Source organism: Brevibacillus brevis NBRC 100599 (assembly GCF_000010165.1).
GTDB classification, from domain to species: Bacteria; Bacillota; Bacilli; order Brevibacillales; family Brevibacillaceae; genus Brevibacillus; species Brevibacillus brevis_D.
On record NC_012491.1, the window covers coordinates 5376622 to 5434292 of the forward strand.

The following is a 57671-nucleotide window of genomic DNA, read 5'->3' on the forward strand; positions in this document are numbered from 1 at the left end:
TGTCTACGAATGTAATGATTCCTCTACATTGGAACATTTTTCATTGCCAATCGCAACCTGTTGAAAAAACAAAGAACCCCAGAAGCACCCTCCGCGGCCCTTAACTAGCTTCCCCCCAGTCTCTCTACCAACAACCAAACAACATTCGAAATGAGCAAAGACTGTCCGATTCCAAAACTGAATCCTGTGAAAAAACGCAGCTTGTTATTGCTTGTTCGCCACTTCCACTGTTGGGTAAAGCCATCAATCAGCATGGGCAATAAAAGCAGTCCAATCAAATAGTAAGAGGTCACGATATGCATTCCTGCAAAAACAGGCGCCGGCAGGTATCCAACTAGGATCGATACACATCTGGCACATAGGGGCATTTTCTTACCACCGATAGAAAAGCAACGATCTGCTCGTCGATGACAGGGAATCCACTGCGTATTGATCTTCATCAGCTCCCACAATCTGGCTTGCAATCGCAATCTGGTGTACCACAATCCGGACAATCAACGGGAAGATGGCTGCAATCTGGCAAACCATTTTTACGCTTTTTCCGGTTTGTCGAATAATAGAGGATCATGCTAATGAAAACGAGAAGACCAAGTATGAGCAAGACTCCTCCTGTAACATAATCCCCTTGATACAGAAATACGCCTCCCGCAATCCATGTGATCATGCAAAGCGTTAATCCAACAAAAAACAGATACACCCTCTCCCTTCCTTTCTTTCTACGAGAAAGAGTATCTGCAGTTTCAACTGTGCGTTACGTCCGGGCGTGAAGTCATCGACCCGGCCGATTTGTTATAGCGTCCACATATTTATACCGCTCTGTACGTGCGGATGTAAGCCGAAAAAACACATCCCTTCTCTTTATTTGAAATTACTTTCGTATTTGTCTCACTTGAGTAAGACCAATACTAAGCTTCAAAAAAGAGAAGGGAATAGTGGGAAGATGAGAAGAACGTTTCTATTCTAAGCGTTTCGTTTTCTCCGCAGTTGATAATAGGTCACAGCCAGTGCAAGCGCCAAAACCGTCCCCTTAATAATATCGTACGCGTAATACGGCAGATTGAGCATCGTCATGCCGTTGAGCAGCACCCCGATCAGGATCGCTCCCACAAATGTACCAAAAACGTTTGGCTTCCCTGCCCCGAAAACGGAGAAGCCTACAAAAGCAGCCGCTACTGCATCCATCAGCATGGAGCCGCCGCTACTCACCTGCCCGGTACCGATCCGCGCTGCCAAGAGCATCCCGCCCAAGCCCGCAAAAAGAGCAGAAAGCACATAAGCCAAGGTACGATAGCGATTCACAGGAATCCCCGACAGACGGGCTGCTTCCAAATTACCACCTGTCATGTACAGCATCCGCCCCTGTCTCGTATAGGTCAGGTACACATGCGTAATTGCGACAAGTAAAAACGTCAGGATAACCGGAACAGGAACGGAGAGAATTTCTCCTTGGCCCAGCCACAGGAACCATTCCTGAAATTTTCCCGGAGCCTGTGAGCCGTCCTGCATCGGCATGTTTGCATAGATCGAGTAACCTTGGGAATACGTCATATGAAGGCCGTTGACGATGTAGAGCATCGCCAGAGTAGCCAGCAAATCAGGAATGCGGATTTTTACGACCAGGAAAGCGTTGACCAGCCCGACGAGCAAGCTGAGTACAATCGGAACAACCAAAGTCGTGAAGACTCCTTGTTCGTACCAAACCATCATCGAAGCAGAAACGACCGTGGTCAATGAAACCGTCGATCCTACAGACAAATCAAAGCCTCCGACAATCAGCGAGAACGTAACGCCTATCGCGACAAATGTCACAATCGAGATGGAGCGAAGAATGTCCGTCAGGTTGTCGTACGTGAAGAAATATGGGTTGGTCAGACTGAATAACAACATGACAATGACGATGACTGCAACCGTTCCGTATTTGTAAACAAAATCAAACAAGCTAAACTTTTTATTTGCCACGTTACTCACCTCCGCTTGCGTAGTACATAATCAGCTCTTGTGTTGCTTCCTCGCGACTCAATTCCTTCACGATCTTGCCCTCGAACATGACGAGAATCCGGTCTGCGATCCCGATAACTTCCTGAAACTCACAGGAGAAATACAGGACGCCCTTTTTCTGCTCGGCAAGATTTCCGATCAGGCGGTAAATATCACTTTTCGCGCCGATATCCACTCCTTTTGTCGGCTCGTCAAACATAAAGAGGTGAGCGTTTGTATCCAGCCATTTGCCGATGGCGACTTTTTGCTGGTTTCCGCCGCTGAGAAAACCGACCAGCTGCTTGATATCGGCTGTTTTTACCCCAAGACGCTGCACGAGCTCTCTTGCGTTAGCCGCTTCCGCCCCTTTTTTGATAAAACCGAGCCAGGACTTCTTTTTCAACGAGGCGACAGACAGGTTGTTCTGCACGGACTCCTCTACGAAAATCCCTTCTTTGCGCCTTTCCTCCGGGACGAGAACGATTCCGGCATCGACAGCGTCTTTTGGCGAGCGCAGTTGGATACGTGTTCCATGCAAGCGAACAGCTCCAGCCTTTGCCTCATCTGCGCCGAAGAGCAATCGGGCGAGCTCAGTCTTCCCTGCCCCAACCAGACCGACGACACCCACGATTTCTCCCTCGCGAACCCGCAAGTCGACACCGTGTACCTTGCCGCCAGCCACACCTGACGCCTCAAAAATCGTTTCGCCAATCGGCACTGCAAGCTTCGGGAACTCCTCGTCGAAGCTTTTGCCCAGCATGTTCGCGATCACTTCGTCCATACTGGTCTTCGCCGTCTCTGTGGTCACAACATGCTGTCCATCGCGCATGATAGTGATCCGATCACAGATTTCAAAGATTTCTGGCAGGCGATGGGAGATATAAATGATCCCGACTCCAGCTTTTTTCAACTGCGCAATGATTTGAAACAGCCGTTCGCTCTCCTTCGTGCTCAACGGCGCTGTCGGTTCATCGAAAATGACGTATTTTGCCTTTTGAACGGTCGCCCGTGCAATCAAAATCAATTGCTTTTCCGACAGCGTACATTCTTCGACGAGCATCCTCACTGGAATGGAAAAGCCGAAGTTTTTTAAAATCTGCTCCGTTTCGTTGTACAAGCTCTGCCAGTTGATCAGCCCCTTGGTTTTCGCCTGGACGAGCTGGTCCGCCAGTATGTTTTCGGCGACACTCAAATTCGGGATCAGGGCGGTGTCCACTTCCTGATATACACATTGAATGCCCTGTGCTTTGGCGTCCTGCGGAGATTGAATCGACACGGCCTGTCCATCGATGGTGATCGTACCGCCATCTGCCTGATACGCTCCCGTGAGGATTTTCATCAGGGTACTCTTTCCCGCACCATTCGCTCCGAGCAGTGCGTGAACCTCTCCTGCGCGCACCTCAAAATCGACGGATCGCAGGGCAGGAACCCCAGAAAACTGCTTCGCCATCCCTTTCATCTGCAATGTGGACATGTTTCACACCTCCTGTTAACCTGCGTGTTCCCACCTCTATAAGGAAAAATCCCGTTGGCGGATACAGCTCAACGGGAAAAGCCAATTTGGTTCTTACTTGCCCCACTCTTGTACGTATTGGGACAGGTCGCCCATCGTTACTTTTTTATCCTTCGGCAGGTCTTCTTGTTTCACCAGCACTGGGTTTAGCTTCACGTTGTCTGGCACTTGCTCGCCTTTGATCTTTTGGAACACGGTTTGGGCATGGATGCGTCCGATATTGGATGGGTCTACCGCTGCCGTCGCTGCCCACGGAGAGTTTTCCGCCTGGATCATTTGCAAATCCTCATCGCTTAAATCGATGGAGTATACTTTGATTTCCGTACGTCCTGCTTGTTGGATGGCACGTGTCGCCCCTTTGGCAAATTCATCCCAAGCCGCCCATACTGCTGTGATGTCGCCTTTATTCGGATACTTTTTCAAGATCGCTTCCATCTGCGTTTGTGTATCGAGAGCCGTATTGTTGGTAGCAGAACCGAATGCCGCAATTTCTTTCAAGTCCGGGTATTTCTTCTGGAAAGCTTCGTACGTCACTTGGCGTTTTTCCATTGGCGCAAAGCCAGCTACCCAAACTTTTACGATGTTGCCTTTGCCGTTTGTATCTGCCGCCAGCTTTTCCAAGCTCAGCTCTGCCAACTTGTTGTCATCCTGCGCCACAACTGGCACACCCGGAATGTTGATGTCTGTATCAAACAGGACAACCGGAATTTTTTTATCCACGGCCTTTTGCGTGCCCTGCTGCAACGCTTCTGCCGTACCATGATCGATCAGAATGCCATCAAACCTTTGGTTCACAGCCGCATCGAGGTTGGACGCCATTTTTGCCAGATCAGTATCTGCGTTGAATACGGTCAACTCGCCCCCGTTTTTCTCCACCTCTTTCTTCACGCCATTGATATATTGAGCGGAGAACGTCCCTACGTTTTGGCGCATGATCAGTGCGATTCTCTTTGCCTTCTCTCCCGAAGCACCGCCGTTTGTACTGCCTGTTCCCGTTGTTGCCCCGCTGCCGCATGCCGTCACGAGAACAGAAGCTGCCAAAACAAGTGATGTGATCAGACCGAGTTTCTTTTTCATTTTGATGTTCCCCCTTTTTTCTTTTTAAAACAGATAACAATGATGAAATTTTTTTGTTTCCCCTCAATCAATTGAAGCTTCTTTTGACTTCACTTTCAAAAAGGAATAAAACTTCGTAGAAGAAGCGCATTTCCAGTCCAAGCGCCTCTGGAGCCCATCTCAGCTTCGGAATAAATGGCGGGGAATTTCAGCTTCACTTATGAAATCCTTCCTGAACCTTCTGCGTTTGAAGCTCTCCCGCCATTTCTTCCGAAGCGGACAGTCTTCACTCACAGCGGGGCGGAGGCCGAAGCGTAGACTGGAAATGCGCTTCTTCCCCACGACAGCTACGCAAAAAATCCTCTTTCACAGAGAAAGAGGACAAAAATCGACAAGATTCTCGCCTCTTATCTGTCAGGTATTCTACCTGTTGGAGTTAGCACCTTGGCTCGAAAGAACGCATTCTCTCGTGCTAGGTTGCCGGGCTTCATAGGGCCATTCCCTCAGCCTTCTCTTGATAAGAGTAGTTTCTATTTTCAAAACGTTTGTATAAGTATATACAGAATATAATCTGGCAATTACCTATCTGTCAACTAGGTTTACCGAAAGAATTTTCTTGATAAATATTCCAGTTTCTTCTGTAACATCAAGAGGGATTTTGTTGTGTCTTGTCGAATTATCGTAGATTGATACAAGCCTAGCAAATATTTGCGATGGGGATGCTACATGAGTCTATTAAAAGAAGTTATTCTTCAATGGTTTTTCGCCATTATCCCGTTTGTGTTTTTCAACATTTATTACCGTGACAAAATGAGGAACTACAGCCGTTCCTTTATTGCCATCACCAGCTCAGCCTGCATGTTTCTCGCGATGACCTTCGCCCCGAGTGTCACGAATGGCATGTTTTTTGATATCCGACATGTCATCATATTTTTCGGACTAGTTTATGGCGGAGTCGAGATTGCCCTGCTCCTTCTGATTGAAGCCTTGGTTTATCGGCACTACCTTGGTGGCGAAGGAACATGGGTTGCCTTGCTGATCCTTACAGTCAATTTTGTCTTGTCACTCTTTTTGTATCGACACTACAAAGCCAGTTATCGGAAAACACTGTATCTTTTTATGACGAGTGCGATTTTTTCTACGGTTGCTTTAGGGACTACTTATTACTTTTTTCCCACGTATGTAACTCAACACCTCGTTTACTACACCATAGCGATCCCTATTCAAAACTTTTTCGGCCTCTGGTTATTAATGTCGCTTTTCAGCAAATGCGTTTCGGATAAGGAGCTGTTTATCCGCCACGCGCAAAACGAAAAAATCCAGACGATGAGCCATGTTGCTGCATCGCTTGCACACGAGGTTCGCAATCCGCTGACAGCAGTCAAAGGCTTTTTGAAATTAATACAGGAATGTCCGGAAAATTTGGTAAAAGTCGATCAATACATTCGCATAAGTCTTGATGAAGTACAACGCACAGAAGCCATTTTGACCGAGTACCTTGCCATTTCCAAGCCGCTCAAGGAACGACATGAGATCATTAATCTTAGCGAGCATTTGCATGCCATCCGCGAGGTGATGCTCCCCTTTGCCAATATGCATAACGTGGAGCTTACGCTGCAAGATTTTGAGAGACCTGTGACGATCAAGGCCAATCCAGACGAGTTCAAGCAAGTGTTGGTGAATTTCATCAAAAATGCTATCGAGGCGTGCTCGGATATTTCGGACGGAAAAGTCTCCCTGGACTTGCTCATCGAGCGAAACAAAGCCCTGTTGGTCATCAAGGATAACGGCGTCGGCATGGATGCAGGACAGATTAGCCGTCTCGGAACGATTTACTTTTCTACGAAAACAACTGGGACCGGCCTTGGATTGACGTATTCCTATCATGTCATTCATGCGATTGGCGGAACCGTCAATGTATCAAGTAAACCACGAGTAGGAACCAAGTTCACCATTATGCTCCCGTATAAGGCACAGTGACTTCATGCAATCTTGCAGAGGGACTGTGCCTTTTTCCATTCGATTGCTAATGATGCAACGGGGGTACTTGTGGTTCTTTTTTGTTTTTCAAGGAAAACTGCAATTCATTTTGGCGATTGATCGTCGCGAGAAAGACTTGTTCGGACGCGATCCCCTTTTTCTTTAATTCGTGCAAAAGCCATTGCTCATCGCGTTTCCGGTATGACAGCACATCTGGATATATCTTGCCTTCCACAATGACCGGCAGCGACATTCCCGCTGAAGAAGTATTGATGCCCAAATCTTGTTTCGTTACGACCTGCTGTTCTACTTTTTTGAGCACAGTCAACCGACCGTTTGCCTCGATAATAGCCAAATCAATCTCTGCCAGGTCAAAAATATCTTTTTCGCGAAGCATATGGAGGACATTATCGAGCGAGTAGCGGATTTTTTTCAAGTTTTTGAAGTGAAAAGCCCCGTTGTGGAAAATGACGGTCGGTTCAAATGTAACCATTCTGCCAAACCAGCGAAAGACAATGGACAAGTGCGATACGACCCGTTGCAAGATCCCCAATGTCACAATCGCTACTGCAATTGAAATATGCCGGACATCTGGCTCTGCAATGTCAGCTCCTGCCACTGAGCCCAAAGTAATAATGATGATAAAGTCAAAAACAGGTAGCTCCCCAATCGAGCGCTTGCCCATGAATAAGGTGATGATCAGTAATAAAGGAATAATCGTACATACGCGCCCGATGACGATCATGGTTTCTCCGAATCCTTCCACGTTTGTCCCTCCCCTCACGCTTTACTATGCAAATTCTGGGAAGGCATTATGCAAAACAAAACACCAGGAGTCTCCCCCTGGTGTCTCTCATTATTGGAGTGGCAGCCATTCTCCCGTAATGGCATCCACATCCCCATTGCTTTTCAGTATTTCTGCCGAATAGACCAAGACTGGTTGCTCTTGAATCTTATTGTAATTGTTATCAAGCGGGAAGACATAGCGAGGACTGAGCGGATGATGTTGGAGATAAACCTGCGCCGCCTCTTCCGTTGAAATCACCTTGGCCACATCTGCGAAGCTCTCCTGCTCATGCGGGAATGTCAAATTCACCCCGATAATTTCTCCTGTCTGCCCGTCGATCATGACCTTATAATACTGATCCGGCACGATTACGCCGTTTATTTCTCGGACAAAATTCAACTCAACCTGTCTGCCCATCACGTACACTTGCTCCTGCATCCGCACCGTCTTCACCCGTGAATCCAAATACGGCTCCAAAAACAAGATCGCTCTCTCCTGCAATTCTGCGACGGTACGTGTCGGATCACCTTCTCGCAGCTCAGGATAAGAGATCTTGAACGCTGCTGCCCGATTGTTGACAGTAGTCAGCCGCATGGATCGCTCTCCTTTTTTGGCCTGGTATTCCCGTTCGTTGTCTCCCAGCATATATTCAGGCACATTACTCCCCATAAAGGTGAAGCCCTCCACCTTCTGGCCGAAGAACTCCATGGCAGCCGCAGCCTCTTTTGCCGATGCAACCATTGTCTTCTTGCCTCCGGGCTTGACGGCAATGCTGTCGCGAAACGACTCTCCACGCCACAAGGTCGTTTTCACTTCCTTGCCAGTACGAGCGTCGAGATACCCGGAGAAGCTCTCCCTGTAGCGAAGAACGTAGTCCACGTCCTTCTTCCCAACTCTCTCATACGTCAGCTGCATGACTTCTGCAAGTCCGCTCTCTGTTTTCTTCGGAGAAGGCCTCTCAGCTATTGGAGGAAACTGCCCAGCGTCCAGATTCATTCCGGTTGAATCCCCTGAATTGATATAGCGAATATGCCCGACATCGCTCATGCCAATCACATAGTTATCTCCTTCTACCTGCACGTCATTCACATAGCGTTGCAAGCGGACGGCTTCATGCGAAACGGTATCTGTTCCCTCTTGCCCATCTACTTGTTCGATCCGATACTGTTCCAGATTTTTGCCCAGGAACGGTTCCATAAATGCCTTCGCCTGTTGCTCTATTCTCTCCTTGGAAAGCGTTCCTTTGACTTTCTCTTGCCCTGGAATCTTCTCCAGATCGAATCCGAGCAAGAGCCCGCTTTTGGCGTCCAGCTTCGCTCTGGCATATAGCGACACTTCTGTTCGTTCTTTGTTGCTAAACGTGCGAAAATCTATGTCGTACACCTCTCGAGGAGCTTTCGCTACGTAGACCCTCTTTTCCGATTCCCGAAAAGGAGGATATTTCTCGTACAGCTTTTCCAGTGTTCTGATCGCCGCTTGGCTTAGCTCGCTTTCTGTTATTTCTGTCGAGGAGAAGGAGCGGGGAACCAAATGCGCTTGTGATTCAACCCGAGATTGCGTGAACATCTCCGGGGTTACACCCATCATCCATACTGCTGCTGCCACCGTAGCGGCGGAAACCGTCCATGTCGCCAGCTTGAGGACGATTCTTTTCGAGCGATTCGTTTTGGTGCGCGCCCGTTGCACCAGCTTTGCTTCCAGCGCTTCGACGAATTCGCTCCTTGGCTCCGCATCCTTTGACTGAGGAAGAGCCGCGAAGAATTGCTCGTCATTTGGAGTATTCATTGGCCAACCCTCCTATCCAGTCGACATGCAAAACTTTTTTGAGTTCTTTTGTTGCTCGGTGAAAATCTACACGGATCTTGGCTTCGCTTGTCCCGAGGATTTCTGCCGTTTCCCGAATGCTGTAGGCCTTGATGCCGCGCAAAATCAGTACATTCCGCTGATGCGGCTTCATTTTTTGCATCGCCTGCTCAATTTCCAGCTGTTCTTCCTTAGAAACCAGCTCCGCTTCCGGCCTTCCCAGAAGAGAAGGCAGCCCTTTTAACAATTCCATGCCAAAAAGCGTTTGCACCCGCCTCTTCCGGTAATCATCGATGGCGACATGCTTGGCAATATGCAAAATCCATGTCTTCACACTGGAACGCTCTTCATATCTACCCAAAGCGTTCAAGACTCGGATAAACACTTCCTGCGTCAAATCCTCCGCATGCTCGCGCTTCCCCGTGAAGTAGTAGAGATATTGATAGACATCACGGTAGTGCTCACGATAGATCGCTTTAATCCGCGCTTCGTAATCGATTGTGTCCTGCACTGGATTTCCTCTCCCTGCTCCCTACCTGATAAATTGACCGGTAACTGCGTCAACCTTTCCGTTTCTTTCTTTTGGCTCATAAACAAGGACAGGTGTTGACTGGTATCGCCCGTTAAGGGAAGGAAATACGTAGCTCATTGTAAGCGGATTAGCTTTTAACAATGCTTGTACGGCTTGCTCGGGCCCTACGACATTTGAGGCATCAGCATAGGATAATTTATCAGTAGCTACTGGTAAACTAGCGGATACAATGTCTCCCGTATGCATGTCAACTTTTACTGAATAGCCCTGTCCCTCAACCATAATCCCTTGGTGTATAGGGGAAAATAGAAACATTTGCTTGCCTGCTTCTCTGTTAATCATTTGTGGTACCAGCTCCGTTACCTCTGCGTCTACAAATGGTTGCAGAAACGCCACTGCTTTTTCCTCGGCAGCTGCCTCTGTGATCACTTTCTGCTTTGGTGGGTTTTCAATTACATGGAAGTACGTAATCTGATCATTCGTTGTCCTTACCGAGAACTTTTTGTTGCCAACCACGGCATCATACTCCTTTTCCCCTGCGAGAACTGGCGCACCTTTGGTCATTTGAAACACGATTCCTTCGGGCAATGGAATAAAAGTGGAGAGTGCGGTAGCTATCTCCTCATTGGTCTTGGCGAAGACCCGCTGGTTTCCAGGCGTTACCGTAATTGGTTTCCCGTACTTATTTTTCGTGGTCCATCCGGACTCTACCTCGGCTCCTGATCGTGCATCCAGATATCCAGAAAAATTCAGGCTGTAGACTGGGTGGAAGCCAGCACCTATGTCTCTTGCTTTTTGCTCATAGCTGAGGTGGAGCATGTCTTCTAATGGTTTGCCAATTTCGTCTGGATTCTTAACCCCTGACGGAGCGGCGAATTTACTTGCGTCCATCTGCAATCCTGTTGTGTTTCCTGCGTTTATATAGTCTAGCTCGCCTACTCCATTGATCGCTACTACGTAAGAATCGTCTTTTACCGGAATTTGATTCACAACCCGAACGAAACGCACATTTGCCACGGTCTCTGCACCCTCACCATCAACTGTTACCTCGTCTATTCGGTATTGCTTGATAGCGTCACCGATGAAATTCTTCAGAATACTTGGCGCTTTTTCTTTTCCCATCGCTTCCGTAGGACGTGCAGTCGGTTTCTTTTTGGGAATGTCGTGTGCAGAGAAGAATAGCAACATACCGTTGTTTGCATCGATTTTGGCATCCGCATACAGAGATACTTCCGTCCGCTCCTTGTTGCTGAAGATGCGGAATTGGATCTGGAAGGCATCTCGCTCCTGATTGTTACGCGAAATGGTTTTTTCCGCATTTTTTAATTCCGGGTAGTGTTTGATCAGCCTGTCTACGGTTTTTTGGGCTACTTTGCTCAATTGGGGTTGTGTTGATTTAACTGCCGCGGCTTGTACAGTTACTTGTGGTTGCGTAATCCACAATGGGCTTGAGAAGAGCAAAGCAGCAGCTCCTACTGTGATCATCAGCTTTTTGGTTGCATATGGTTTCATTTTGAATTTCCTCCTGGCTTTCACTTTTTTTATGTTCTTAGCCCAATAGTCGAAAGTAGAAGGGAAATGTTACAAGGAAATCAAAATAAAAAAAGGCCAGTCAAGCCTTTGACAGGCCGCCTAGCCGTTGCGAGGTTTTGAGAGCGACATCCTTTACCCGTTCAATCAAATACTGGAGTCGTTCCTCCTTCAAATCATACGTGACAATTCCAATGCTCAACGCCCCGATTACCTTTTGGTTGTAATCAATCACCGGTGCTGCGACAGAGGCCGTGTTTTCCGTCCGCTCCGCAAAGCTGACCGCATGACCAACACCTCTGATCTCCTGGAGCTTCTCCATAAAAGCTGGCGCCTGCTCTTCACCCAAGAGCTGGACAACCGTTTGTCTGGCTTCTTCCACAGGCATGTGTGCCAGCACGACTTTATTGGCCGCACCGATATGCATCGGAATCCGCAAGCCTAACTGGTCGTAGATGCGGATATTGTGCTGACTGTCTACGCGTTCGACGACAATGGATTCGAGTCCGCTAGGCTGACTAAAATAAACACTTTCGTTCACTTCTCTGGCAAGCTCCTCGATCATCGGCTTGATCACCTTCCGATAATCGATCCGATCGAGCACCCGCAAGCCGAACTCCATCCATTTAATCCCCAACGTATATTGCTTGGCCGCAGCATCCTGCTCTACCAGTCCATGCTTCATCAACGTGTACAACAGCCGATAAATGGTGCTGACCGGGAGCTGGCATTCCTTCGCTAGATCATTGATCGTCCACCATTTTCTATGTTCATCCGACGAAAGTGCCGTTGCAATCGCCATCGCTCGATCAAACGATTGAATCACAGTCATCCCCCCTTTTCTATCAATCTTCTCCTATGAAACTATGGTAAACCATTTGCTCTAATTTTGTGAATCGCAAAAAAACTCCTGAAAGGAATCGCAGATTGACAGTCAGAAATCAGAATGTGTAAACTAATGATGAAGATTTCGAAATATGAATAATATTCTGCAATGTGGAAAAAGGGAGGCAACTATGTTCCAAGGCAGCCAATCCATGGTCAAGAAGATGAAAACCGTCATCATCAAGCATCCCCATCAAGCATTTATCAGTCAAGAACATCTCGATCAATCGTGGAAAACCTTCAACTATACAGACCGCCCAGACTGGGACCGCGCTCTGCATGAATACGCCAAATTCGAATCGATTTTGCGCGAGCATGTGGAAAACGTCCTGCACTTGCCACAATCCGATAAAACCGGACTGGATTCCATTTACGCCCACGACCCGGTGAAATTTACTTCCAAAGGGGCAATCATCCTCAAATCTGGTAAAGAGCTCCGACAGGGAGAAGCAGAAGTATACAAAGCCTTTTTAGAAGAAAACAATATTCCGATCCTGGGACAGCTCACAGGCGATGCCTTGTCAGATGGCGGCGATCTCGTCTGGCTGGATGATAAAACACTCGCGATTGGCCATGGCTTTCGTACGAACGAAGCGGCTATCGCTCAAATTACGGAAATGGTCAAGGATTTCACGGATGAAATCATCGTGGTACAGCTTCCGTATGATCGCGGTCCGGCGGAATGTTTGCATCTGATGTCGATTATCAGCATGGTCGATCATGATTTGGCAGTCGTCTACTCCAAGCTGATGCCAGTATTTTTCCGTCAACTGCTCATCGACAGAGGCATTCAGCTAATCGAGGTACCTGATCCTGAGTACGATAATCTCGGCAGCAATGTTCTCGCCCTTGCGCCGCGTGTGTGCATGGTTGTGGCAGGCAACCCGATTACGAAGCAACGCCTTCTCGACGCAGGTGCGACTGTGTACGAGTATGAGGGCGAAGAGATTTCTTATAAGGGAACAGGTGGGCCTACTTGCCTGACAAGCCCGGTGGAACGAATCTAGCCGTTACCAAACTGAACTGCACCTCCATTGTTAGATACCTTTAACGATTGGCGGTGCAGCTTTTCTATGACCAAAAAGTTTCCTTAAGCAAAAACTTTGTTGCCTAGGAAAGAATCTTACCTTAAACTAAAATCATAAGATATCGACTACGTGTACTTTTTTTTACCTTCATTTTTGCCCTAAGCCAACAGTTTGTCCTTAATGAAAAAGGAGAGTGAACCTCATGCCATCCATCAGTATTCCTTTGTCTGATGCCTTGATTGGTAGCCACATCTGTCTGGATCGTATTGACGTTCAGGGTATACTGCGCAGACGATTGCTGGATCTCGGCTTCGTCCCCGGTAACATCGTGGAAGTCATGCAAAAAAGTCCGTTGGGCGATCCCACTGCCTTTCGGGTAAATAACACGATCATCGCCCTGCGCAAAGAAGAAAGCTCCCTCATATTCGGGGAGTACGTAGGAAGTGACGAAACATGAGTTCATACACAATTGCGTTGGCAGGAAATCCGAATACCGGGAAGAGTACATTATTCAACACATTGACGGGACTTCGCCAACATACTGGAAACTGGGCAGGGAAGACAGTCGTAATGGCTGAGGGAGAATTCTCTCGGGGAGATACGACTTTTCGGATCATCGATTTGCCAGGTACGTATTCCTTGTATTCCAACTCGGCGGATGAAGAAGTGGCGAGAGATTACATTATTTTTGAGCAACCCGATGTCACCATCGTGGTACTGGATGCAACTTCATTGGAACGAAATCTCAATTTGGCCTTGCAGGTGTTGGAAATGACCCCTCGCGTCGTCGTATGCGTCAATTTGATCGATGAGGCGAAAAAGCTTGGCATTCGTATTGATCTGGAAAAAATCTCGCAAAGATTAGGGGTTCCCTGTATCGCCATTTCCGCCAGAAATCATATCGGGATCGAGAATTTGCTCGATCAGGTGGAGAAGGTAGCGAACGGAACCACCGTGCCCACTCCTGTACAGATAACCTACAGTGATCAGATTGAATCCAAGCTGGCACAGTTGGAGTTGCTCATTGAGAAAACCTTGGGTAGTCGTTTTCCGACAAGATGGATCGCTCTGCGGTTGCTCGATGGCGATGAAAGTTTGTTGAATACCTTGCGGGAGCGAATGCAAAAGCCAGCAGAGTCTTTCGGAGAGGAGCGCTTGACCCATGGCCAAACCGTTTGCCACTAATCCGTCCGATCCACTGGATGCGCTTCTTTCCGTGGCCCGCGCCTCAGTCGCAGGAAGTGAGATTCGGGACACGATTGTAAGTGACATTTACCGCACCAGTCGCAGCATTTGTAAGGAAGCTGTGACCTACGAAAACAAAGAAAAGCTGTCTCGCGTATACAAGCTCGATAAAATTGTGACGTCCAAAATATGGGGCTACCCCATCATGCTGGCGATATTAGGTGCAGTATTCTGGATCACAATCGCAGGTGCCAACGTTCCATCCGGAATGCTTGCCGACATGTTCGGCGTTGTCGAGGGCTATTTAACTGCTGGCTTTCAAGCTGCACATGCACCTGAATGGCTGCACGGGATTCTGGTTCTCGGATTCTTTCGCGGTACCTCATGGGTTGTCAGCGTCATGCTGCCTCCGATGGCTATCTTTTTCCCAGTCTTTGCCCTGCTCGAGAACTTCGGATATCTGCCGCGTGTCGCGTTCAACATGGATCGTCTGTTTAAAAATGCTGGCGGACACGGCAAACAGGCATTGACCATGTCGATGGGGTTCGGCTGTAATGCAGCTGCCATCCTATCAACCCGAATCATCGAATCTCCTCGGGAGCGAATGCTCGCGATTCTGACCAACAATTTCGTTCCGTGCAATGGTCGCTGGCCCACATTGATTTTATTGTCTTCGCTATTTATGGCGACCAGCGCGACAAGTGGATGGCAATCTCTGACTACTGCTCTCATTGTAATGGGTATGGTTATTTTTGGAATCGCTATCACTCTTATGGTTTCCTGGACATTATCCAAAACAGCCTTGCGCGGGGTACCGACACACTATACGTTGGAGCTGCCCCCTTATCGCCGTCCGCAGATTTGGAAAACGATCCTGATCTCAAGCAAGGATAAATCGTGGAGCGTGCTGAAAAGGGCCGTCATTGTGGCCGCCCCTGCCGGTATCATCACTTGGGTATTGGGTAATATCTATGTCGGTGGGGACAGCATCCTCGCCCATATGGCTGCCTTTTTTGATCCGTTTGCGCAACTCATTGGTCTCGATGGCTACATTCTCATGGCTTTTATTCTCGGCTTGCCCGCCAATGAAATCGTACTGCCGATCCTTCTGATGGGGTACATGTCCTCCGGTGCCATGGTTGATGTGGAAGGCCTCGACAACATCAAGGATGTCTTCTTGCAGCACGGGTGGACTTGGTTGACAGCACTCAATATGATGCTGTTCTCTCTGCTTCATTACCCTTGCGGCACAACCTTGTTCAATATTTACAAGGAAACGAAAAGTGTAAAATGGACGGTGCTTTCCGCACTCATTCCGCTAGCCATTGCGGTCGGAGTAACGTTCTTGACTGCCCAGGTGGCAAGAGCACTCGGTTGGGTGTAAAAAACAGTAAAAAGCCTTTGCACAATACCAGACCTCTTGGTTCGTGCAAAGGCTTTTTCGTTAATCTTCCAGTGGAGTCCTATTTATTTTGTAATAGGTATCACGCCATCCAATCTGACTCTCTCAAACTCTAGCCCGCCCATCTCTACCGTATACGTATCCTGTTTCGGTACCCTAAAAACAATGGAAACGGTTTCCAAATTTTCTGCCACAATCATATCCTTGTAAGCCTGACCCTCTACACGTAAGTTAATTGCTTCTGGTCCCTTGTTTGGAACGACAATGGACAGCTTGCCTTTGTCGTAATTTACCTTTTCAATGTTCAGCTGTTTCTTTTTTCCAAACGGAATCGTTTGCGGATATTTGGCATTCATATCAATCACGAAGTTATCCTTTAGGGATCGCTTCATCGTCACTTCATCAAATCGCAGCTTCAGTTTTTCCGGGAGTGCCCCATAGAACAGCGACGGAATAAATTGCGCCCTATAGGTATCTGTCCCCTGTACATGCTCCACGTTTTTATTCACCTTGTCGTCTATCGCTAGATACTCTTTCCCGCTTCCATCCACCAATATCATATTTTCTAATCGATGTAGAACAAACCCATCCTCGAACTTAGCCTCAAGCTCTATCTCTGTCACAGTAGGCGAAGCTATCATTCGGTTCATTTGCAAGCTCGTCACCAGACCATCTGTTTTAAGCACCGCATCTACATCTGAATCCGGTTGGATTATTTTTTCGGCGGCAGTGACAGACTTTGGCAGGGGCAGCAACAGCTCAGCGACCACTACATCATCTCCTGATTTTCGCATATCAACGATTTGCACTGGCAGGACAGGCTTGGTCTGACCCATCAGCGCCTGCATTTCTTTTTCGTCCATTCGATAATCCGACTTGATTATGAGATAATGCACACCATCGATCATTTGAAAATCCCTTGATCCATGACTTCTTTCTGACAGCTTCCCCAAATCTACACGAAGACTCCCATAAAGCATATCGCTTCTTTTCGATTCATCCGGAATTCGCGCAATCTCCTCCATTTTTTCACCGGAGATTAACAGCGTAAACGTAATCCGTCTGTGATCCACCATGGCATCCCTGATCTGATAAACAAAACCGTCCTTCTCCAATTTTACCTCAGGCAGAATCGGATACCCGTTCTTCAAAGCATGCATGAAACCTTCATCGGGCGTGACCCATTCAAATACTTCTTGGCCTCGCTCTGCACCAGTCAGTCCCCACAAGCTTCCATCGAAGGGCTGAACAATCTGGAAGAAAAAGGTAGCAACAACTGCCACTCCGGCTGCCCAAGAGGTTACCTGCCAGCGACGGCGACGCTTCTCACGCTGAATTTTTGTGAGTACCTCTTGCTCGAATTTTTCCAAATGAAACGGATATTTTTCACGAACGGATTGCTTTGCTAATTGACTCCATTCCCTCCACATGCGATCGTCGCTCATCCTTGTACCTCCTTCGACATGGTCTCCTTCAATTGCTTTCTAGCTCGATGCAAACGCGTACGGACGACCTCTTGCGAAACGGAGAGAATATCCGCTACTTCCGCAATCGACAGGTCTTCGTAATAATGCAGGAGGATAACCTGCCTGTACTTCGGTGCGAGGGATTGAATGTAGGTGACGATCTCTTCCCGCTTCACCCGGTTTAAAATCTCTTCCTCTACCTGATTGTTTGCCTGCCGATCCATCAGGTCGCCCAAATGATCATCCATCGTCGGAAAAATGTTGCGGAACGACCACGACCGAAAATGCTTTTTGCTCTCATTCATCGCGATCTTGTAGAGCCAATGCTTGATCTCTCCGTCCCCGCGGAACTGATCGAGATGTCGATATGCTTTGATAAACACGTTTTGGGTAATATCGTCCGCCAAGGCATGATTTTTTACCGTGAGGCTTACCAGATGAAAAATTTTCTCCCCGTATTGCTGCATCAGCCATTTCAGTCTGGCTTCCCGTGTAACCTCCAGACTCACTGGCATTGTTTCTGCTTCGTTCAACCCGTTCACCTCATCCGTTGATTGCTTGCTATTAGGTATGATCCATCTCACAGCAAAAAGGTGACAGAAAATGCAAAAAGAAACCGTTGTGATTTCCACAACGGCTACTTCGCTATCGCTCTACAAAAAATGCTGCATCCAAATATTCGGCTCGATGTATACCACTTCGTCCTTTTCCACGTCAACCTGCACGGGAACTAATGCGTCTGGAATGATGTACGATCCGGACTCGGGAAATTTCATCCCTGTCCAGCTTTCCCAATCCGTCAGATTCCCTCTGATCAGCATGGATTCCGGCGCTACCTGCATAATCGTCGCTCCCAGTCTCCAATGCGTGCGCACCCACGGATCAAACGGAGCGTCATCGGTCGTTTTCCAATGAACATACTTGTCCATGGGCGTGAGCGGGTACTTGTGCTTGAGCGATGGACGTACGGGTGCCACCAAGTACGCCAAGCCATTTTCCTTGGCGATATTCTTCATCGCCGTAACCATATGCTTGCTCAGACCGAGTCCGCGATAGCGGGGATCGATGGAGATGGAGAGTGCCGATAATGCATTTGGCTGTTTTCCTTGGCGGTAGTCTTCAATCCCTTGCAGAAAGACATCGTCCCAGCCTTTTGGCAACCCTTCCACAGTGCCATCCCAATAAAATGGAATCGCATTTCCTACAGCCATCACCTTGTCAGCCTCGTCCGTCAGCACGAACTGATAAGGCGAGAACCAGTCATACAAATGATTGTAATATTCATTCGCCACTTCATCATTGAGCATGAAGGCAGACCAGCTTGCCTCGATTAGTACATCAGCTTGATCATCTAGATCTGATCTTTGTGCGAAAGTGTAGATGTTGTATGACATGCTTGGAATCCTCCTACGAACTCAGATGTCTAGCTTCCCATCTAATCCCTATTCGAGTTTCTTCGACATTTTCCTCTTGCGTGTGTCACACAATCACTCCCTCCCTCTTTCCTATTTTTTGTGAAAGAGGGTTTGATTTCGCTTCATGCACGTCCTAAAAAAGTGTGGTCAAAATAAGTTTTGAAATTCGGATACAAAAAGATCAGTGATTCTTTCAATTCGTTGCGTTCTGTATTTTCTTCATCCATTTCAAACAAAATTTCATGGTCAATTTCATAGATTCCACATTTCTCTTCATCCAGGCTTTCTTGCAAATCGATACATCGTATTTTTCCGTACTCTGTATCCCATGAAAAAGGAAGGTAGCCTAACTTGCAAAGCAATGGATTGTACATATCCTTAATACGATGGAATGGCTCATCGATCCCTTGCTCAGGAATGACGTCGAAATAATGATGGTAAGTAGAAATGAAGGCTTTATACCACTCCGGAAAATTCAGCCCAAATTCTTCTTCGAGCGCAGCTACATCCTCCTGACTTACGATTGAAGGAATCAGCTTCCATCTGGACCATTCTTCATCGATATCAGCTACCTTCATGTCATCAGGGACGTCTGGTCGCATCCATCTGCAAAAACCTTCTTCTGTCACTTGGTTATATCGGGCATAGTAAGCTTCAAAAACATTCTTGATATACTCTTTTCTATCCATCTAGCAAGCCTCCGTTTTTTATAGGAAGTCAGTTCTTCCACAATCGCTTCGTTTCCACGAGTACCTCATCCTGAAATTCCATTTTGTATATATCAGGCTTGGACGTCGTCAATAAAAAATCCAAGTCGTACTGACTGTCAAAGTACCCCATCATCAATGTCATAACGGCACCATGCGTACCGATTGCAACTTTCTGCCCTCTGTATTGCTCTAAAATGTTTCGGAACGTTCCTACCACACGATTCCGACAAACGGTGATCGACTCTCCCCCAGGCAAAGAAAAGTCTGGCTCAGTAAACATCTTCTTTACTAATGGATACAATTCGTTATCGGCCATGATTTGATTGTCTCCGATAAAAACGAGTTCTCTCAGCTCTTCAAAAACAACGATCTCTTTCCCTACGGACTGGGCTAGTTCTTCTATGGTTGCCACTGCCCTTTTATACGGACTTGAAATGAACACATCTATCCCCTCTTCTTTTAACAATTGAGTAATGATACGGGCATCTGACCTACCTTTTTCAGTCAGTCCTCGTGTTCTTTCGTCCCCTTCGGTTTTTGGTGATTCTCCGTGCCTGACCATGTAAATATAGGTTTTCATGCCTAACCTCCGTGGTTATTTTCCGCCTAGATCCTTCCTGCAAATATATTACAACAAAAACCCCCTTCCCGGTTTTCACCAGAAAAGGGGCACTCTTAGATTTTGAACCGATGCACGATCTCTTCCATCGTCTGCGTCAAGCCGACATTTCGCTCTGAAATAGCCGCGACCTGTTGATTGTTATCCGCAATAATGCGAGATTGCTCTGTGATCGCCTCTACACTGTGGGCACTTTTCTCCATCGAGCTCGTCACTTGCTCCACGACAGAAACTACACTGCTGATTGTGGAATTCAACTCTTCAAAAGACGCATTGAATTCTTCTAGCAACGTATGGAAACGATACGCATCCAAATTGTACTTCTCCGATGTTTCCATCATGCTATCATAGTCAGGAATGACCCGCGTTTCAATAAAGTCCAATACGCTCGACGAGTTGGCAGCCAGATTGTCTACGGATTCGCCCGCGACCTGGATAATGCGTTGAATATCGATCACGACCTCAGACGATTGCGTAGCCAGTCTGCGTATCTCTTCCGCTACGACAGAGAAACCTCTCCCGCTGTCTCCTGCACGTGCAGCTTCAATCGCCGCATTCAATGCCAACAGATTCGTCTGCTCAGAGATCGTGAGTATCGCCTCTGCCAACAGGTTGATTTTTTCCATCGAGTCCTTCGAGTCGGTGATCGCAATTTCCGTTTGCGCCTTTACATTCATATAGAGCTCTGTCGTCATTTTATCCGCAGCCAATGCATGTTCCCGCAGTGCAGTTGCCCGCGAGCTGACATCCTGTGCGGTCGCAGCCGCTACTTCCGTTCTTTTCGTAATCGAGTGAATGACGGTCTCCATGTCGTTTAAGGTCGCATTCATCTCTTCTGTAGCCGCCATCGTCTCCTGCATATGGGCGAGCAAGATGCCCGTAGCCTCCGCGGTTCCGCTGGACTGCTCGCTTACTTTGTTGGTAGATTGTTTCACGCTCTGCGCATTTTCAGCGACCGAGTGTGACACAGCTGTCAGCTTTCTCACAACCTCGCTCAATTGCTCACGCATGATTATGATCGACTGTGCCGTCAATCCGATCTCATCCTGTGAGCCCTGCTCGTTCACCGCCATTTTTTCCCGCAAATCAAATTGAGCCGTCTGCGTAATGATCTCCCTCATTCGATCAATCGGGCGGGTAATCCAGCGACTCAGCAGGAAGGATAGAAGCAACGCTCCTGCCACCGAACATACCAGCTTCCAGACTACGGACTCCAGATTGTCCGCCAGCTTCTGGTTCAGCTTCGTATTGTCATACACAATCTTGATGACGCGTGATCGGCTGAGATCATTGGGATCTTTGCCTAGCTTGTACGGGACGAGGCGATAAGTGAGATCTTTCTCCTCTGTTTTTTCATAAAACTCTTTGATTTCTTGTGATTGGTATGCTTCCGTAAAAATCGGCAAGTGACTCTCGATCACTCGCAAGGCTTTCCCATCGCTTCCAGTTCTCCCCAAAGCGTACCCATCATGAGAAAAGACAAGAATGTCTTTTACCATGTCGTATTTCTCTGTAATCGCCTGTGACACAGCCAAGAAATTAAAGGTCTGGAAAAGAGCGCTATCCTGCAAATTCACACTGACTTCAAACAGGTACTTTTGGTCAGACGTAGGGAGATAAGCGAACTTTTTAATTTGACCCGTATTGACGGAGACCTCCATGCCATCGGCAGAGAACTCGTTGCCATCCATCCGCTTTTTCAACAGCTCCGTAAATGCCCCGGCCTTGCTGAAATCAAGCCCAATATCGGTTTTGACGCTAGAATGAACAACCTTGATATTTCGGTCAATGATGAAAATATCCATCCCATACTGCTCACGCAGGGCTGCATAGTCCCACGTCCCCACCGCTGGATTTTGCCGATAGTTGTTCGTTAACACTTGCAATGTTTGTTGCATGCGAGTTTCCATGTCTTTCTCGAAAACGCCGTACGCCATATCCACATTCTTCACTGCATTCGTAACATGATCCTCTACCAACTGGTACTGTATTGCTTGGTCAGAAATAATATTCGCCTTGAATTGAACATAGTCAATAATAGACAACACAATGGCTACCAGCATCGTAAATAAAGAAATCATCAAGGTAAGCTTAGTACGAAAAGACATCCACATTCGTTTCATAAGTCTGCTCCAAGAAGTTTTATTTTTTTAACATAACTTAACGTAATTTACCACATCTTAACTTGTCAATCCTTTCATGAGTTTACTGTATTTTGGCAATATATACACTAAGATTTACCATTAACACCGTGCTTATAGTGTCAATGAACACCGTATGAACTTATGCCCCAAACCGCACTACACCGCCACTTGTTATGTTAAAATCGGCACGAACAAAGATGTACAAAACGTATGTAGGAGGACACCCACATGCAAAATCGTCAAAACGAAATTATTATTCCTGAAAATCCCGTTTCACACTTCCTGTTCACCAGTACGAAATCCGCTGCGATCTGGTTGATTATCAGATTGTATGTCGGTTATTCATGGATTACTGCTGGATGGAAAAAAATCCAGTCTGATAGCTGGACTGGAGATGCGGCTGGCGGAGCGATTCAAGGTTTCGTAAAAGGCTCCTTGGCAAAAGCAGCCGAAGGAAAGGACGTTACCGGATGGTACGCCTGGTTCCTGGAAAACGTCGTATTGCCAAATGCTAAGGTATTCGGCTTCTTCGTCGCTTATGGTGAGGTACTCGTCGGACTCGGCTTGATCCTCGGATGCCTGACAGGGATCGCAGCGTTTTTCGGCGGCTTGATGAACGTCAGCTTTCTGTTCGCTGGAACGGTCAGCACCAACCCACTCCTTTTTATTTTTGCCACTTGGCTCGTTTTAGCTTGGAAGGTTGCGGGCTGGTATGGTCTTGATCGCTGGGCGCTTTCTTATCTCGGAACACCTTGGACGAGAAAATCGCGCGACGGTGTTTTGCCGATGAACAAGTAATCCCTTCTTTCCTCTCGAATGACAAAGCCACCTTTTACGGGTGGCTTTTGTTGTCCCTTCAGCTCAATCGTTGCTGAAGTAACGGACAAATTGTATGAATTCACTCCAACATGTACCTGTGATTTTCAATGAATATTTATACATTTTGTTGAATGACTGTCTGATTGCTGTGCATTATTCTTTTGAGGAACTATAATTTTCTTATTTTTCAAATAATTAAACAGGAGGACTGTATGAACAAGTGGCTACTAGGCATTTCTACTGCTGTTTTCTTATTTAGTCTCTCAGTCGGCTGTAGCTCAAAGCCCGCCGACAGTATCCAATCCCCCTCAGCGGAAACGACAGCAAAGCCTACTACCTCAGAGCCAATGGTGTTGCAATGGAGCATCACCGGGGAGCCGTCTACGATGGATGCCGGCATTGCAACAGATTCGACCTCGATGGACATGATCAACCTCACCTTCGAGGGACTGACCACTGTCGACCGTCAAGGCCAGATGATCAACGCCATCGCGGAGAGCTACACGCATACTCCTGACTTCACTCATTTTACTTTTACCATTCGAAAGGACGCCAAATGGAGCAATGGCGACCCTGTTACCGCTCACGATTTTGAGTATGCCATCAAACGCAATCTCGACCCCAAAACCGCTTCCGGCTACGCGTATCAGCTCTTCTATATCAAAGGGGGCGAGGATTTTTACTCCGGAAAAGGCAAGCCAGAAGACGTCGGAGTAAAGGCAAAGGACGACTACACACTCGATTTCACCTTGCGCTCACCAACACCGTTCTTCCGCGAATTGACCTCATTCACTACCTACTACCCGCTTCATAAAAAGACCATCGAGAGCAACCCCCAGTGGGCAACAGAAGCGAAAACGATTGTCGGCAACGGCCCGTTTATCATGGATAAGTGGGAGCACAAGTCCAAGCTCACCTTCAGCAAAAGCCCTACTTATTGGGACAGCGCCAACGTCAAGCTTGATCAGATCCATATTGTCATCATCGAGGATAACAACACCGCCCTGTCCATGTTTGAGAATGGCGATCTGGATTGGGGTGGCTACCCTTCCTTTGGCTTGTCGCCGGATGCCATTGGTCAGCTCAAGGAAGAGGGCAAGCTGCTCGTCGCAGATAACCCAGGTACCAAAGCCGTCATCTTCAATACAAAGAAACCCCCTTTTACCAACAAAAAAATTCGCCAGGCGTTTTCGTATTCAATCGACCGACAGCAATTGGTGGATAACATCCTACAGACTGGTGTTCTGCCCGCTTATGGCTGGGTTCCCGTTTCCATGGGGTTGAATCCGGACGGCTACTTTAAAGAGGATGTGGCGAAGGCCAAGCAGCTTTTGACAGAAGGCATGGAAGAGCTCGGGCTGACTCAATTCCCTAAAGTCACGTACTACTACGACACCGGAGAAACGGACAAGAAGCTGGCTCAAGCACTCCAGGACGAATGGAAGAAAACACTGGGGGTCGACATTGACATTCGCACCTCCGAATGGAAAGTTTTCAACGAGGATGTCCAAAATGGCAAATACGACTTTGGCATCTGGCTATGGGGCGCCGATTTTAACGACCCGATCAATTTCCTCGAAATGTTCAAGGACTTGGGTGGCAACAACGTCGTTCGCTTCGAGCACAAGGAATACCGCGATTTGCTCAATAAGAGCTACTATGAGACCGACGAGCAAAAGCGCAAGAAACTGTTGTTTTACTCTGAAAGAATTCTCATGGAAGAAATGCCGCTGGCACCGCTGCACTTCCGTGGCAATGCGTATGTGAAAAACGGCAAGGTGAAGGACTTTGTGATCCTCCCTCTCGGCGGTTCCTACTTTAAATACGCGTATATCGAAAAATAATCGAGCGCGGGCATCCCCTCTATGCGAATCAGATAGAGAGAGATGCCCGCGCTTCCATCATAAATACCGAGCGATCATCCGAACTAACTTTGCAGGGAATTCATGTAAATTAGTAATATCCAAAAATCTTTCGTTCCCATAGATTTCGCTAATCACATCCTTGTCTTGACCGATTGCGGCTGCAAGAAAGGTAACCCCTTTTCGTTCATACTCCTGTATCGTCTGTTTCATATCTGTAACTGCATAGCTTCCGGTATAGTCATCCATTGCTTTCGGTTGTCCGTCACTTATGCTAATCAGCAGTTTTGTCTTTTGGGGGGAAGCCGCTAATCGTTCTGCCATAATTCTTAGAGCCATGCCATCGCGATTATTGCTTCTGGCATGAATCCTCATTAACCGGAAGCGATCATTGGCATCCGCTTTATCAAAGTCGGCATAGGCAAAGATCGACATTTGCTCCAATCTGGAAACATCCGCCGTATCGCCGTAGATCAAAATGGGAATCTGACAAAGCTGACAATATTCATATACCGCGATTACTGCTCGTTTTGCTGCTTCTAATCTCCCGTAAGCTGACATCGATGCGGATTCATCAACCCTAAGACCAACCACAAGAGAAGGGGATTCCGTTGGCGGACGTTTCTTGGCAAAATACTTGTAATCCTTGTAAGCAACGCTGTCTGCTTGAAATTTGCTGCCATAGTAACGATTCCTCGAAAAGTCGGAAGAGAGCTCATGTTCCAGATACGGAAGTGTCTTTCTGGCGATCTCCTGCACGATCGACATGAGTCCCTGATAAAGACGAACATATTCCTGTTGGTTTTCCTCATCGTAGTCTGGACGGTGAACAATGAGCTTTACTTTTTGATGAATGGAATCGGAAATGAGCTCTCTTGCCTCTCGATTCAGCTTTTTACGGAAATCACGTTCCTTTTGTTTGGCTTCCTCTGACATGGATTCAGGATTTGCCTGATGATAGTTGGGAGAGCCATCTTCACCCAAACCTGAACGTTCCATATGGGTAGAATCATCTTCAGAGACACGGGAAGAGCTTTCGTCCCCATCGGCAGATTTTTTCAAGGCGATTCCCTTTTCTTCTATCTGGTTGTCTTTGCTAAAACCAGTGTCGTCAATATCTCCCCATGTCTTGATCTCTACGGCGTCGTCAGATTTTCGTTTTTTTTTTGCTCAATCTCTGCTTCATCCAAGCTGGCAAGCAAACCATGATTTTTCAGGGCTTCTTCCAGAAGTTTTATTTCTTCCGAATCGGTTGTGATCTTGTAGATGACCTTATGATAAAGGGATTCTTTTGCGGAGGCTCCTCCGGCAATCGCATCCGCCCAGTAGAAAAAGGAACGCATTCCAGCCACGCCCTTGATCGCATTGGCCCGTGCAGTTTTGTCTAAAACGACAATCATATCCGCTAAAATACCCAACATCTTTCCATCCTGAAAACCGGTTTTGGCCATTACACGTTCGATCATGATTTCTTTGGTCGGCAGGTCCATCTTTTCCGTATGCTGAACCCTGTCGCGCAGCGCTTCGTTTAACGGTCTGGTTCCCGCATAACTGCGGTTTGTCGTGATAACCGCGATGAAGTCCGGGTGCCTGCGTATGATCTCGGTGGGTAGATTGATGCTCCCATCCAGCTCCAAGGCAGAGTTTAATGCCATTAACACCGCAGCATCACGAATAACGTTTGGTTCCTGGATTTCCAGCAGATAACCGTTTTGATAGGCTCTGACGATCTCCGAAGGGTAAAATCGGTACTCAATCGCTTCGCCATCGTTGTTTTCCGCTGCTGCACGCTCCAATAGTTGCTTTATCTTTAAGGCAGCCTGTTCCTGTGTAATCCCCAGTGCTTCCATCAAAATTTCAGATATACTTTGAAGCCCATTGCTTTCATATAAGGATTTCCATAGCGTTTGCTCGGCAGGCTCCATTTTCTCTAGACGTTCAGAAGAAATGACTGGCAAAATAGCGCCGATAATATCCGATTTATCCATATCAGCAAAACAAGTCACTTTTGTATACGGCAGCCCGAAATTAGCGGATAATGCCTTGGCTAGTTGTGTTTTCCCCGAACCAGCGTCACCTTCTAACAATAAATTGGCGATTTTCATTTCCCCGCGATGCCAGTTGCGTTTGACTTCTTTACTAATACGCTGTTCCTCTTCACTGACCTTATGCGTGGTTGGCTTTTTCCAAACGAGCTTTTTTTCTGCATCCGTCAGCTGTCTTTCGGGTGACAAATGATAGTTTTCATTTTCAGTCATCACATTTCTACTCCCTTCATAGCGCTGGGCCACTCTGCTTTTTGCCCTTTTTCTCAACAAGTAGAGGAAGCAGCAAAGCCGCACCAATCATAATCAAAACCCCGCTCACCACATATACCGCAACGAGGGATAACGTCTCCTTTAAATAGCCGGATATAAACATGCCAATCACCATCATCCCCATAAAAACAGGCGTGATCGTACCAGATACCCGGCCGATAAATGCCCCTTCCGTGTTCCGTACAAGCAGCGTCTGGATTCCGCTTTGAATACAAGGGAAAAAGAAACCGCTGATCACTAATAAAACAATCATCAACCAAATCGTTGTGGTAGCCCCCATTACCATGGTGCAAACGGCAGAGACAAGCAAGCCTACCATGAGCAACATCTGTGGCCTTACCTTTTTGGCTATCCCGATGATGAGGGCCCCTCCTGCCAACATAGCTGCCCCATTGGCCATAACCAACCACTGCAAAAATTGTTTGTCCCGTCCCAAATTCTCGATGACAAGGAAGATTTGAAGCGGCTGTGTCAGACCTGACGCCAATCCGACAGCGAAGAAAGTCAAACAGAGTGTTCGTAAGGATTGATTGGACCCGATATAGCGCAGTCCGGCCTTCAATTCCTCTATGAAGCCGCCGGCATCCTCAGACTTCGGTTCCTCCGCGTCACGGGGAAGCGTCGCTAAGATAAGGAAAGACCCTAGGAAAAGAACCGCCGTCAAAATCAGAGAGACTGTGATTCCAAACTGGATGAAAATAAACGTGCCGATGACCGGACCTAAAACCGTAAAGACAGCGACAAGCGTTTGGGACATAGCCATTGCGCCCTGCAGTTGTTCAGCCGGCACATGCCGCTTGTACAGTTTCATGGCCGAGGGCTGAGAAAATTGAGACAGGCTGGCGGAAATAAAGGTTCCGATGAGTAGTGCCACCCATCCCCCATTCATGAGGGCAAGCAGCACAGCCCCGACGGACAGGGCAGACAGCAGATCGCTCCAAACCATTGTCCGCTTCGGTCGCCATCGGTCGGCAAAGGTTCCGCCAATCAGGCCGAATAGAAAAATGGGTGCGAATTCCGCAACCGAAATCAGTGATACATAAACCGGATTATTATTCGTCAATTCGCTAACAAAAAGAAGGACGGCATAATTCCGGACCCAAATCCCCAAATGCAGCAGCACGCGGGAGAGGATAATCGTTCGAACATAAACATTGGAAAACATTTTAATACCCCATATCCATTAATAGCTTTGATAATGTGCGCAGACGTTCGCTGATCATCTCATCGTCGTTACTCAACGCTTGGCTGAACAGCTTAATATCTTCATGAAGACGCTCATTGTCCGTGCATATCGCCACGTTCATTGCATCCCCTTGCAGGGCAACTCGGTCGATGACAGGCTCCTGTGGGTCATAGTAATGCTCATATCTGTATGCGTCGCGAAAATGGGCCAAAGACCGACAAATCAGTATGGACATATCAAGAACACGATGGAGAGGCAGCTCCTCCGATTGTTTCGACCATTCTTCTCCCGTGTATCTCCATACTTTGGCAGATAGATCGACCTTTCTTCTGGAGCTGCCCTCTGCCACTCCCAGAGAAAGTGCTTTCGCATCTGTGTTCCTGGCGAATCGACCATCAACACGCTCATAGTTATCCGAGATGACAACAGGCTTATGGTTCAAGTTCGTAGGTATTTTCATTTTCGTTCCCTCTTTTCGTTTGATTATTGCTCTTTCTTTTTTTCCTGATGGTATCCACGCTCTCCGTACGGCTGGAGCTGGTCGAGCCATTTTTGTTCCAGTTTCTTCAGGGCATCCTTTTCATCAAAGAATCCGTCTTTCTTCTTTTTCAAAACCTCCAACACTTCAAAGACGAATGCCTCTTCTCCGTATTCATTCCATTCCTGTTGAAGCTGTTTGTTTATATGCGAACCCATTTTGAGAGTGAACAGCTTTCCGTTCATCGTCTTAAGGTTGCGGGTGGCGCTGATCCAGACTTTTTGGTTATGGGTGTTTTTGATCTGATACACCCCTGCCTCCGTTTCCGATTCTTTATACAGTTGTTTCAGTTCTTCTCGATTCATCATTTCTCCCCCAGTTTTTCATGAACGGATTTAACTAGACAAAATTAGTTTTTGTTTATTATTTAATAAACATAATGATTCATCGTCTTATAATTGTCAAGTGCACAAAAAAAACACCGGAACATGTCCGGTGCCTAATTTGCTTCGGGTTACAACGAGTACAGGGCCAATGAATCTCCAACAAACAATAGTGAAAAATGTCTACGCAAATGCTTGTAGAGACTCCCCTTCTATAACGTTTTCACCATATAATAGCGATCGTTTCCACTGCCATATTCCGCAATTCGTGTCTCGATAACCACAAAACCTGCTTTTTGATAGAGTCCGACTGCTCCAGTATTATCAGGGCTTACAGTTAGACAAATCTGACGGAACCCATCCTCATGCAGCTGCTCTAGCAATCGGTTCAAGAAAGAGAACCCATACCCCATCCCTTTACGATCTGCCCGGATGTAATACCCATACATGTAGCATTTGTCCGGCTGACGAAAATCCCTCAAGAGCTGGCATACCCCGACAGGATATGCCTCCTCTGCTTCCATGAAAAGTGCAACACAGCCATGTCTCGCGAGTGGTACGAGCACCCATTCATCAATCGCTCCATGTGGGCCAAAAGCCTCCTGCTCCATTGCCTTGATCATCTGAAGCTGACTCTCTGTCAATGCCTCGACAATTTCTATGCGCGTATTTTGCATTCAGTCCTCTCCCTATACGGGTTGCCGCTTCGCTCCGATGACCTGCTCTGACTTAACCGTTATGTCGGCAAGCACTGCTTCGTCTAGCTCTACGCCTAAGCCTGGCTGATCTGTCACGACAATCTGACTTCCGTGAATCGTAAGCTCGGCCACATCCCGCGAAATGATCGTAGGTCCTGCCAACTCATTGGAAATGATGTTTTTCTTCGCCAGTGACAAATGTGCACCAGCTGCACTGCCAATCGAGGACTCCAGCATCGAACCGATCTGACACTCCATCCCGGCCATTTCCGCCTGATTCACCAATTTGAGAGCAGGATAAATCCCTCCACTTTTCATGAGTTTGATGTTTACTTTATCTGCAGCTTTCTTCGCGATGACTTCCCGCATTTCCTTTGTCCCGTGCAGTCCCTCGTCTACCATAATTGGAGTAGTCGTTTGCTTGCGAATATCAGCCAGAGCCTCAAGATCATCTGCCAAGACAGGCTGCTCCATCCAATCAATGTGACAATCCTCGATCTGTTTCATAACAAGCAAGGAGTTCGCACGGTTCTCCCAACCTTGGTTGGCGTCCACCCGCAACCCTACGTCAGGACCAACTGCCTGCCGAACAGCCCGGATTCGCTGGATATCTGTCTGAAGATCAGCTCCCACTTTTATTTTGATCGAGTCATACCCGGCTGCCACTGCTTGCCTGGCTTCAGCTGCCATGACCTCTGGCTCTAAAATGCTTAACACATACGGGAAGGAAAGAGTCGTGTGATATTTTCCGCCTAGGAAATGGTAAACGGGTTGACCAGCCGCCTTGCCCATCAGATCATAGCATGCGATATCGATGGCGGCTTTTGCTGCTGGTACTCCCCATACAGCCTGGTTCATCTTCTCGTGGATTCTCTCGATATCAAACGGATTCTCACCGATCACAACAGGCGCCAAGTTATGAACGAGCATTGTATAGGTAGACTCCCATGTCTCTCCGGTGACATTTTGATCCGGTACCGCTTCTCCTAGCCCGACCAGGCCATTGTCTGTCTCCACTTTTACAATAATGGACGGCATATCCTCATAGGAGGCGTACGCGATGATAAATGGGCGTTTTAGCGGCAACCTTATGGCATGAACACATACTGACGTTATTTTCATACTCGACTCCCCTCTGCAGCAGTTACTCGTGGAATGATTCGATAATAAAGGGACATGGCTTTTACAGCGCCATCTTCGCCTTTTACAAAGCCAACTGTCAGCTCGCTGCCCTCTCTCTCGGTGATAAATTGATGCTCCCCAATTGGTCGCAATAGACAGTTCAGTTGTTTTCCTCCACCAAACACATCCGACGTTTTATCTATCATCATCAAGGCATCCTCTACCACATATACGATGATATCCACGCCTTCCCCACTAACGTATCGACCGACATACTCTCCTAATTGGGCAGTAGGGACGCTGTATGTCTCGAATTGGTACTGCGGCGTATTCAATGGACGCCCTTCTACGGCATGGAGTGCTGTCAATGTGGCTTTTTCGACGGGGCTTCCGATCAAATTGGCTAGAGCCATGGATGTAATGCCCCGCTCTGGAACAATCGCTAAATGGGCAGCGACACCTTTGATCGCTCCACCGTGCTTGATCAAGGTACCCCCATAGTAGTCGGATTGAATGGATAAGCCATATCCGTAATACCTTCCGTAGCTGATCTGGACATGCGGATAGATCATTTGTTTGACGCTCTCTTCGGATAAAATCCGTTCCTTGCCCACACATCCGCCCGTACGGAATATTTCAGCGTAGTTCAACATGTCATGCACTGTTGAATTCAAATGCCCCGATGCCGCTACCAGTAGCCCATCCTCCCAATTTGGATCAGGGTAAATCTCAGATACGCCATTACTCTCTTTAAAATGATAGATGGTCGTTACATCCGGTAGGTGTGGCAGATCGCTCAGAAGAAAAGTGCTGCTCTTCATGTCTGCTGGTTCCAAAATATGCTCTTTGATATAAACGTCATACGATTTCCCACTCACTCTGGCTATGACCGCTCCCAGGAGAGAATAGCAATCATTTGAATAGCTGAACAATTGTCCTGGAGAGCCCACCAGTTCATAATCCGCCAGGGCAAGAGCTTCCATCAGCTCTTCGAACGTGTAGATCGGTTTCTGGTACTCCTTTTTCAAGTACCGGTGAATCGGGTTATCCTCGTCAGGCATGTCATCGAGCATGGAGTTGCGAATCGCTAGGTTATCAATAGGCAGAGGCGGCATGCCCGTCGTGTGCGTCATAAAATGGTGGATTGTCATCTGCTCCGTTTTTTGACGATCCGGGGTACGAAATTCAGGGAGGTACTTGATCACCGGATCATGAACAGATAGCTTCTTCGCTTCCTGTAGCTGCATGATCGCCATGCATGTAAAGGACTTCGTAACGGAGGCCAATCCCATCACGGTATCAGGCGTGATTTCGACTTCCTTTTCACGATCACGATAGCCAAAGCTTTTGCGAAACAGGCTCTGCCCATTCAAATTCACACCCATGACGAAGCCCGGAACTCTGCCTTCCTTCATGTCTTTTTCAACCAGTTCTTCCCATTCTACTAACCAGCCTTGCTGTCTCATTTTTTCCACCTCTTTCGAATGTTGTCATACCATGCCCTACTCGTTCACCCACATGTCCTGAATAATTAAGGAGGCTAATGGATTTGGTTTGACGCCTTGAATCCGGTTACTGACGACCACGAATGTTTTTGCGGAATAGAGCGGAATCCAATAGGCCTGTTCCACGATTCTTTTTTGAATGTCTGCAAAAACCTGCTGTCGCAGTACTTGATCTGTTGTCGTTCGTCCTTTATTTAACAGCCTATCGAGCTGTTGATCACTGAGGCGAAAGAAATTCAAGCCCCCGATCTGACTCGAATGCAGTAACAAGTGCAAAATATCTGGATCGACACTGCCATGACTCGTTGAGAACAAATCGAACTCGCCCTTCAGTGCCTGTTCAAGAGCTGTCGCTGATTCATACTTTTGGATATGCACTTCGACACCAATCTCTTTGAACATGCTTTGCACCAGCTGATGCCCGGGATTTGTTTCTTCGATGAGCATCGTCAGGCTGAGCGTTTTCCCATCCTTTTCCCTTATCCCTTGCGCGTTTGGCTTCCATCCTGCCTCTTCCAGCAGTTGTCTGGCTTGATCAGCATTGTACTTGTAGCCGTACTGCTCTACTGCTGCATCGTATCCGATCATCGTTGGTGGGATCGGTCCGTAGACAGGCACCCCCTCTCCTTGCAGATCTGCCATGATCAATGCATCTTTGTTGATCGCCAAGTTCAGTGCTTTTCTCACGCGGACATCCTGCAAGATTTCATTTTCCAGATTCATCCCAATGAAGTACTCTGCAGGCTGCATTCCTTCCAGCACCGTAAAATCTTTGTGATCCTTGTATTTCTTCGCGTCTTTCGGGGGGACAGTGGCAATATCAATCGTCCCACTGTCGAGAGCAGCCATCATGGTCTGGTTGTCTTGAATAAATTTCAGAACGAACTTGTCGGGTCTTACAGGTCCTTGATTCAGAGCAAAAGGAGCTGCCCACTTATACTCGTCGTTTCGTACCAGTGTGATCGATTCTCCTGTTTTCCAGCTCTCGAATTTCCACGGACCTACCCCCACAGGATTGCGTCCCAGCTCATTTCCGTATTTGTTTCGTGCCTCTACGGAAATGGGTTGCTGGTAGCCGCTATATGATAAGTTATAAAGTAACGAAGGGGAGGGCTCATCCAAATGAAAGATCAATGTGGAATCATCAGGAGCTAAAATGGATTTGATCGAAGATACGTCCGGTCCCGTAACCGGTGAGGCTGTTTTCGGATCGAGTGCACGTTCATAGCTTTGCTTAAAAACTTCCGCAGTGAGCGGTGTTCCATCATGAAACTTCACGCCAGAACGTATCTTGAACGTCATGGTCTTGCCGTCTTCCGAGATCGTGTACGATTCAGCCAGATGCGGCTTCAACTCAAACGTAAAGGGATCGAGGATCAGCAGAGATCCCCCCAACATGCTCCCAACAAAATTTCCCGCTGGCAACGACGTCTTTTGCGGGTCCAGCGTATCCGGCTCCATCTGGTAGCCCATGGTGATCGTCCCACCCTTTTTGGGCTGGGAGACTTTTGCTTGTTGATTTGCTTGCTTCCCGTCTGTAGCCGGAGTGGGAGCAGAGCTACAGCCAACGATGGAAAAGACCAGTACACATATGAGTAAAACGCTGCGAATTTGGCTCTTTAACCGCTCTGATAGCATGTCGCGACCTCCATTTTTCGAGTCTTTTCCATTCGAAGCCTACTTCGTCGGTATATAGTCGCTAATTAGATCGGATTGCTTCTTAGATAAGAGATGTGGGGGTCCCGGATTGCCTTCGTAAACGGAAAACCGGGACAGGTTGATGTTACTTGAGGAGAATCATGGATGATTAAGGCGATACACAGCCCGCGGGCGTCCTTGCTGATACGGCTGTTCTTCTCCGACGATCTCTACGACCTGATGCTCGATCAGCTTTTTCAAGGTTCTTTCCGAGCTGCGGCGACTGATCTGGAGGTACTCGGCTAAATCGGAAGCGGTGAAGCGGTTATCGCGGTGAAGTTTGACATACTGCATGATTTTCGTGATCGTAGCGACACTTGCGCCAGTCTTCTCCGCTATCTCCAGCACTTCCTTGTTCTCGCTTTTTAATTGGAAGGTCTTCGATTCAGTGTTCAACGGTCCAATCACTTCTTTTTCATCTGTTACCAAGTACGCACTGCTTTCCTTTGTTTTCTGGGCATGATAAATCGCTATGCGTGCGTTGGCTTCGGCCTCTTTCGCAGTTAGACCAAAACCAAACCCGATGGCAACCGTCACTTTGGCAAGCAGATCGACATTGCCCAATACTTGCATGATCTTCCCATATTCAATCATTTGCTCGATACTGCCTCTCGTGCCATAGATGATGAATTGATCCATTCCCAATTTTTGAATGGAAGCGTCCGTCTCTTTGACGAGCTCCAGCAGCTCTTGCAGCAAAATAATCGTCGCATTCTGCCACTGTGTTTCTACTGGCGGACCATCATTTTGCTGGATCGCTGCAATTCCCACAGCGATTTGCGAGTTTTTGCTAATTTTTAATTGACCATAAGCAATCGCTTGATTGACGGCATCGCGAATATTTTTATCGGGACTAACCAGCGATGCGGAAGGGATGTTCATCTCACGCAATTGGCGATATACGTAATCAACACCAGTCAAAGCAAAATGGCTCTGTTTCTGTTCCCAAAGCTCCTTGTGGAACAAAATAATCTCCTCTACGTCAAATTTCGTCCCGCCTTCTTCAATAATCTCACTGTAGTCTTTTACATACCAAGGCTTAGAAACAATGCCCAATTCATCAGCGACCTTCTCAATATACTCCGCCTTTGGCAAATCTATCGAGATGCGGTCCAGTCCTCCTGGTACGTTCAGCAAGGTATGAAACAAAGAAAGGGAAATCGTATATTCATCGATCGGGATGTACACGGCAGGCAGCTTCTTTTGCTCTACCTTTTCCTTGGCAAAAAAATAAGGAAGTGGGCCAGCAAAAAGCAGCACGTCGCAGTCATGGATTTGATCAACCAACGCAGCGCTCTCTTTGGGGTTCTGGTATGTATACGAGGTCAGTTGAATGTAATCAATGGATTGGGTATGCTTCAAGATCCTTGGCAAAAATTCTTCCGAAGAGATTACCGCTATCGTAATGGTCAATGCTCCACCTCCTCATCTCTCTTTGATTTCCAGACGTCCTTAAACACGCGGATGAAGTTTTTGCCCAAAATACGCTCAATCGCTTCATCCTTGTACCCTCTTTTGGCAAGGGCGCGCACAAGCTCTGGAACCTTTGTATGTCCTTTTACGACATCAAAATCTTTGCGTCCTGCTTGGATAAACATATTGGGAGAATCGTATTTCATAAATGGTTCGATGATGTCCAGACCAAGTCCGACGTGTTCAACCCCAACCAGCTTCACGATGTGATCGACGTGGTTGATCATGTGCTCGATATCAGCCTGGTCGTCTGTGTCCGCTACGAATAGATTGACGCCATTGATGCCAATTACGCCGTTGGTGAATGCAATCGCTCTGATTTGCTCATCTGTCAGATTGCGCATGGAGCTCGCTAATGTCCGGCAGTTAGAATGAGAAGCGATGATGGGTTTACGCGCTACCTCGATCAGATCCCAGAAGCCTTCGTCATTCAGATGGCTGACATCAATGATGATGCCCATTGCTTCTGCCTCTTCGACGACGCGGATGCCGAACTCCGTGAGCCCTCCCTTGCGCCCTTCCCGTACCGGACTAAAATGACTGCCATCTCCAACGAAGTTTCTCCTGCTCCACACGAGACCCAGAAGGCGTACGCCCAGCTCGTAAAAAACACGGAGCATACTCAGATCATTATATAACGGTTCCGCGCCTTCCAGAGAGAGCACAAAACCAATTTTCCCCTGTCGTTTCGCTGTCTCGATGTCGCTCACACTTTTGCAAACCATGATTTTATCAGGCGATTCATCTGCCTCTGCGTGCAACGCGCTGATTTGTTGCAGTGCTTTTCTCAAGCCCATCTCCGGCAGGAATTTGTTGTCGATATAAATCGCTGCGACAACTGTATGCACCCCACCCGCGACCAAATCAGGCAAATAATCCGTTTCAATCACTTTTCGTCTGCCAAACTCGCGCTGAATGGCAACATCCAGCAAAAGGTCAAAATGCCCGTCGATTCCATGTGTCATGCCTCATGCTCCCCCTGTTATTTCAGGTTTTCTGGGTTAAGTGGTTCAAGCTCCGGTAAAAGAAAGCGTCCGTCTCTGCGAATCAAGTGGTCATCGAACCAAATCTCACCGCCACCGTACTCCGGTCGTTGAATCATGACCATGTCCCAATGGATGTTTGACATGTTGCCATTGGATGCCTCGTCATAGCATCGGCCCGGGGTAAAGTGGAAGCTGCCGTCGATTTTTTCATCGAATAAAATATCCTGCATAGGCTCCCGGATGAACGGGTTGACCCCCAAAGCAAACTCCCCAATGTACCGGGCACCTTCATCCGTATCCAGAATTTTGTTCAAGCGCTCCGTGTCATTGGCTGTGGCATGAACGATCTTCCCGTCCACGAACTCCAACCGCGCCTTTTCAAAGGTAAAGCCTTGATAAGGCGAAGGCGTGTTAAACGATAGGACACCGTTCACCGAATCGCGAATAGGGGCCGTGAACACTTCACCGTCTGGTATGTTATATTGCCCCGGACACGGGATCGCTGGAATGCCTTTGATGGAGAAGGTCAGCTCTGTGCCAGGTCCCGTGATTTTCACGCGGTCAGTTCGCTCCATCAGTTCCTTGAGCGGCTGCATGGCTTTTGCCATTTTGGCATAATCCATTGTGCAGACATCAAAGTAAAACTGTTCGAACGCTTCTGTACTCTTATTCGCCAGCTGCGCCATGGAAGGCGTCGGATAACGGAGATAGACCCATTTCTTTTTGAGACGCACGATACTTACTTCTTTGGAAAAGGATGTAGCCAGCTTCATCTGCTCACCCGGGACATCAGACATTTCGTTGATGTTCAGCCCACCCTCGATGATGATGCACGCTTGCATTTTTTCCATTCGTTCTTTGTCCATCTCTGCCTCTAGACGGAATTGCTCCTCTGTTCCCGCTAACAATAACTGACGGCTAATCGAGGATTCACGCAGGTTCACAAAGGAATGTCCGCCTGCTCGCGAAACTGCTTTGACAAGCTCCTTTATCAGAGCAGCGTCCACCTCCATCGCATCGATCAGCACGTTATCTCCCGGCTGCACATTTGTAGAGTAATTTACCAGCACATTCGCCAGCTTCGTAAGACGTGGGTCCAACATCTATCTATCACTCCTGTTCCCTTATTTTTCATAGAGATGACACGCAACGAGTCTGCCGTCTGCTTCTGTTAATAGAGGGGCTTCTGTTTTGCACACGTCCATGCATGCCCAACAACGCGGATGAAACTTGCAGCCCTTCGGTGGATTGGATGGAGACGGAAGATCCCCTGTTAACATGATCCGTTCTTTTTTCTCGTCAGGATCTGTGATAGGAATAGCGGAGAGAAGCGACTGTGTGTAGGGATGCATCGGACGTTGAAACAGCTCTTCTTTTTTCGCTAGCTCAATCACTTCTCCCAAGTACATCACCGCTACCCGATCGGCGATATGCTCGACGACACTCAAATCATGCGAGATAAAAAGATACGTGAGCGAAAACTGCTCCTGCAAATCCTGAAGCAAATTGAGAATTTGCGATTGGATCGATACATCGAGAGCGGATACAGGCTCGTCAGCGATGATGAGCTTTGGCCTGAGCATCAAGGCGCGAGCGATTCCGATTCTTTGCCTTTGTCCTCCGGAAAACTCATGGGCATATCGCGACAAATGACTTTTGTTCAAACCGACGATCTCCAGCGTCTCCTCGATCATGGCTGTTCGCTCGCGTTTTTGAATACCATGGGCAATCAATGGCTCTGACAAAATGTGTTGGATCGTCAGCTTTGGATTGAGGGTATCAAATGGATTTTGAAACACCATTTGCATATCACGCCGCAGCTTTTTCATGTCTGGCTTCTGTAAGCTACGGATATTTTGACCTTCGAACACAATCTCGCCGTCTGTCGGCTCGATCAAACGCAAAATACATCTGCCCAGTGTTGACTTGCCACATCCCGACTCTCCCACGATTCCCAACGTTTCACCTGCGTTGACAGTCATGTTCACTCCATGAACGGCATGCACGTAACTCGGCGGCTGAAACCACCCTTTGCGGACAAGGAACTTCTTATTCAGGTTCTTCACTTGCAAAAGAGGCGTCTTCATCCATTCACCGCCGTGCTCTCCCTGTTCTCTCGATACAGCCAACAGCGGCATTCCGACTGCTGATCCACATCCAGTAACGGGGGATTTTGTTCCAAACAAATAGGCATCACCTTCTCGCATCGCGGAGCAAAACGACATCCTTTTGGGTAATGATCAGGGGTCGGCACACTTCCCGCGATACTATGCAATCTCTTCAGGCCTTTGGCGTTATGTGGCGTTGATTTGATCAAGCCCACGGTGTAAGGATGCTTGGGGCTGCGCAGCAGTGTGCGAACATCAGCGGCTTCAATGACCTGCCCGGCATACATCACGAGTACCCGGTCGCATGTCTCGGCGACGACGCCCAAATCATGCGTGATCATGATGAGCGACATGCCCAGCTCTCTTTGGATTTTTTTCATGACATCCAATATTTGCGCCTGGATCGTTACGTCTAGTGCAGTCGTCGGTTCGTCCGCTATCAGCAGCTTTGGATGGCAGGCAATCGCCATCGCGATCATCACGCGCTGTCGCATCCCCCCTGACAGACGATGCGGGTACTCGTGATAGATTTCATTGGCACGTGAAATGCCTACCTGCGTCAACAGCTCGACCACTCTTTGTCTCGATTGGGCTCGGTTCATGCCCTCATGCTTTTCCAGTCCTTCGCTCAATTGCTTGCCGATAGTCAGTACGGGATTCAGCGAAGTCATCGGCTCCTGAAAGATCATGGCGATCTCTTTTCCTCTGATCTTCTGCATCTCTTTTTCGCTATAGCGCAAGAGATCGGCTCCGTCCAGTTGAATACGGCCTTCAATGCTTCCGTTTTTACTGAGCAAGCGCATCATGGATAGGGAGGCAACGCTTTTTCCACATCCTGATTCTCCGACGATCCCGACCGATTCACCTTTTTTGACCTGCAAACAAAGATTGTCCACTACTTTGAAAGCCCTTTCATTTTTTGAAAACGTGGTAGTCAATCCTGTCACTTCCAACATGTTTGTCACGTTACTCACTCCTTTTTCGGGAACGGAAGCTCGTCAACTATGCTTTGGGATCAAAGATATCGCGCAAAGCATCCCCCAGCAAATACACCGTAAAAACGACTGCCGTAATCGCAAGACCGGGAAATGTCGCGAGCCACCAAGCTTCTCGCAAGTAATTTTTCCCTTCATTCAGCATCGTTCCCCACTCCGGTGTAGGAGGCTGCGCACCCAAACCGATAAAGCCCAGTGCCGAGGTCCCCAAAATAGCACTACCTATAAACATGGTCGTATAGACGATCAGCACGTTGGAGATGTTCGGAATGAACTGGCGCGTAATGATCCACCAATTCGAGCTGCCGATGGAGCGACTTGCCTCCACATAACCGGATTGCTTGATCGAGAGTGCCGCACCACGGATCAGAATCGAAAAGGCCGGGATCGATGATATTCCGATCGCGATCATCGCATTTTCCTGACTCGGTCCGAGTACAGCGACAATGGCTAGAGCCAGCACAATGCCGGGCAACGCCAGCATGATGTCCATGATTCTCATGATCACATTGTCAACAATTCCTCCGAGGTAAGCGCATGTCACACCAATCAACGTTCCTGCTACAAACGTCATGACAGACGCCAGCACAGCTACGGTCATTGTCACTCGTGTTCCGTACAGCATCCGGGAAAAAATATCGCGGCCAATCGCATCTGTCCCTAGCCAAAAGTCTTTCGACGGGCCTTGCATAAATGCTTCGTAGTACGTTTTCGTGGGATCGTGCGGAGCAATCCACGGCCCGATGATTCCAAGCAAAACAATGCAGAGCATCATCAGGAAGCTGTATTTCGCTTTCTTTTGCTGCATGATCTTCTCAAATAATTCGAAACGAGGCATGGACCATTGTCTGCTCCAGAACATGCTATACCCCCTCCTTCGCGGCGTAATCAATGCGAGGATCGAGAACCGCGTACAGGACATCAATCAAAATGACAACGAGGACATACACCGCTCCGATAAACAGCGTCGTTCCTTGAATCATCGGAAAATCCCGCGAGCTAATTGCTTGAATCGCCAAAGTCCCCACTCCCGGCCAGCCAAAAACCTGCTCGATAATCACAGCCCCACCAAGCAAGCCAGCGAGTTCCAAGCCAATGACAGCCACAATTGGAATCATCACATTGCGAAAAGCGTGCCGCAGCAGCACAACTCGTTCATTCATCCCTTTCGCACGTGCTGTTCGGATATAGTCATTGGACAAAACCTCTACCATGCCAGCACGAGTGAGTCGGCTGAGTGCCGTCGCCGTCAATGTCCCCAGGGTAAACGCTGGAAGAACCATGTCTTTTAACCCCGTTCCTCCCGCAATCGGAAACCAGCCCAAATGGACGGAGAATACAAGGATGACGAGTAAACCTAACCAAAAGCCGGGTATGGACATCCCAAAGGTGGAAAAGGTCATAATCGCTCCATCGATGGGTGTATCCTTGTATTTTGCCGCTAGGACACCCAGCCCGATACCGATCACAACTGCCACTACGAGGCTGGCTACTGCCATTTTTGCTGTCGCTGGAAAGCGATCAGCAATTTCTGTGCTGACAGGTCGGCCCGTTTTCAGGGAAGTGCCGAGATCTCCTTTTAAAACGCCAGAAGCATAGTCGAGATACTGGACTACCAAAGGCTTGTTCAAGCCCAGCTCTCCTCGAAGCGACTCGATTTGTTCTACAGTCGCCCGCTGCCCCAGCATGATCCGCACAGGGTCTCCGGGGATGAGATGAATGAGCAAAAACGTAAAAACGGAGAGTCCAAACAGGACAATGATGCCCGACAATAGGCGCTTCACAATATACTGCTTCATGAGGTCTTCACCCAGATGTGAGAAACGGTATGAACTAGCTTCTTCTTGTTGCGCTCCTGCACTTTGCTCTCCTCCCTCTTTCTCCACTAACGTCACTTGTCGTTATAGTGTCGTTATTAGTTAAAAATAGTCTATTCCAAATTTACAGAAAGTTCAACTCGTTTTTTCTCGCCCCATTCAAAAAAAGAGCATGGTCCCTTTCTACCATGCCCCTTCTGAAGACTCTCTCCGTCGTCATTCCTTGCCGTGCCTCATCTGTAGCAATACGGTTGCCGTTAGCTGTGGATGACTGAGGGGAAAATGATGAGCAACGGAGAGCCTTTCAATCTCTACATTCGCTTTCCTGAATGCATCCTCTGCTCCTTTTGTCAGCTGATACGTTTTATCCTGAGTTCCCCATACGATCTGGGCTGGAAAAGGGAGAGGCTGTGTCGCTACCGCCATTTGCCGGAATTCGTTCATAAAGTAGCGCAGCACGTCTGTATGCGTCTTGCTGATGCGCGGGGATTGCAGGAGCTTCCCTGCCTTTTCTACATAGCCTTTTGGCATTTCATACGTAGACTGAAATACCCCTTGCTCAAGCATTGCTTTTTCCAATTTGGCTGACGTTAACTGCTTTTGCAAAAAAAACTGAAGGAGGGCTGGACTCTTCCCCAATCCCGCCTGCAGCCGAGAATACTTCGGGGCATGCAGGGGTGGCTGCAAAAGGTATAGCTTCTCGATTTTTTCCGGTACTCGCTTTGCTGCCTCCCATGCCAAAAGCCCGCCAAATGAATGTCCTGCAAGATGAACCGGAGATGGCAGCTGTCGCAATGCCTCGGCCACTGCCTCGATAAAGCCCTCGAGCGGTTTTTCGTGATGGTGATAGGGCGATCTGCCAAATCCGGGTAAATCCAGTAACCATACTTCCTGTTCACCCAGCTGTTCAGCGAGCGGGAGTAAATCGCTCATCTCACTGAAAAGCCCGTGCACGAGCAGCCACGGAGTACCCGAGCCTTCTTTCTTGTACGCGGCCATGCCTGCGATTTGCTCTCGGTGAAAGCAAGGAGGTACTTTCTGATCCTTGACCGACAAACGGTAGTCGAGATCGGCAATCACACTGGGAAGATACGCCGCTACGTCGTATGCATCGATGCTTTTTTTCGCTTTCATTTGCTGAAAGGGAGCGAGCGGGAAGTCTTTCTTTACGAGAAAATCCATCGAATTGGCAGGTACCCCGAGCAAGCGGCTGCCGCCGTTATGGAGAATTTTTTTCAAGACCGATACTGGGAAAGGAATGGTTGGTGGCTTCATCCGTAATTCTTTAGCCATCAACGAAATCAGCTCTGAAAAAGCTGGCGTGGCACTCCGCTCATTTAAGGCGTAATACGTTTGATGCTCGATGTGATTTGTCTCTACAATCCCCACAATGACCTGGGCAAAATCGTCGACGGAAAGCAAGGGCAGCCACCACTCCTTACCACCGGGAAGAACAGGGATCTTACCACGCCGCATGGAGCTGATCACGAGCCCGAATCCATCTGTTTGTTCTGTGTTCCCGGTGCTTCGCGGGCCTATGATCGTACACGGATTTACCACGACCAGCGGCATTCCTTTTTGATACGCCTCTTGTCTGAGGTATAGATCTGCCAGAAACTTGTATTTCTCGTAGCCCCCTGCCTCTTGATAAAAATCGGTTGGCGCAAAAACATCTGTCGCCAGCTTTCCACTCTCATCGTCAAACGGACTCATGTAGCCAACGATATGAATCAGCTTTTGTAGACGCTGTTGTTTATGCAATTCATTCGCTAGTGCTGCAAGGTGACTTGCTCCTTGTAAAATCAATTCCCTCGCCACCGTTTCATCCAGCGAAATATCCATCGGGGCACCTGCATGGATGATAATAGTTGCGCGCAATACCTGCTCGTAATCGCTCGCTGATAATCCCAAGCCCTCCTTTCGCAAATCACCCCGCACGGCCTTGCAATTAGACCTCTCTGTAGGTGTCATCTGCATCAGCAATTCATCCCACTTCTCGGGCGAACGAACCAGCGCCAGTACGGTATGACCGGACCGGGCCAGCTGCTTTGTTAACTCCTTGCCGATAAATCCAGTCGCACCTGTTACAAAAACGACAGCCATTGTTTCTGCCTCCTTTATATTTATAGAACTAGTCAGTACTAATTCACTTCAAAAAAATCCTACACTTGAATCAAGTGTAGAAGTGTCTGACCTGCGCCTACGAGTACCTGTGCATGACCCTGCGATTCAGCCATGAGCATCGCTCCCTCCATAATGGTCACGAACAAGACTGCCGTTTGCTGAATCGAGATATTTTCCTTGAATTCTCCACGGGCGATTCCCTCCACGAGCAGCTTTTCCGCTAGGTTCTGCCATTCGATCAGGAACTCGTTGATTCGCGCTTTGACCTCTGGTATTTGTGCCGACAGCAAGGAAAGGATCGGACAGCCTCCTACACAGGAGCGGCCCTCCAGTTCTTCTGCGATGGTGGTAAAAATCAGCCCTACCCGTGCGGAAACAGACAGGTCTGTCCGTTGCAAGATGGCTTCCAGTGCTCCTCTCAGGACGTTGATTCTGTAGCCGAGTACAGCTACGACGAGCTCCTCCTTGCTTTTGAAGTGGTAGTAAATGTTGGACTTGGAGACTTTGCTCTGTGCTACGACGTCATCCATGCTGGTATTCATGATTCCTTTTTGCAAAAACAAATTAGATGCAGTGGCGATGACATGGTCACGGTTTGAGGTTCGTTTCATGATTAGTACTATATAGTACTAGTAAGGGATTGTCAATCGTCCGAGTGTGTAGTGGAGGAGAAGAAAAAGCGCAGTTCTCTTTGACTCTGACACGCCCGCAAGGGGGATTGACTGTCCGTCTACACTTCAAAAAGGGGACCGTCGAGCCAAAGCCACCCTACGGGCGGAAGGTTCTCAAAGAAGAGGTGTTCGACAAGCGTGGTCCCCTTTTTGAAGTTCCGACTGGGTAGGCGTTGTCAAGGTCTACGAGCCCTGCGCTTTTTCTTCTTGCCAGCTTTGTTGGTTCATCGCTTCCATTTAAAACTTCGTATAAAAAAAGAAAAGGCTGATGCCTTCTGTCTTGGCATCAACCTTCACCCATTAATTGATCGCAAATCTGTTACACTTCGTTACGGCAGCAAGCATAGCTGCCGCAAGCTCATTTTCCCGGCTATCTCGTGCCCTTCTGAAATAGAGACAGCGTAAAAAGTTCTTGCTGTTTACCCGAGCGATAACTTGAGTACGACTTTTTGGAAGCTCGGCACAGCTTGCCAAGCCATTGATCCAGTCAGCAAGTTCCTGTTCTGGAAGCAAGCCTTTGTCTATCATGGTATCTACGATGCTCGCAAGTCGTTCGTCCTCTTCGTCATTGAAAATATGCTTTCCGTTATGTAGCACGCCCTGGATCGCTTGAAGAACGTCTCGCTGTACGGCTTCGTCGCTCTCTGGGCACTGCACTAGCTCTACGAATACGTCTGCTCCGTGAGCGGTACTGTGAGCCCAGCCTCCCTCGGACAAATAGCCGCGCAAGTCCTTCTCCTCTTGAAAATAGCGGAGCATGGCATTCTTCACATGCTGGAAATCAGCGAGCTCCAAAAAAGGCTTCTGCCTGTGACGTCGCATGATCAAGGCAATCGGCAATGCAGAGAATGTCCTCGTAAATACAGATGGATCACCCTCGCTGCCGATCTGATAGAACAAATGCTTTTCGTCGGTCAGCTCTCGCAGGAGGCTGCGCAATTGCGCCTCCGTCAGCTTGTCCTCGTCGAGAATCCAATAATAAAATGCCGGGTAGATGAGATTATCCCGCAATTCCGGGTCAGGGTCCCCAATGTATTGCAACAATCGTGAGACGAAATCCTCCAATTGTTCCCCTTGACGCAGCTGATATTGTTCCTGCTCCAATCTTTGCAGGTCCAGCACAAGCTGGGTTCTTGTATCGCTCACTTGTTCATCCCCCTTACCATAATCAAAATTTCCTCCACCACCATTTCCGGTTCATCGTGATGAATATAATGCCCGCTGCGAGTAGCTATTCTTTGCTTGCTTGAGGTTGAAAGCCGCTTGAAATCGGATTGCAGCCGTTGTTCGATTGCTAAGATTTCCTCGTTCGGCCATTCCTCGTCCCACACGTCCGGCAAGCCTCTCGTGATAATCGAGACAGGTATATCACTTTGCCGAAAAGAGTCAACAATCTCTTGATAGCTCCGTATTTTATCGATCTTCTCGCTGTTTCGCATCGGATTCTCGTAATATTCTCGATTGGCTGCGATCAGGTTGTCAGGTAAAACCTTTTCATAGGCGAGCTCCTTATATTCGGGAGCAGCGTCCACCAAAACCAGCCCCGAAACAAGCTGCGGATACAGGCTCACAAACAATCTGGCAACCAAGCCGCCAAAAGAATGTCCGACCAAAATACAAGGCGTCTCCACCTTTATCTCTTGCAGCAAGTCATACAGCTCCTCGACCAGATCACGGCAAGTCCGGGGTACGACTACTGGCGCTGGACTCCTGCCAATCCCCGCCCGATCATAGGATAAGGTAGACGCTTCCTGCGAGATGCGGTCTTGAACGATCTTCCATGTCTCACCGCTATCGCCCATGCCTGCTAGGAAGATCACACTAGGTGTCCCACTTTTTCGCGAATACAGCTTATGTATCCATCGAGACATGATCCCAGTCGTCCTCCATGTAACGAACCAGCCAATTCAATGCTCTGTGTCTTTCCACAACTACTTCGTCATTCAAACCACCCGCAACCACACGATTGTTGATGCGCGCATCCACGCACGCCCAGTCATAGCGGTAGATTAAATCTGCCTGATCGAGAATCTCTTGTTTGCTTCTCACGACCGCATTGCTATAGAAGGTATCATAGTCACCCGCGCTTCTAAGAGCGTCAATCGCGGTGTTCACATCACAAATCTCATCTGGGAAATGAAGCTCTTCCACATAGCCGAGTGCCCACAGCAGTACCCAGTAGCATTCGTACATCCAAACCATCTGAATCATATCGGTTCGGTCGGGCTGTGGATCATTCAAGAAGTCTCGCTCTTTTTCCGTAAAGAATTCAGCAGCGCCAAACTGCTCAATAATGCCCTCGATGAACTCCCGCTCTTCCTTGAGTTGTCCGTTTTCGGCAATCCCGCCGGCATATACCGCAATCAAGCACAGGGCAATCGCTCGCTGAACAATCTCATCCTTGCTCCTGATGACAGCATCCTCATCCCCTACGATGACAGGAAGATGCGGGATGTACGGAATGCCTTGCTCCTGCAATAGCTTGATGCTCCGCTCCTTGCGCGCTTCGCCTGACTGGGAGGGCTGAATATGTCCGTCGATCAGGTCTACACTGACCGTCACCAGAAAATCGTCCACTTCGGATTCTCCTGCCGTATTGAGAATCAGCCTTCCTTGTTTATCGAGCATGTCTCCGGTAGGGAGAAAAACAATCCCGTGTACTTCTTCGGCAATCGCCATAATGGACGCAAACGCCGTCTGATCAATTTCCTTGCTCGCCACGATTCCTACCGCCACATTAAGCGCTGTAATTTGGTACAACAGCTTTTGCTGTACCTTCTCGTGGGTCGTTTCAATCTGTGCGAAGTAGCCGTACATCCCTTTCTTCATCTGGAGAAAAGCTTCTTGGTCATCGTCCTCGCGCATAAGATTGAAGGTGATCTTGCTCTTGCTAAACCATTTTTTATCTGTCACGGTCACGGACCGTTCGTCTGCGGATACCTCTACCAATTGATCACGAAAAGCCTCGACAATCGCAGCGACGACTTTCTCGCATTGTTGGATGGAGACATAGATGGTGCATTGATTCATCTGGTAACCTCCTTTGCTGGGAAAACATTTTCAAAGTACCGAATTTTGTAATCAATATTCAATTATGGTATTCTAACCCTGTTTAATCAAGCACAAATCTTTATAGTTATCGGCGAATCTATCACGACGATTGAAGGTGAAACCTATGAAAAACGTTCTATTAGAGGAGTTCTCCCCCATTTGTCCGATTCAAGCTTTTGTCGAAGAGGATGAGAACGGTGTCTTTTTTTATTTGTGGGATTATCCAGGCGAGGAGCATGCCAGCATTCGCTCTTGTTGGGTAAGAAATTACGGTCCTGCACCGGACTCGATCGATTTCGCTGCGATGGAGGATGGTCAAGCTCCCATGCTTCCACGCGATTGCTGCGCTCATCCGGATGGAGCAGACAGGCTGGACCCAGAGCAGCTCTCGATCGTTTGGCTGGAGGAAGGCGATGCAGCGGCGCTTTTGTATGAGGATGAGGTGCTGTGTGTGATTCCCGGCTGGGCTGGCCCTTCCCCGGACGGCTCGCACTATCCTTCGTATGCGCGAGATTGCACCGGAGAATCTGATTTATGCTTTCCGCTGGGAACACCAGAGTCGAACGCCATGTATGCTCGCATCGAGGCTGCCCAGCATTTTTGGGCGAGCTGGGATGGCAACCCTTGGCCTGACATCCAGCAGCAGTTCATGGACGCGATTACCTCGACTCTCGGCCCAGTTAAACAGTATTACGGCATCGACGGCGGTCACTGGCCCCCGAAAGCATTGGTGACCATCGAAAAAGGAGACGTTACCTATGCTATGACCCTCGGCGTGTCCATTTTGCGTCAGCCAAAAGTCGAGCAGTTTACAGAAGAGCCAGAGCAATTACGCCGATTCGAGCTGGCCTTTGCCTGCGAAACCAAATGGCTTGCCCAAAACGAACAGCATTTGCTGGCCTACGTCAGCGGCCAAACCTCTCTGCCGTGGTCGTATATGACCTTCCTCGCACAGGGTCACACCATTCCGTGCCAGGAAATCAGTCAGATCAATAGCCGCTTCTCCTCTATGCTGCTCGCAAAACCTGAGGATGCCCCGCGCATTCCACTTCCGCTCATGGCGGGTGATCCTGTGAATCTATTATGGATGATTCCGATTACCGCGGAGGAACAGCAGTATGCAGAAATACATGGGTCTGAGCAATTGCTTCAGCACGCTGCGGGTGATGGTGCAAGCTGGATTTTTAATGGGGTTGCGAAATTTAGGAAGGAAGCATGAAGTTAGAAAACAGTTTCTAGCGGAATAAAAAGGTTATCAAATGCCGAGCGAAGCTCTCAGCAGATGATAACCTTTTCGAGTAGCGTATCAATGATTGCAATAGCTACCCTTTACCATACATTATTGCCCAAATACATTGAGTTCAGCCACACTTGTCCATGGGTTATTGTTTACCTCGCTTAAGGCACGCAGTTTAATATAGCGACCTGTCTTGGCTGCAAAGCTGGTTTCTTTCAACGTAGTATCATTTGCAAAGGTACCTGTGGCTACAGCTGTTCCCCAATTCACTCCATCACTGCTGATGTAGAACTCATAGTTCTTGATCGTTCCGTTCACTTGACCATCTTGTCTGGGCAGGTAACTAAATTTGGAAATGCTATACGTTGCACCCAAGTCAATTTGAATCTCGTGCGGCATTGGAGCTACGGGGCTCCATTTCGTGTGCCAAAACGTGCTGTTGTTTCCATCAAAGGCTTTCGGGGCTTCATTGTACAATTCATCGCTGTCTACGTATTTTAGCGTCCAATTCGCTTGCGGAATCAGACTGGCTCCTCCTGCTGTGACTGCCACATTCATGGCAGAATTACTTGTGCTTGTTGTCGTAATCGTTACTCCCGATTTTTCTCCCGTGTAGGTGTTACTGTTCGGATTGGTGTCTGGACTAAAGGTAGCAGCATGGTTATTATTCGTGTAATAGAATGGGTCTTGGTATTCACTCACGGATTGCTCTATGTCAATGAAAGGATGAGGATCATTCGTGTTATTACTCATGGATTCATCAATGTGCCAAACCGCGATGCCTCCAGAAGCTGTTTGCAAGCTAGCATCATATCCAACTTTTTCGCGATTCTCAACTAAAAAATACGTATTATCCTTTAAAGGAACCTTTAAAACATTATAATTATTCGGGATGGCTTTTAGCGTAAAATTGTTAGTGGCATTTACTACAGTTGGTGTTACAAATCCTACTTTTACTTTTGACCAGGCATCCATATGAGTGGGTGTCGTTCCAGGTTCCTCCCCTTGGAGATTATTCCAGGTTCCATTTGCCATTATACTTAGACCACTTACATGATTATTGGCACCATAGAGATCCGGAAGACCCAAGGAATGACCGAATTCATGAGCAGTGATACCCATCGTTGCCATATGACCAAATTGTTTTTCACCCTGCGTCGTATACATCCCTGATACTGTAACACCATCATGATTTGTGTTGGGAGCATACCACTGATGTGCCCAAATATTTGGCACTGCACCACCACTAGCCTCTTCATTACCAGCAAGAACAGTTACAATGTAGAAGCTATCTTTAGAGTCGATGACTTGATCATTATTTGTATCAAAACTAGCAAAGTTCACCACAGGATCCGCTTTATCCAGTGCATCTGTTATAACCGTCCTAATGTCTTTTCCCGATGTATCCGGATGAGCGTAATCTAATCTTACTTTCACAACTCCATCATTGTGCGTACCATATATTTCGGATGCTGGGGTGATCTGTGCTTTTCCATTACTCACTTCATTATAGTAATTCTTTACCGACTTTTGATTTGCAGAAAAGAATTTGTTGCTCCAATCGTTATCGTTATAGGCGATATCAACATCTGTAAATCCAATTAACAAAACAAGCAATTTTTGGGTTCCTGAAACGGGCGTGATACTTCCGTCAATATTTTTTTCTGGCGATCCCGAAATTTCTTGTTGAAGCTCATTCATGAACTCCTGTTTTTTATTTGCTTGAGGGTCGTACTCATTTATCCATTCCATTAAATTTTTCTCATTTACCGCTTCTGAAGGTTTTTCGTCAATTTTATATTTTATCCCCGTCGATTGCAGATCATCTGATGTAAGTTCAGCGTAATTCCAATATCCCTCCTGATCTTGTAAAAGGACATCGCCATCCTTTGTGCTCGCCCAATGGAACCATTCATCTCCATGCATCACGGCTTGAAACGATTCACCAGACGGTTGCTTCATTTTGACAACTCCATCATATGCGGGTGCAGCAAAAACATCCGTTTGAAAGTACAAAATACAAATCAATGAAAAAACAGACGTGAACAGGCCTTTAAAACTTCTTTGCATAAATGTTCCTCCCGATTTAGAAGTTGTTATCCTGTTGGAATGGTATCCCCTATAGATTCAGGAAGATCGCCCCCCCTTTCTATGGCAAGCTGAATATTCTGTTGATAAATGCACCAGATTCATACGTAGAATGAATCGACAGATCATCTATACAGAACTGCCAGAATGCCCTTACCTACATTATTGGAAATTTTTGGTAACATGTTAACTTTTTCTATAAATCGGGGATTTTTTTATCATTAACTAATAAACGCCCCCGTTCGGGACTTTCACCCTAGAGACGACGCCCATGCTAGGTGTACTAAAAAAAGCCGATATTGCTGCGAGAGCAAATCGGCTGTTACGTCATTTATTGGCGGGACACTTTGACGAGCTTCCCTGTCGAAGCATCGATAAAGCTATAGCCATTCTTCCATTTCTGTTGATAGACTAGTTGCGGTTCGGGAGCTCTTTGACCATCATACTGCTCCCACACGTAGACCAGCTCCAGGTCAATTTCTTGTTGGATCGTTTCTTTTGCTTCTGCTGCACTTATAATCTTTTTGGAATCTGGAAGGGTAACGCTAACGCCCGGGTTGAGTGGGTGGAGGTTTAACTCAGTAATCGTACCCGTGGCCTTGTCTATACCCACCATATAAAGCTCGTCAGACACTTCGATCCCGTTGCGTTTTGCGAGGAAAGTGAATGAATACGCTTTATCCTCTTCCTTATGCAGCTTGTTCTTGTCTACCCACTCCGGAATATCTTCTTCAGGAGACTCTACGATAAGCGTTAGCTCCGTTAACGCCGGGTCAAGATAAGGTACGAGTGCTGCGATCGCTTTTTTCTTCGCTTCCTCTACACTGATTTTCTGCTCTGTTTTTCGTTCGTCTGGGAAATTCAGATCGAAGTCGATGAGCCGATCACTCTGTTCATCTGTAATGAGGCTAACCATCTCAAATGCAGGCGTACCTTTATTTGAATCGTTGATCCACCGATAGGATTCGATTGTCTGAAGTCCTTCTAAAAGATTGTCCTTGTGATCATCGTATTCAAAGGTCGCACCAGAAACATCAATACCAAACTGTGTTTTCAGCCATTTCTCTCCTTGTTCGCGGGAGGCTATTTTGATGCTTTTCCCTTCTCCTTTTACATGAACACTCTCCCCTGCCATTTCTGTTTCTTCCCCTGTGACTTTGCCGGTCAGAGCATCGATCCATCCAATGGTATTCAGTTGATAAATAAGCATCGGTTTCTTTTCTGCCGGTTTTCCATTTTGAGCATAGGAAATCGGTTGCTCCCATACGTATACCAGGTCCATCTTAAGCTTGTCCTTATAGATTTTGCTTGCTTCCTCAAGTGTTATCGCTTTTTTCGGATCAGGCCAGTTCACTTTGCTAGGATCGATGAAATGATACGCTTCATAGCGAATAATATGGCCAGCATGATCAACGGATACGGAGATAGAGTTGTTGGACAGAGGGAGGTCATTGATGAGAGAGTGGTATTTCACAGTGGAGCGAGCCCATTCCAGCTTGTTGCCCTTCCCGTCACCTGATCCTGCTTTTCCCCTGTTGAGACTTTGTACGGCTTTTAGCTGTTTTGCTTCCGTACCGAATAAGTCCTCGATAAAAGTGGAAGCCTTCTCTCTGGCAAGCTTTTCTTCCGGATAATCGGCTGAAGCCCATGCTGGATTTTTGATATCCATGAAAAGCAGCCGGCCCGTCTGTGCGTCCAGCTCAAGGCTAACGGATGAGTATGCGTCATACTCTTTTTTTTCATCTGTTTTTGGCCTGTTGGTGAAGTGCAAGCTCCAGATCGGTGACGGATAACCGCGAAAGCTGTCTTCCTCATAATGTTTATCAATTAGTCGATACCCTTTCAACTCGGGAATCGCCTCAAATAGCTTGTCCAGAGAATTCTGAACATCTTGGGAATAATCATTTTTTTGAGACGCTGCCTTTTTCACATCGCTTGCTGCTTGTACCGTTGGTTGATAGGGAGTCCAAGCAGGTGCAGAGGCAAGTAAGCACGCCGCTATAACCGTCATCATGGATGAATTGAGTTTCATTGGGCACCTCCAAATTGTATTCAGATTTGCGGATAAGTTCTGTTTGACCTTACCAAGGGTAAGACGGAAGGACAATTATTCGCGTCACATATTATTCCATTTTTATTATATAATCCCTTATCTCTATTAAAAACACGTCCTCGCGTTAATCGGCGAGGACGTGTAGTCTAAAACTATATTTTCACGGAACAGCCCGTTCTATCTGACCCCCTGAGAAGCTCGCGTACCTTCATTTCCGTTTTCTTCGTTGGAAAAGAGGAAGACTTATCCTGTGGTACTCCTCTCTGACACCGTCAACTGCGAGAAGGTTTGGCAGTTTCTTCAAACCGATGTATTCGTTTGTAGAACGTACTTCTGGGGATTCCCAGAAGTTTCGCCGCTTTCGACACATTCCCGTTTGTCTTTTGCAGCGCCTCGACCATTTGCTGCTGCATGATCTTATCGCGAAACGATAGAGAAGCCCGGTGCTCCTCCGTCCTCTGTTCAGGAAAGCTAAGGCTGGTAGAGACGCTTTTGCTCAGCTCTGCGCTTTGATGGAGCAAGGAATGCAGCTGATGTAAAAGGTCGTCGCATCTGTTCATAGAGAGAATCCGCAATTTATCCAGCACATTCATAAGCTCGCGAATGTTTCCTGGCCAGGTGTAATCCATCAGCGCGGCAAAGAATTCCGGAGGGAACACAGCATCCCAGTCATGCTTTTCACAGTAATGGTGAACGAGGTGCGGAATGTCTTCTGCCCTCTGCCTGAGTGCCGGAACATGCACGGGATAGACGTACAGACGATAAAAAAGGTCTTCTCGGAACTTCCCTTCTTTGACCAGTTGGTGGATATTGCGGTGCGTAGCCGCAATCACGCGAAAATCGACGGGTATCTCTTGGCTGCCGCCCAGCGGAGTTATTTTACGTTCCTGCAAGACACGGAGAAGCGCCACCTGCATGGAGTGCGGGATCTCCCCAATTTCGTCCAAGAAAATAGTTCCTTGGTGGGCAAGTTGGAATTTCCCCTTCGCTCCGGTTCGCTTCGCCCCGCTGAATGCCCCTTCCACATAACCGAATAGTTCGCTTTCCAGCAGCTCTGTCGGGATCGCGCCGCAATTCACCGCAACGTACGGCCCGCTTGCCCACTTGCTGTTCTCATGAATCGAACGGGCGATCACTTCTTTTCCGGTGCCTGTCTCGCCCAGGATAAAGACATTGATGTCCGCGGAAGCTACCCGCCCAAGCTCTTCCAGCGTCTTTCGAAATGCACGGCTTGTGCCAGCCTCGCCGCGGAACCGAAACGGCTTGGCTGAATCCTTGTCCTGATAGACGGCCTGCCTTACCTGTTGCTCCCCTGCATTCAAAAGGTAGATACATTTTCCGATGAAACCACCGTGCTCCGCAGAGCAAATCGGCACTTCCATCCGATTTCGGTACCCGCGCATGTATATTTCTTCGGTACGCATTCCGCACCAGTTCGGAATGTTCTGACGAATAAGTCTGCTCGCCGCGACGACTTTTTGACGAGGGTTGCAAATGATGAGCGGCTGTTCCTTTTCCAGTACTTCCATCGAACCCTGAATCAATTCCATCTCGTCGTGATGAGAACGGAGCTTTACTTCTTTCTCCAGCGTATAGGCGGCCTGAGTGACAATCCCCAGCATGTATGGATGCGCCCGGTCAACCGGGCACGAAACGTCGAGGATACCCAGGACCTCCCCGTCATCGTTGCGTATTGGAGCGGCAGCACAGCTCCAACCATGGGAAGCTATGGAATAGTGCTCCGAGCCGGTTACCATAATCGGCTGCCCCAGCGACAGCGCCGTCCCAATTGCATTTGTCCCCATCTCGGCTTCCGTCCAGCGCACGCCCTCTACGAATCGTATTTTTTCGGCTACCTCCCGGACACTTTTGCTTCCCTTCATCCAGAGCACGTAGCCTTCTGGATCGATTAAAAGCGCAATCATTCCCATCTCGCTCGCGAGTCGATCCATTTTTTCGAGAAAAGGGGCAGCGACGTCCATAAGCATAGCATTCTTTTGCTGTTGGTGCCGGAGAGATTCCCCGCTCAGAATGTGCCTTCCCCGATCCAAGTACGGGCTGACTTGGGCGTTCCGGGAGCGATACCAAGATTCGATGATGGATTGGTGAATCCGTGAAGAATCCAGTACGCCTTCCTGAACGAACTGCTTCCACATCTGCGAACTTAATGCGAATTCAAACAAGATACATTCCCTCCCTCAGTAACTCGCCTGAAGTAACTCCTGCCAGAATGTATGCAAGGTCGTCTCCTTTTGTCTAAATTCTAATCAATAATGGCAGCGTTTACAATGGCCGCAAATCAAAATTCCCCCTGGGTTACAGGGGGCTTTTGGTTGAGTCGATGCTTTAGGCGTGTACGGCATGACCGATGGCAGACAGCAGAGCTTCGTGAACAGCTTCTGACAACGTCGGGTGAGCAGAAATGAACGTTTCCATCATATCCGCCGCCATTTCCCCGTGGATCATGACCGTTCCTTGCCCAATCAACTCCGTCGCCCGCGGGCCTACGATGGACACACCCAGTATTTCGTTGTATTCCGGTTCCGTGATGACCTTCACCTTTCCGATCGCTTCACCGAGAATGATTGCCTTGCCATTAACGGAAAACGGGAATTCTCCGATTCTTACGTCTCCGTATTGGGACCTGGCTTGCTTCTCGGTGAGGCCGACACCAGCGATTTCCGGCGACGTGTAGATGCACCTCGGTACAGCCCGATAATTGGCTTTGGCGTCCAGACCGCATGCATGCAAGGCTGCTACTGTTCCCTCATGAAAAGCGACATGGGCGAGCTGGATGCCCCCGACAACATCCCCGCATGCGTAAATATGTGGCACGTTCGTTTGCATATGCCCGTTTACGGAAATCCCTTGCTTGCCGAATGCTACACCCGCCCAATCAAGTTGCAGTTCAGCCGTCCGCGGCATCCTTCCGACAGCAACCAGCATGATCTCTGCTGTGGCTTCCCCGCTACCATCCGGATTCTTGAAACGAACGGTTTTCGTCTGCTGGTCGACCGACGTCAATGACGTGGCGGTCAAGATCTTCACCCCGGTTCGTTCCAGCTGATCTCGCAGAACACCCGCAATATCCGCATCTTCGCCGGGGAGAATCTGATCCGCCATTTCAATCACTGTCACGTCGCACCCCATGCGACTGTATATGCTAGCAAACTCGCATCCGATAACGCCTCCGCCGATGATCAGCAATGTCTCGGGAATCGCCGAAAGCGACATCGCGTGTCCACTGTGGATGATCCAGCGACCGTCAAACGGCGCAAACGGTAGCTCCATCGGCTCCGATCCCGAAGCGATGATGATTTTATCGGCTTCAACAATTTCTTCTCCCTGATCCATCTTTACCGCTATTTGGCGTTGACTGACAAAACGAGCCTTCCCCGTAAGCACCTTGATTTTGTTTTTTCTCATGAGAAATCCGATTCCCATGACGAGTTGCTCTACGATGTTGTTTTTGTAGCTCTGCACTCCCGGCCAGTCAATCGATACTTCCTGTTCGGGCACGCGAATGCCGAAGCGGCCGGCATGCTTTATTTTCTCGGCCATCTCGGCGGACTCTAGGAGCGATTTGGTTGGCATACATCCTTCGTTCAGACAGGTCCCACCCAACACCCGCTGCTCGATCAGGGTGACCTGTTTGCCCTTTTGGGCGGCGACAATCGCCGCAACGTAGCCCGCAGGTCCCCCTCCGATCACTGCAATCGTATTCATCCCATCACGTCCTTCACAAGAGCATCCGGTACGGCTCTTCCAGGTATTTTCTCAGCGTGTGCAAAAATTCAGCTGCCGGTGCTCCGTCCAGTACCCGATGGTCGAACGTCAGGCTGAGCGGGAGAATGCTCCGCCGCTGTACTTCCTCACCGATGAAGACAGGCGTTTCCTGCACAGCCCCTACGCCGAGAATGCCTGCCTCCGGCGAATTCAGCACTGGCGTAAAGAAATCAATTCCGTATGCCCCAAGGTTCGTGATGGAGAAGGTAGACCCTTGCATCTCTTCCATGCCAAGCGTCCCTTCCCGCGCCTGTGCAGCCAGCGCTTTGATCCGGCGGGAGAGGTCCAGCACCGATGTTGATTCTGCGTACCGAACGACTGGAACGACCAGCCCTTGTTCGAGCGCGACGGCTATTCCCAGGTGGACGTGCCCGTACCGATGAATCCGGTCATCGATATAGGCGCTGTTTACTTGCTTGTGCCTTTGGAGAGCGAGAACCGTCGCCCTCGCGATGAGATCAGTTACGGTCAGCTTGATTTCGTGCTCTTTTTGAGTGACTTCGTTCATTTTCTTTTGCAAAGCGATCAAATCCGTGACATCGGCCCGTGTGGTGATCGTAAGCTGGGCGCTTTCCTGCAAACTGGCCATCATCCGGGAAGCGATCACTTTCCGCATGCCCGTGACAGGCAATTGCTCCGTCGTTTCCTCCACGGCAACAGCAGGTAGCCGATCATCCTCCGCTGCTACAGCCTGCTTCGCCTCCCGTTCAGCAATCGCCTTTTCTACGTCTTCCTTTGTGATCCTGCCCACCGGTCCCGTGCCGATGAGAGATTCGACGGGGAGACCGGCCGCCTCGGCCAACTTGCGCGCGACCGGGGAAATTTTCACTTCTTTCGCACTCGTCGGACTTGCCGCAATCGTGGCCGACTCCGTCATAGCCACGGGCTCCTCCAGATTTTTCTCGAGAGCAGCCGTCTGGAACGTCGCCGTTGCGGCCGTTTCCTCCGCGATTTGCTCGTTTGGATGACCGATATATCCAATGACCGTTCCAGGTGGCACACCCTCCCATTCCGAAACAGTGATTTTCAACAAAACACCGTTCGCCGGTGCTTCCAGGTCCGCTTCGATTTTTTCCGAGCTGATGCTAGCGATCACTTCTCCTTTGGATACCAGATCGCCGGCTTGTTTGTTCCAACGGGAAACCGTTCCCTCTTTCATCGCCATTCCCATCTTCGGCATG

The 57671-nt window shown here is 48.2% G+C and carries 50 protein-coding genes and 1 riboswitch (1 of these 51 running past the window's edge); of the genes, 8 read left to right on the forward strand and 42 right to left on the reverse strand.

What is annotated here, in order from left to right:
• Positions 1 to 104: 104 nt before the first annotated feature.
• From BBR47_RS25560 to BBR47_RS25580, 5 genes are all read right to left on the reverse strand, one after another.
• On the reverse strand, positions 105 to 440 hold the full coding sequence (locus BBR47_RS25560) for a DUF2085 domain-containing protein (RefSeq protein WP_015893339.1): 336 nt from the start codon (positions 438 to 440) through the stop codon (positions 105 to 107).
• Complete coding sequence (locus tag BBR47_RS25565) at positions 440 to 697, reverse strand: hypothetical protein (RefSeq protein WP_015893340.1); 258 nt, start codon at positions 695 to 697, stop codon at positions 440 to 442. Before BBR47_RS25565 ends, BBR47_RS25560 begins: the two co-directional genes overlap by 1 nt.
• Positions 698 to 960: 263 nt before the next feature.
• On the reverse strand, positions 961 to 1959 hold the full coding sequence (locus tag BBR47_RS25570; protein WP_015893341.1) for an ABC transporter permease: 999 nt from the start codon (positions 1957 to 1959) through the stop codon (positions 961 to 963).
• Position 1960: 1 nt separating this feature from the next.
• The gene (locus BBR47_RS25575; RefSeq protein ID WP_015893342.1) at positions 1961 to 3451 is read right to left on the reverse strand and encodes a sugar ABC transporter ATP-binding protein; all 1491 of its coding nucleotides are present in this window, start codon (positions 3449 to 3451) and stop codon (positions 1961 to 1963) included.
• Positions 3452 to 3544: 93 nt separating this feature from the next.
• Positions 3545 to 4567 (reverse strand): sugar ABC transporter substrate-binding protein, encoded by a 1023-nt coding sequence (locus tag BBR47_RS25580; RefSeq protein WP_015893343.1) that lies wholly within the window; start codon positions 4565 to 4567, stop codon positions 3545 to 3547.
• A 383-nt stretch (positions 4568 to 4950) separates the two neighbouring features.
• Positions 4951 to 5070: riboswitch (SAM riboswitch) on the reverse strand.
• Between the two features lie 202 nt (positions 5071 to 5272).
• Between BBR47_RS25580 and BBR47_RS25585 the strand changes: the two genes are divergently transcribed.
• A complete protein-coding gene (locus BBR47_RS25585) occupies positions 5273 to 6526 on the forward strand; it encodes an ATP-binding protein (RefSeq protein ID WP_041749653.1) in 1254 nt (417 codons plus the stop codon).
• A 46-nt stretch (positions 6527 to 6572) separates the two neighbouring features.
• On the opposite strand, the gene BBR47_RS25590 is transcribed toward BBR47_RS25585, so the two are convergent.
• From BBR47_RS25590 to BBR47_RS25610, 5 genes are all read right to left on the reverse strand, one after another.
• Positions 6573 to 7292, reverse strand: coding sequence for a DUF421 domain-containing protein (locus BBR47_RS25590; RefSeq protein ID WP_015893345.1), 720 nt, complete (start codon positions 7290 to 7292; stop codon positions 6573 to 6575).
• A gap of 90 nt (positions 7293 to 7382) precedes the next feature.
• Entirely contained in the window at positions 7383 to 9098 is a 1716-nt protein-coding gene (locus tag BBR47_RS25595) for a hypothetical protein (RefSeq protein WP_041749654.1), read from the reverse strand.
• The gene (locus BBR47_RS25600) at positions 9082 to 9627 is read right to left on the reverse strand and encodes an RNA polymerase sigma factor (protein ID WP_015893346.1); all 546 of its coding nucleotides are present in this window, start codon (positions 9625 to 9627) and stop codon (positions 9082 to 9084) included. The genes BBR47_RS25595 and BBR47_RS25600 overlap by 17 nt, the downstream gene beginning before the upstream one ends.
• Before the next feature lie 21 nt (positions 9628 to 9648).
• A complete protein-coding gene (locus BBR47_RS25605; protein WP_015893347.1) occupies positions 9649 to 11160 on the reverse strand; it encodes a hypothetical protein in 1512 nt (503 codons plus the stop codon).
• Between the two features lie 100 nt (positions 11161 to 11260).
• Complete coding sequence (locus BBR47_RS25610) at positions 11261 to 12004, reverse strand: IclR family transcriptional regulator (RefSeq protein WP_015893348.1); 744 nt, start codon at positions 12002 to 12004, stop codon at positions 11261 to 11263.
• A gap of 190 nt (positions 12005 to 12194) precedes the next feature.
• On the opposite strand from BBR47_RS25610, the gene BBR47_RS25615 reads away from it, so the two are divergent.
• From BBR47_RS25615 to BBR47_RS25630, 4 genes are all read left to right on the forward strand, one after another.
• Positions 12195 to 13070 carry a dimethylarginine dimethylaminohydrolase family protein gene (locus BBR47_RS25615; protein ID WP_015893349.1) on the forward strand — a complete coding sequence of 292 codons (876 nt, stop codon included), beginning with the start codon at positions 12195 to 12197 and terminating at the stop codon, positions 13068 to 13070.
• A gap of 223 nt (positions 13071 to 13293) precedes the next feature.
• On the forward strand, positions 13294 to 13548 hold the full coding sequence (locus BBR47_RS25620; RefSeq protein WP_015893350.1) for a FeoA family protein: 255 nt from the start codon (positions 13294 to 13296) through the stop codon (positions 13546 to 13548).
• Entirely contained in the window at positions 13545 to 14276 is a 732-nt protein-coding gene (locus tag BBR47_RS25625) for a FeoB small GTPase domain-containing protein (RefSeq protein ID WP_015893351.1), read from the forward strand. Before BBR47_RS25620 ends, BBR47_RS25625 begins: the two co-directional genes overlap by 4 nt.
• Positions 14254 to 15660 (forward strand): nucleoside recognition domain-containing protein, encoded by a 1407-nt coding sequence (locus BBR47_RS25630; protein WP_015893352.1) that lies wholly within the window; start codon positions 14254 to 14256, stop codon positions 15658 to 15660. Before BBR47_RS25625 ends, BBR47_RS25630 begins: the two co-directional genes overlap by 23 nt.
• Positions 15661 to 15743: 83 nt before the next feature.
• On the opposite strand, the gene BBR47_RS25635 is transcribed toward BBR47_RS25630, so the two are convergent.
• From BBR47_RS25635 to BBR47_RS25660, 6 genes are all read right to left on the reverse strand, one after another.
• Positions 15744 to 17123 (reverse strand): hypothetical protein, encoded by a 1380-nt coding sequence (locus tag BBR47_RS25635; RefSeq protein WP_041749655.1) that lies wholly within the window; start codon positions 17121 to 17123, stop codon positions 15744 to 15746.
• Positions 17120 to 17677 (reverse strand): sigma-70 family RNA polymerase sigma factor, encoded by a 558-nt coding sequence (locus BBR47_RS25640; protein ID WP_050763845.1) that lies wholly within the window; start codon positions 17675 to 17677, stop codon positions 17120 to 17122. The genes BBR47_RS25635 and BBR47_RS25640 overlap by 4 nt, the downstream gene beginning before the upstream one ends.
• Before the next feature lie 120 nt (positions 17678 to 17797).
• Positions 17798 to 18538, reverse strand: a complete 741-nt coding sequence (locus tag BBR47_RS25645) for a GNAT family N-acetyltransferase (RefSeq protein WP_015893354.1) — start codon at positions 18536 to 18538, stop codon at positions 17798 to 17800.
• 143 nt (positions 18539 to 18681) lie between these two features.
• Entirely contained in the window at positions 18682 to 19248 is a 567-nt protein-coding gene (locus BBR47_RS25650; RefSeq protein ID WP_015893355.1) for an SMI1/KNR4 family protein, read from the reverse strand.
• Between the two features lie 28 nt (positions 19249 to 19276).
• On the reverse strand, positions 19277 to 19849 hold the full coding sequence (locus BBR47_RS25655; RefSeq protein WP_015893356.1) for a histidine phosphatase family protein: 573 nt from the start codon (positions 19847 to 19849) through the stop codon (positions 19277 to 19279).
• 95 nt (positions 19850 to 19944) lie between these two features.
• The gene (locus BBR47_RS25660) at positions 19945 to 22011 is read right to left on the reverse strand and encodes a methyl-accepting chemotaxis protein (RefSeq protein ID WP_015893357.1); all 2067 of its coding nucleotides are present in this window, start codon (positions 22009 to 22011) and stop codon (positions 19945 to 19947) included.
• Positions 22012 to 22260: 249 nt separating this feature from the next.
• Between BBR47_RS25660 and BBR47_RS25665 the strand changes: the two genes are divergently transcribed.
• The gene (locus BBR47_RS25665) at positions 22261 to 22830 is read left to right on the forward strand and encodes a DoxX family protein (RefSeq protein ID WP_015893358.1); all 570 of its coding nucleotides are present in this window, start codon (positions 22261 to 22263) and stop codon (positions 22828 to 22830) included.
• Between the two features lie 233 nt (positions 22831 to 23063).
• Positions 23064 to 24695 (forward strand): peptide ABC transporter substrate-binding protein, encoded by a 1632-nt coding sequence (locus BBR47_RS25670; RefSeq protein WP_015893359.1) that lies wholly within the window; start codon positions 23064 to 23066, stop codon positions 24693 to 24695.
• Between the two features lie 57 nt (positions 24696 to 24752).
• Here BBR47_RS25670 and BBR47_RS31015 read toward each other — a convergent pair whose 3' ends face one another.
• From BBR47_RS31015 to BBR47_RS25775, 21 genes are all read right to left on the reverse strand, one after another.
• Entirely contained in the window at positions 24753 to 25775 is a 1023-nt protein-coding gene (locus tag BBR47_RS31015; RefSeq protein ID WP_015893360.1) for a vWA domain-containing protein, read from the reverse strand.
• Between the two features lie 74 nt (positions 25776 to 25849).
• A complete protein-coding gene (locus BBR47_RS31020; protein ID WP_015893361.1) occupies positions 25850 to 26971 on the reverse strand; it encodes an AAA family ATPase in 1122 nt (373 codons plus the stop codon).
• A gap of 16 nt (positions 26972 to 26987) precedes the next feature.
• Positions 26988 to 28196, reverse strand: a complete 1209-nt coding sequence (locus BBR47_RS25685; protein WP_015893362.1) for an MFS transporter — start codon at positions 28194 to 28196, stop codon at positions 26988 to 26990.
• 1 nt (position 28197) lies between these two features.
• Positions 28198 to 28677 (reverse strand): DUF6530 family protein, encoded by a 480-nt coding sequence (locus BBR47_RS25690; protein WP_015893363.1) that lies wholly within the window; start codon positions 28675 to 28677, stop codon positions 28198 to 28200.
• A gap of 23 nt (positions 28678 to 28700) precedes the next feature.
• Entirely contained in the window at positions 28701 to 29060 is a 360-nt protein-coding gene (locus BBR47_RS25695; RefSeq protein ID WP_015893364.1) for a GIY-YIG nuclease family protein, read from the reverse strand.
• 230 nt (positions 29061 to 29290) lie between these two features.
• Positions 29291 to 29755 (reverse strand): GNAT family N-acetyltransferase, encoded by a 465-nt coding sequence (locus tag BBR47_RS25700; RefSeq protein ID WP_015893365.1) that lies wholly within the window; start codon positions 29753 to 29755, stop codon positions 29291 to 29293.
• Between the two features lie 12 nt (positions 29756 to 29767).
• Positions 29768 to 30898, reverse strand: a complete 1131-nt coding sequence (locus BBR47_RS25705) for a mandelate racemase/muconate lactonizing enzyme family protein (protein WP_015893366.1) — start codon at positions 30896 to 30898, stop codon at positions 29768 to 29770.
• Positions 30895 to 32364, reverse strand: a complete 1470-nt coding sequence (locus BBR47_RS25710) for a serine hydrolase domain-containing protein (protein ID WP_015893367.1) — start codon at positions 32362 to 32364, stop codon at positions 30895 to 30897. Before BBR47_RS25710 ends, BBR47_RS25705 begins: the two co-directional genes overlap by 4 nt.
• Before the next feature lie 36 nt (positions 32365 to 32400).
• Positions 32401 to 34041, reverse strand: a complete 1641-nt coding sequence (locus tag BBR47_RS25715; RefSeq protein WP_015893368.1) for an ABC transporter substrate-binding protein — start codon at positions 34039 to 34041, stop codon at positions 32401 to 32403.
• Positions 34042 to 34200: 159 nt separating this feature from the next.
• Entirely contained in the window at positions 34201 to 35514 is a 1314-nt protein-coding gene (locus BBR47_RS25720; protein WP_015893369.1) for an HTH domain-containing protein, read from the reverse strand.
• The gene (locus BBR47_RS25725) at positions 35511 to 36539 is read right to left on the reverse strand and encodes a dipeptidase (protein WP_015893370.1); all 1029 of its coding nucleotides are present in this window, start codon (positions 36537 to 36539) and stop codon (positions 35511 to 35513) included. The genes BBR47_RS25720 and BBR47_RS25725 overlap by 4 nt, the downstream gene beginning before the upstream one ends.
• A 17-nt stretch (positions 36540 to 36556) precedes the next feature.
• Positions 36557 to 37663 carry an aminopeptidase gene (locus tag BBR47_RS25730; RefSeq protein ID WP_015893371.1) on the reverse strand — a complete coding sequence of 369 codons (1107 nt, stop codon included), beginning with the start codon at positions 37661 to 37663 and terminating at the stop codon, positions 36557 to 36559.
• Between the two features lie 21 nt (positions 37664 to 37684).
• Positions 37685 to 38647, reverse strand: a complete 963-nt coding sequence (locus BBR47_RS25735) for an ABC transporter ATP-binding protein (protein WP_015893372.1) — start codon at positions 38645 to 38647, stop codon at positions 37685 to 37687.
• The gene (locus BBR47_RS25740) at positions 38644 to 39633 is read right to left on the reverse strand and encodes an ABC transporter ATP-binding protein (protein ID WP_015893373.1); all 990 of its coding nucleotides are present in this window, start codon (positions 39631 to 39633) and stop codon (positions 38644 to 38646) included. Before BBR47_RS25740 ends, BBR47_RS25735 begins: the two co-directional genes overlap by 4 nt.
• A 37-nt stretch (positions 39634 to 39670) precedes the next feature.
• The gene (locus BBR47_RS25745; RefSeq protein ID WP_041749656.1) at positions 39671 to 40525 is read right to left on the reverse strand and encodes an ABC transporter permease; all 855 of its coding nucleotides are present in this window, start codon (positions 40523 to 40525) and stop codon (positions 39671 to 39673) included.
• 1 nt (position 40526) lies between these two features.
• The gene (gene nikB / locus BBR47_RS25750; protein ID WP_015893375.1) at positions 40527 to 41462 is read right to left on the reverse strand and encodes a nickel ABC transporter permease; all 936 of its coding nucleotides are present in this window, start codon (positions 41460 to 41462) and stop codon (positions 40527 to 40529) included.
• A gap of 234 nt (positions 41463 to 41696) precedes the next feature.
• Positions 41697 to 43583 carry an alpha/beta fold hydrolase gene (locus BBR47_RS25755; RefSeq protein WP_015893376.1) on the reverse strand — a complete coding sequence of 629 codons (1887 nt, stop codon included), beginning with the start codon at positions 43581 to 43583 and terminating at the stop codon, positions 41697 to 41699.
• A gap of 59 nt (positions 43584 to 43642) precedes the next feature.
• On the reverse strand, positions 43643 to 44215 hold the full coding sequence (locus BBR47_RS25760) for a TetR/AcrR family transcriptional regulator (RefSeq protein WP_015893377.1): 573 nt from the start codon (positions 44213 to 44215) through the stop codon (positions 43643 to 43645).
• 360 nt (positions 44216 to 44575) lie between these two features.
• Positions 44576 to 45421, reverse strand: a complete 846-nt coding sequence (locus tag BBR47_RS25765; RefSeq protein WP_015893378.1) for a DUF2785 domain-containing protein — start codon at positions 45419 to 45421, stop codon at positions 44576 to 44578.
• On the reverse strand, positions 45418 to 46146 hold the full coding sequence (locus tag BBR47_RS25770) for an alpha/beta fold hydrolase (RefSeq protein WP_015893379.1): 729 nt from the start codon (positions 46144 to 46146) through the stop codon (positions 45418 to 45420). The genes BBR47_RS25765 and BBR47_RS25770 overlap by 4 nt, the downstream gene beginning before the upstream one ends.
• The gene (locus BBR47_RS25775) at positions 46127 to 47305 is read right to left on the reverse strand and encodes a DUF4272 domain-containing protein (protein WP_015893380.1); all 1179 of its coding nucleotides are present in this window, start codon (positions 47303 to 47305) and stop codon (positions 46127 to 46129) included. The genes BBR47_RS25770 and BBR47_RS25775 overlap by 20 nt, the downstream gene beginning before the upstream one ends.
• Positions 47306 to 47450: 145 nt before the next feature.
• Between BBR47_RS25775 and BBR47_RS25780 the strand changes: the two genes are divergently transcribed.
• Entirely contained in the window at positions 47451 to 48545 is a 1095-nt protein-coding gene (locus BBR47_RS25780) for a suppressor of fused domain protein (RefSeq protein WP_015893381.1), read from the forward strand.
• Between the two features lie 120 nt (positions 48546 to 48665).
• Here BBR47_RS25780 and BBR47_RS25785 read toward each other — a convergent pair whose 3' ends face one another.
• The 5 genes from BBR47_RS25785 to BBR47_RS25805 all read right to left on the reverse strand — a co-directional run.
• Positions 48666 to 50633 carry a M6 family metalloprotease domain-containing protein gene (locus BBR47_RS25785; RefSeq protein ID WP_015893382.1) on the reverse strand — a complete coding sequence of 656 codons (1968 nt, stop codon included), beginning with the start codon at positions 50631 to 50633 and terminating at the stop codon, positions 48666 to 48668.
• 349 nt (positions 50634 to 50982) lie between these two features.
• Positions 50983 to 52683, reverse strand: coding sequence for a YcdB/YcdC domain-containing protein (locus BBR47_RS25790; RefSeq protein WP_015893383.1), 1701 nt, complete (start codon positions 52681 to 52683; stop codon positions 50983 to 50985).
• 293 nt (positions 52684 to 52976) lie between these two features.
• Complete coding sequence (locus BBR47_RS25795) at positions 52977 to 54860, reverse strand: sigma-54-dependent Fis family transcriptional regulator (RefSeq protein WP_041749935.1); 1884 nt, start codon at positions 54858 to 54860, stop codon at positions 52977 to 52979.
• 190 nt (positions 54861 to 55050) lie between these two features.
• Positions 55051 to 56430, reverse strand: coding sequence for a dihydrolipoyl dehydrogenase (gene lpdA / locus BBR47_RS25800; RefSeq protein WP_015893385.1), 1380 nt, complete (start codon positions 56428 to 56430; stop codon positions 55051 to 55053).
• Between the two features lie 13 nt (positions 56431 to 56443).
• A protein-coding gene (locus BBR47_RS25805) for a dihydrolipoamide acetyltransferase family protein (protein ID WP_015893386.1) crosses the window boundary here: on the reverse strand, positions 56444 to 57671 show its 3' portion. It continues 17 nt past the right edge of the window; only the last 1228 of its 1245 coding nucleotides appear in the window; its start codon lies beyond the right edge, outside the window; its stop codon occupies positions 56444 to 56446.

Coding starts and splice junctions, on each gene's coding strand:
- BBR47_RS25645 (WP_015893354.1), bottom strand. CDS start 18,538: ATGTCATACAACATCTACACTTTCGCACAAAGATCAGATCTAGATGAT.
- BBR47_RS25745 (WP_041749656.1), bottom strand. CDS start 40,525: ATGTTCTGGAGCAGACAATGGTCCATGCCTCGTTTCGAATTATTTGAG.
- BBR47_RS25595 (WP_041749654.1), bottom strand. CDS start 9,098: ATGAATACTCCAAATGACGAGCAATTCTTCGCGGCTCTTCCTCAGTCA.
- BBR47_RS25605 (WP_015893347.1), bottom strand. CDS start 11,160: ATGAAACCATATGCAACCAAAAAGCTGATGATCACAGTAGGAGCTGCT.
- BBR47_RS25635 (WP_041749655.1), bottom strand. CDS start 17,123: ATGAGCGACGATCGCATGTGGAGGGAATGGAGTCAATTAGCAAAGCAA.
- BBR47_RS25575 (WP_015893342.1), bottom strand. CDS start 3,451: ATGTCCACATTGCAGATGAAAGGGATGGCGAAGCAGTTTTCTGGGGTT.
- BBR47_RS25665 (WP_015893358.1), top strand. CDS start 22,261: ATGCAAAATCGTCAAAACGAAATTATTATTCCTGAAAATCCCGTTTCA.
- BBR47_RS25650 (WP_015893355.1), bottom strand. CDS start 19,248: ATGGATAGAAAAGAGTATATCAAGAATGTTTTTGAAGCTTACTATGCC.
- BBR47_RS25625 (WP_015893351.1), top strand. CDS start 13,545: ATGAGTTCATACACAATTGCGTTGGCAGGAAATCCGAATACCGGGAAG.
- BBR47_RS25580 (WP_015893343.1), bottom strand. CDS start 4,567: ATGAAAAAGAAACTCGGTCTGATCACATCACTTGTTTTGGCAGCTTCT.
- BBR47_RS25785 (WP_015893382.1), bottom strand. CDS start 50,633: ATGCAAAGAAGTTTTAAAGGCCTGTTCACGTCTGTTTTTTCATTGATT.
- BBR47_RS25715 (WP_015893368.1), bottom strand. CDS start 34,041: ATGCTATCAGAGCGGTTAAAGAGCCAAATTCGCAGCGTTTTACTCATA.
- BBR47_RS25670 (WP_015893359.1), top strand. CDS start 23,064: ATGAACAAGTGGCTACTAGGCATTTCTACTGCTGTTTTCTTATTTAGT.
- BBR47_RS25795 (WP_041749935.1), bottom strand. CDS start 54,860: ATGTGGAAGCAGTTCGTTCAGGAAGGCGTACTGGATTCTTCACGGATT.
- BBR47_RS25710 (WP_015893367.1), bottom strand. CDS start 32,364: ATGAGACAGCAAGGCTGGTTAGTAGAATGGGAAGAACTGGTTGAAAAA.
- BBR47_RS25790 (WP_015893383.1), bottom strand. CDS start 52,683: ATGAAACTCAATTCATCCATGATGACGGTTATAGCGGCGTGCTTACTT.
- BBR47_RS25700 (WP_015893365.1), bottom strand. CDS start 29,755: ATGCAAAATACGCGCATAGAAATTGTCGAGGCATTGACAGAGAGTCAG.
- BBR47_RS25660 (WP_015893357.1), bottom strand. CDS start 22,011: ATGAAACGAATGTGGATGTCTTTTCGTACTAAGCTTACCTTGATGATT.
- BBR47_RS25735 (WP_015893372.1), bottom strand. CDS start 38,647: ATGAAGACGCCTCTTTTGCAAGTGAAGAACCTGAATAAGAAGTTCCTT.
- lpdA (WP_015893385.1), bottom strand. CDS start 56,430: ATGAATACGATTGCAGTGATCGGAGGGGGACCTGCGGGCTACGTTGCG.
- BBR47_RS25775 (WP_015893380.1), bottom strand. CDS start 47,305: ATGAATCAATGCACCATCTATGTCTCCATCCAACAATGCGAGAAAGTC.
- BBR47_RS25705 (WP_015893366.1), bottom strand. CDS start 30,898: ATGAAAATAACGTCAGTATGTGTTCATGCCATAAGGTTGCCGCTAAAA.
- BBR47_RS25760 (WP_015893377.1), bottom strand. CDS start 44,215: ATGAAACGAACCTCAAACCGTGACCATGTCATCGCCACTGCATCTAAT.
- BBR47_RS25655 (WP_015893356.1), bottom strand. CDS start 19,849: ATGAAAACCTATATTTACATGGTCAGGCACGGAGAATCACCAAAAACC.
- BBR47_RS25560 (WP_015893339.1), bottom strand. CDS start 440: ATGAAGATCAATACGCAGTGGATTCCCTGTCATCGACGAGCAGATCGT.
- nikB (WP_015893375.1), bottom strand. CDS start 41,462: ATGAAGCAGTATATTGTGAAGCGCCTATTGTCGGGCATCATTGTCCTG.
- BBR47_RS25690 (WP_015893363.1), bottom strand. CDS start 28,677: ATGAAAATACCTACGAACTTGAACCATAAGCCTGTTGTCATCTCGGAT.
- BBR47_RS31020 (WP_015893361.1), bottom strand. CDS start 26,971: ATGACTGAAAATGAAAACTATCATTTGTCACCCGAAAGACAGCTGACG.
- BBR47_RS25630 (WP_015893352.1), top strand. CDS start 14,254: ATGGCCAAACCGTTTGCCACTAATCCGTCCGATCCACTGGATGCGCTT.
- BBR47_RS25685 (WP_015893362.1), bottom strand. CDS start 28,196: ATGTTTTCCAATGTTTATGTTCGAACGATTATCCTCTCCCGCGTGCTG.
- BBR47_RS25695 (WP_015893364.1), bottom strand. CDS start 29,060: ATGAATCGAGAAGAACTGAAACAACTGTATAAAGAATCGGAAACGGAG.
- BBR47_RS25770 (WP_015893379.1), bottom strand. CDS start 46,146: ATGTCTCGATGGATACATAAGCTGTATTCGCGAAAAAGTGGGACACCT.
- BBR47_RS25585 (WP_041749653.1), top strand. CDS start 5,273: ATGAGTCTATTAAAAGAAGTTATTCTTCAATGGTTTTTCGCCATTATC.
- BBR47_RS25730 (WP_015893371.1), bottom strand. CDS start 37,663: ATGTTGGACCCACGTCTTACGAAGCTGGCGAATGTGCTGGTAAATTAC.
- BBR47_RS25780 (WP_015893381.1), top strand. CDS start 47,451: ATGAAAAACGTTCTATTAGAGGAGTTCTCCCCCATTTGTCCGATTCAA.
- BBR47_RS25620 (WP_015893350.1), top strand. CDS start 13,294: ATGCCATCCATCAGTATTCCTTTGTCTGATGCCTTGATTGGTAGCCAC.
- BBR47_RS25615 (WP_015893349.1), top strand. CDS start 12,195: ATGTTCCAAGGCAGCCAATCCATGGTCAAGAAGATGAAAACCGTCATC.
- BBR47_RS25725 (WP_015893370.1), bottom strand. CDS start 36,539: ATGACACATGGAATCGACGGGCATTTTGACCTTTTGCTGGATGTTGCC.
- BBR47_RS25755 (WP_015893376.1), bottom strand. CDS start 43,583: ATGGCTGTCGTTTTTGTAACAGGTGCGACTGGATTTATCGGCAAGGAG.